The organism is Alkalimonas cellulosilytica (assembly GCF_036325985.1).
GTDB lineage: Bacteria > Pseudomonadota > Gammaproteobacteria > Enterobacterales > Alteromonadaceae > Alkalimonas > Alkalimonas cellulosilytica.
In genome coordinates, this window is record NZ_JAUHLI010000002.1 from 115,344 (window position 1) to 173,014 (window position 57,671).

Sequence of the window (57,671 nt, forward strand, 5' to 3'; positions counted from 1 at the left end):
GTGCCTGTTGCGCCCGCTCTGTTGCTTGCGCAGGCAATACAGGTGTAACTGCCCGGTTGGCAGGCACTTGGCTTCGTTGCTCCTGGCGACCCTGAAACACTGCACTGACTTCCGTCGCCCGGAGTTGTTGCGTTGCTGTCATAAGTTCCATAACAGGCTCCGGCTGGGGGATGATACCGGGTTATCGGCTGGAAGAATGCAGTATTGAGTGTTTTTTGAACAATTTCTTTGTGTTCTGTCGTATTTGAAAGGGGGAAGAACCGATAGCGGTCTGTTTTGTAAAAAACCACTGGTATAGTTTATCAGTAACCCTATGGTTGGATAGTCGGTCATTGATGCATGATTTGAAGGGGAAAGATGTGAAGTTACACAGAGCAACCGGTTGGGCGCAAGGGAGATTGCTGTTGTTATTGCTGCTATTGACTGGCTGTGAATCTGCTGAGCAGGCCGGCAGCTCGGCCAGCACCACATCTGAAAACAGGGTCATTGCGGTGGCTGCTGCTGAGGTACAACATCGGGATTTGTCCCGTCGCTTGCTGCTTTCTGCTACCGTTCGGCCGCGAGAAACTGTGCGGCTTTCGGCACAAACCCGCGGTATTGTGCAGCAGTTGCTGGTTGAGGAGGGTGATCGAGTTCGTGCCGGCCAATTGCTGCTTAGCCTGAACCAGGCCGAGCAGCGGGCTGAGCTGGCGCGGGCAGAGGCCTTGCTGGAGCAAGCACGACTTGCGTATCGGCGGCAGGCCGAACTGTATCAGCGTGAGCTGACAAGCTCTTCGGAGTATCAGGCTCAGGCTGCGGCCTTGCGGGTCGCTGAAAGCGAGTACCAATTGTGGCAAACCCGGGTGGCTTTTGGCACTGTGCTGGCGCCGCGTGATGCGGTGGTGAGCCGGCGCTGGGTTGAACTTGGTGAGAGCATTCGTGAACAGGATCCTTTGCTGGAGCTGACCGATGTATCCCAATTGGTGCTGCATCTTGGAGTATCAGAACTCGATGTGGCTTATCTGACCCTGGGGCAGCAGGTGGAGGTGCAGTTGGATGCGATGCCAGGGCGTACTCTGACCGCTCAAATCCGTCGGATTTTCCCAACGGCTGAACTTAGCAGCCGCTTTATCACCGTGGAGGTGGCTTTACCTAAAGAAGCCTGGCAGCAAGGGGTTCGGCCAGGCTTCTTAGGTCGGGTGAATCTTACTATAGATTCCAGACAGGATGCGCTGGCTGTGCCAGCCACCGCTGTAGTGCAGCAGGAAGAAGGTGCTTTTATGATGGTCATTGTCAATGAGCGCCTGGAGAAACGCGCAGTGCAAACCGGGGTACAGCGCGGTCAGTGGCTGGAAATTACCGAGGGGGTTGAAGCTGGCGAAGTGGTGTTGGCAGCACTGGCCAGTGAAATGAACGAAGGCCAGCGTGTTCGTATCGTTGGTTGGCGGGGGTAAGTCCTATGCGCAAAACAACAGCCAGCAGCACGTCCGCAATTACCAGTTGGGCCATTGACCGCCCGGTCGGCACGCTAGCACTGGCATCGGTTATTCTGGTGCTGGGGCTGTTTTTCATTCAGCGCCTGCCAGTAGATTTATTGCCGCACATTGAGTACCCACAAATTCGGGTTACGGTGAATTACTCCGGGGTAGCGCCGGAGGTGATGGAGGAGCAGGTGACCCGGGTGCTGGAGCGCAATCTGGCTTCGGTTGAAAATCTGGTGCATATCGACAGCCGGGCGTCGGAAGGCCGTACCAATGTTAATTTGCATTTTAGTTATGGCACCAATCTGGATGTCGCCTTACAAAATGCATCCCGGGCACTTGAGCTGGCGCGCACGCAGTTGCCTCGCGATATCGAGCCTCCCCGGCTGTATAAGTTTGATCCTTCCCAGGCGCCTATCTGGCAGGCTGGATTTAGCTCACCCATTCGAACCGAAGTTGAAGTACGCGATTGGATAGAAAATCGCCTGACACCGCATTTGATTGCCATCGAAGGGGTGTCCTCGGTAGAGGCTGCTGGTGGTTTGGAGCGGGAAGTGCAGGTGGTGCTGGATCAGCATCGATTGGCTGCTTATCAGCTGACGATGCAGGATGTGGTGCAGCAGCTGGCCGCAGAAAATGTCGATATTGCTGGCGGCTGGGTCACCTCGGATCGCTTTGATGTGATGTCCAAAACCGAAGGTCGCTTTCGCAGTGTCGAAGATATCGAGCAGTTGATGCTGCCACTGCCTGGCTCTGAACAGCGCATTCGTTTGCGTGAAGTGGCAACGGTAACCGACAGTTTTCGTGAGCAGCGGGTCTTTAGCCGGTTAAATGGTGTACCAGCGGTGCAGTTGTCGGTTTTTAAATTGCCGGAAGCCAATACGGTTGAAGTGGTTGAGCAAGTACAAAGTGCTATCGCGCAGCTGGAGCGCTCGGGGTTTATTCCTGCGGATATGGCCGTTCAGGCCATCAATGATCCGGCCTTTTTTATCCGCGGAGCCATCGCCAGTGTCTCCAGCGCCGCCCTTTTAGGCGGCAGTCTGGCGATGCTGGTGGTCTGGCTATTTTTGGGCAGTTTGCGCAAAAGTTTTGTCATCGGCTTATCCATTCCGATTGCATTGATGGCGACTTTTGCCCTGATGGGACAAGGCGGGTTGACCATCAACATCATCAGTCTGGGCGGTCTGGCGCTGGGTATCGGCTTATTGCTGGACAATGCCATTGTGATGCTGGAGAACATTTTTCGTCATAACGAGCAGTTGCACAAAGCACCAAACCAGGCGGCTAAAGATGGCTCGGCGGAAGTCGCCTCGGCAGTGATTGCCGGAACCATGACCAATCTGGCGGCTGTGGTGCCTTTTCTGTTGATCACCGGTATGGCGGCATTGGTGTTCCGGGAAATGATTTTGACCATCTCCTTTGCGATCCTGGCTACTTTAGTTGCTGCCCTGACGCTGGTCCCAATGCTGGCAGCTTTGCTGGGCAAGGTGCGTTGGCAAAGTGGGTTGAGCAAGAGTTTGCCCGTGCGTAGCTTTCATCGATTACTGGACACACTCAGGTTGAGCTACGGTCGTCTGCTTGGCTGGGTGCTGAAAGCACGGTGGTGGGTGCTGGCGGCTACTGCTGTGGCTTTTGTGGGCAGTTACCAGCTGTTTCAGCAACTGGGTGGCGAATTCCTACCACCGGTTGACGATGGCAGTGTGTCGGTACGTATTGCATTGCCGCCCGGGACCCCGCCACAGGAAACAGAGGCCATAAGTCGTGAAGTTGAAACACTGCTGGCCTCCATGCCGCATGTAGAAACCTTGTTTGCTTTAGTCGGCGGGCACTTAAGCGGTGGCATTGTCAATGAGCGCCCTGGGGTGGCGAACTTCCGTATGCAGCTCACCCCGGCCAGTCAGCGACCTGAGATGACGGCAGGGCAGTGGGTCAGTCATACCCAGCAGGCATTGCAGCAGCTGTCTTTGCCCGGTGCCCGCATCAGTGTGCGTCCACCCAGCATCCGTGGTTTGCGTTTTGGTCGCGCCGGAGCAGACTTTTCTGTGGCTATCGTTGGCGAGGATTTAGCCGGCTTGCACCGTGTCTCCAATCAAATCGCTGCTTTATTGCAGGATGTGCCTGGCTTGCAGGGGCTGGAAACCGCCCGTGAAGAGCAAAGTCCCTTGTTGCAAATCCGGGTGGATCGTGAGCGGGCGGCAGATTTTGGTTTGGGCGTGGCAGAGGTTGGTCAGGCCATCCGGCAAGCGGTGCATGGCGCTGTGCCATCACGTTTTGTCGATCAAACCCGTGAATATGATATTCGGGTGCAATTGCCCCGCTCTCAGGTGCAGGATGTCGAGCAACTGGGTAATTTGTTGTTGTTCCGTAAACAGGGGCAAACGGTGTTTTTACGCGATTTGGCCCAGTTTGAGCTAACCGATGGCCCGGCTCATATTGAGCGTGAGAATCAAAGCCGTTTGCTGCGGATGAATGCCGATATCAATACCGCTGAGTCGGATGTCGCCAGTCTGATGGCTGAAGTGGAGCGGCGGCTGGAAAGCCTGGAGTTGCCGGATCAGTTTAGCCTGATTTTAGGGGGCCAATGGGAAACCATGCAGGAAACCCAGCGAGAGCTTGGCCTGGTGATCGTGCTTTCAATTTTTCTGGTCTTTGTGGTGTTGGCGGTGCAGTACGAAAAGCTGAGTAATCCACTGGTGATTATTACTGCGGCACCCATGTCACTCATGGGCGTGGTGCTGGCTTTATGGCTGACCGGTAGCTTGCTGTCGGCCCCGGTGCTGATTGGGGTAGTACTCTTGATTGGTATTGTCGTGAACAATGCCATCTTGCTGGTGGAGTACATTGAGTTTGGCCGTGCTGAAGGTAAGGGCATGCAGCAAGCCATTGTTGAAGCAGGTCAAATCAGGTTGCGGCCTATTTTGATGACCACGCTCACCACTGTGCTGGGGATGACCCCTCTGGCGATCGGGCTCGGGGAGGGTGCCGAGATCATGCAGCCACTTGCAATCAGTGTGATTGGCGGTTTGCTGGGGGCGATGTTGCTGACTTTGTTACTGGTTCCTGTGCTGTATTCATTGATTATTGGTGCCAGTGAGCACTTGGTGCATGCCTTCACCGGTAAGCGGCCAGTATGGCATTAAGATCGGCTGGCCCAGCCAAGGCCTTTAGCAGTTGCCGGACGCTGAGAGTTGCTGAGGTTTTTTTGCAAAATGCTCTGAATTTTTCCGGCAGAGAAGGGTTTGGCGATAAAACCTGCCGCGCCTGCCTGCACACTAAACTTCAGGTTTTCTACGGTATTGTGGGCAGTGACCACGACGACAGGGCTGGCAGGGGCAAGCGCTTTTAGTTGGTGAATCAGCTTGGTACCATGAATATCAGGCAGCTCCAGATCAAGAAAGATAACATCGAAGCTCTGATGTTCTAATTGCTGTAGCCCCTGTTGGCCGGTATCGGCATCCACTACCAGTGAAAAGCCAAGCAGTTTCAGCGTTTGGCGCAGCAATTCGCGAATGGTGGCATTATCATCGATGATCAGAGCTGTGGTGGTGTTCATCGCAAGTTCCTTTTGCTGCACATCGATTGATGTCGGTTCCATGCAATGACCGACACATCTCAAAGTATAGTCGCTGCACTGATGGCTGTCATAAAAAAGGCAGACAACACAGCATCAGCTGATCCTGTGCTGACTTGCCTTGCTCGCATCAGACTTTGATGTCGATGTTCATGCCCAGATTACCAACCGGCGATGGGCTTTGTGCGGCAGCAGAAGTCTGCATCGCACTTTCCACTAACAGATTGGTCATCTGTGCTTCCTGGTTTAACTGTTTTTTTGCCATCACAGCCCCCAGGACCTCAAACGCCTGGGCCGAAGCCGTGGCGCCAACGGATTGACTCATAAAACCTCCTTGGGTTAGAGCAAGTCGTCATCAGTTTATCGGCTGGAATCTTTTAGACTTTAGCTTCCATTTAGCTTAAGCCGTACTGGCCGTTTTCTTTCTGAGCTTTTGCAGCACTTCGGCAATTTTCTGGCCAAAGAAAGGTTTGGTAATAAAGCCTGCCGCTCCGGCCTGGATGGCTTGCTGCAGATTTTCACGCGTACTGTGTGATGTAATCACCACGACCGGGGCTGCACAAGCCTCTTTGAGCTGGCTCAGCAGGCTGATTCCATGGATATCGGGCAACTCCAAATCCAAAAACACCACATCTACCTTATCGTAAATAGCATGTTGTAAACCAAGTCGACCATTGGGAGCATCTGTGATCTGGCTGAAGTCCATCGTCATCAGGATTTGTCGCAATACTTCACGGATGACGGCATTATCGTCAATGATCAACGCATTTTTCATTCGGTCATTCCCTGGCAAAAAAAGCTTAGAGTGTGTGGTTGGCTCTGAGTGTAGATGAGGAGCTGCTGTTTTGGGAATATGGGAACACAACTATCCGAAATTTATCAGACTTCCATCGGCAGCAAACCAAAAAGAAAGCTGCGGGCTTTTTTGCCGCTTTCGCTGTATGAGCAGGAAAAATGATGCCGCCTGTTGCAGCAGGCGGCATCCGACTTATCGCAGGAGTGACTCATTTCTCCAATGCGTTAAGAAGCCTGGACCAGAGCTGTCGATTGCGCCTTAATTTGCGATTGCGACAACGCTGGAGTAAATCTGGGGCTGGCCGGTTTTAATGGCAGGGTAGCTATTGTATCCGATTGCGTCGTTGCCGGCATCAAAGGGCGGATAGGACGAACCGGACGGGTTGGGCCTTTTTTAAAGCGGCCTTTAATAATGGGTTCGGTTTTCTTAATGTTGGCTCCGAGCCGGTTGATTAGGCACTGCTGAATATCACCGACTGAATAACCTTGCTTAATTTTCATTCGCAGATACGGCAGGCCAACGGCTTCCAGCGCACCGCTAACATACCAGTCGTGGCTTGCTTTGTGCCCCTGTTTGCTGTTTGGGTTCACCAAATCAATCACCGCGACGATCGTCATATCGTTTGGATCGCAGAGCACAAAGTCCAGGTACTTGTGGTTCATTTTTAACAAAGCGTTGCGACGGGTTTTGCTGCTGGTATTCTTTTTAAAGTCCAGCACATCGGCCAGCTTTACCCGGCTGAGTACCTTGTACTCTTTGTCGACTGCTTGTTCCAGTAATCGTAAAAAGCCACGCTCTACCTGGGTAAAAACAGGACCACGTTTTTGAAATGGAAACGGGTTGCCCTGCTCGACAAAACGACTGGCCACAAGTGCAGCAACCACCACCAGTGTAACCAGCAATAGCAAGATAAACTCCATAATCCCTCCGACAAGAAATTGACATAGCCACAAGAATTTTCCTGTACTGGCTAGAGTAAAGCATAAGCTGTGCCAACATTAAGACTGGTCATGCACGACTATATTTCTGGTGTGAATCGTAAGTATATCGCTCATTGATTTCAGTTATGGCAACTGGCGGCTTATAGTGAGGCACAGCAACTAAGTTTCTACCTGAAGCTGGGTTTCAGGTGGACCATGAATCATCAGGCCAGCTTTATTGGCCGTGAAGGAGATGCCCATGACGACCACAGCGATTGAACGCCAGAGCCTGTCCATTCAAACTGATCCGGCCGATGCCGGCTTTCAGCAACAGCTGGAGCAGGTGTTTACTGAACAAGCTTGTACGTTATTGGTAGAGCTGACACGTGAGTTTCGGCCGCGTCTGCAGCAATTGCTGGCTGAGCGCGGGCAAAAGCAGGCGCGTTTTGATGCCGGCGTTTTGCCGGATTTTTTACCAGAGACTCAAGCGATTCGGGAAGGTGACTGGCAAGTGGCTGCGATCCCCACCGATCTGCAGGATCGTCGGCTGGAGATTACCGGCCCGGTTGATCGCAAGATGGTGATCAATGCACTGAATGCCGATGTCAAAGTCTTTATGGCCGACTTCGAAGATGCACAGTCGCCGACCTGGCAAGGGGTGGTGGAAGGTCAAATCAACTTGCGCGATGCCAATCTGGGCACGATTAGCTATACCGACCCGCAAAGCGGCAAGCATTATGCGCTGCAAGAAAACCCAGCTTTGCTGATTGCCAGGGTGCGTGGCTTGCATCTGTGGGAGAAGCACCTGGAGGTTGATGGCGAACAGGTGCCGGGTGCGCTGATGGATTTTGCCTTGTACTTTATTCACAATCTGGCCCAGCGGCAGAAGATGGGCACCGGTGTCTATTTTTACCTGCCGAAACTGCAGAGCCATCAGGAAGCCAAATGGTGGGATGACGTGTTTCGCTTCACCGAACAAAAGTTTGGCGTACCAGTAGGCACTATTCGCGCCACGGTGCTGATTGAAACCCTGCCGGCGGTGTTCGAGATGGACGAAATCCTGTACAGCCTGCGCGATCATATTGTGGCGCTGAACTGTGGCCGTTGGGATTATATTTTCAGTTACATTAAAACCCTGAAAAACCATCCGGATCGGGTGTTGCCCGATCGGCAGGTGGTCACCATGGACAAGCCGTTTTTAAGCGCTTATTCCCGTTTACTGATCAAAACCTGCCACAAGCGTGGTGCTTTGGCGATGGGCGGCATGGCTGCATTAATTCCGTCGAAAGATCCGGAGCAAAATAAAGCCATTCTGGCCAAAGTCACCGCCGACAAAGAGCTGGAAGCCAGCAATGGTCACGATGGCACCTGGATCGCGCACCCAGGCCTGGCCGCGACGGCTGGTACTGTGCTAAACAAGCATCTGGGGGATAAACCGAATCAATTGAAGATGCTGCGCGAGCAAGATGCACCGGTCACGGCCGCCGACTTGCTGGCACCCTGCGAAGGCGAGCGCACCGAAGCCGGCATGCGCACCAATATCCGGGTGGCGCTGCAGTACCTGGCGGCCTGGATCAGCGGTAAGGGCTGCGTGCCGATTTACGGCCTGATGGAAGATGCCGCTACCGCCGAGATTTCCCGCGCCTCGATTTGGCAGTGGATCCAGCATGGCAAAAAACTGAGCAATGGCCAGCTGGTCACCAAGCAGTTGTTTGCCAGCATGCTGGATGAAGAAGCGGAGGTAGTGAAAGGGGAAGTGGGTGCCGATATCTGGGCCAGCCAGAACTTTGAGCGGGCCAAAAGCCTGCTGCTGGATATCACCACCGCCGATGAACTGGTCGACTTTTTAACCTTACCAGCCTACGACTTACTGCCGTAACATCCCAGGTGTTGAACGACTTTGGCTCTCCCTAACCTGGGATGCTGGGAGCCACTGCAGCCGCTGCTGATCTTGCTGATGTTGGCAGCGGCTGATCTTTTAAAAGCACGCTTTTATATCGTTAAGCATTAATTTCTTCGGCGGTCTCGGTGATCAAGCGGCGCAGCCAGATATGGCTGGCGTCCTGATGCAGCAGTGGGCTCCAGATCATTTTCAGCTCAATCGATGGAATGGCAAAGGGTGGGTCTAAAATGGCCATGCTGTCGTCGTTTTCGTACAGCCGCGCTGCCCGAAGCGGCAGGGTGGCGATTAAGTCCATTTCCACCGCCAGATGCATGGCGACATGGTAGTTACGGGTAAAGACACTGATGGTGCGCTGTTTGCCGAGCTTGGCCAGGGCTTCATCGACCCAGCCGAGCTTTTGAATGTCTTTTGGGTCCATACCAACGCCCACACCAAAGCCGGTTTTACTGACCCAGATATGGCGGCTTTTTAAATAGCTTTCCAGATTAAACTGCTTGAGCACCGGGTTTTGCCGGTTGACCAGACAGGCAAAACTGTCGCGCCAGACGGTTTTTTGATGAAAAGACTGCGGCAGCTGGTCAAAGCGGTTGATCGCCATATCGACTTTGCCGTTTTCCACATCGTGAAAAGTGACATCGGATGGCGTCATAATATCCAGCGTGGTGGCTGGTGCCTGCTCGCGCATTTTTTTCAGCAGCGCCGGGATCAGGGTGGAGGCGGCGTAGTCGCTGGCCATAATGCGAAACACCCGGCTGCTTTGGCTGGGATCGAAATCCTTGTGCGGCTGCAGGCTTTCTTCCAGCGTCAGCAGCACACCGCGCACAATGGGTGCCAGCTCTTTGGCGCGCTCGGTGGGCACCATGCCTTCAGAAGTACGGACCAAAATGGGATCGTTCAGCAAGTCACGCAAGCGCTTTAAGCCATTGCTCATCGCTGGCTGAGTGATGTTGAGCTGGTTGGCAGCGCGGGTGACATTTTTTTCCCGCAGTAGTACATCCAGATAGACCAGCAGGTTTAAATCGACTTTGTTGATATTCATCCGTTCAATGCTTATTTGGTTGGACATTGATTGGCTGAATCATAACACCGGTGAATGGGCGCTGCATTAAAATTTACAGCAGCGCCCATTTTTCTTGGCTGGAGGGTTGCTCAATAGTACTTCAAATCATCGGCCTTACCGCGAAAGGCGTAGTAGGCGACTGCGGTATAAGCCAGAATAAAGGGCAGTACAAAGATGGCGCCAAAGAAAATAATCTGCAGCGAATCTTTCGAGCTGGCGGCCTCGTACAACGTCATTTCGTTTGGCACCACAAAGGGGTAGAAACTCAGCGCCAGGCCGGCAAAACAGCAAACAAAAATAATCAGTGTCAGCCAAAAGGGCAGCCAGGCGCCTTTGTCATCCGGCAGTGGTAAACGCTTTAATACCAGATAACCCAGCGCAAACATGCCAAAGCACAGCAAGGGGATGGCGGCATAAAAATACGCCAGCGGTGGCTCGGTCCAGACGGCATAGACATTGGCATTGACCAGCGGGTTGATCATACTGACCGCCAGAATACCGCCAAAGGTCAGCACGCCGGCTTTTTTGCAGGTAGCGATGGCATGGCGCTGTAGCTCGCCGCTGGTTTTGCCTATCAGCCAGGCATTGCCAATCATGGCGTAGGCGGCGGTGACGCACAGGCCGCTGAAGCTGGCAAAGAGCACACTGGTCAGTTGGTAGTTCAAGCCCATCACGTAAATGCCCAGCATAAAGCCCTGGCTGAAGGTCGCCAGCAAGGAGCCGGCTTTAAAGGTCCAGTCCCAGTTGCGTTTTTGCGCTGGCTTAACCTTGGCACGAAAGTCAAAGGCTACGCCGCGCAGGATCAGGCCAATCAGCAGCAGGGCGGCTGGCAGGTACATGGCGTGCAAAATGGCGCTATGGGCGGCAGGAAAAGCCACCAACAGCAGACCTACGGCCATCACCAGCCAGGTTTCATTGGCGTCCCAAAAGGGGCCGATGGAAGCAATGGCAGTATCACGCCAGGCTTCGTTGTGCATCGGCAGGGTAATGCCCACCCCCAGATCGTAGCCATCCAAGATCCCGTACAGCAGCAGCGAAAGGGCGGTCAGAGCAGCAAACACCAGTGCCAGATTTTCAGCGGTTAACCAACTCATGCGGTAGCTCCTTCGGCGGATGCACTGGCTTTGCGCTCGGGCAGGCCTGGCTGGGTGAGATCGTACTCTTCGACATCGACGGCCCGCTTGGCCAAGACAAAGAGGGTTTTGATGTAGGCAAACAGCAGCACGGCGTACAGCAGCAAATACAAGGTCAAAGTAATGGCAACCTGCTCACTGGCGATGGTGGTCACCGCATCGCGGGTTTTAAGCACACCATACACCAGATAAGGCTGACGGCCGATTTCCGTGACGTACCAGCCGGCCAAAGTCGCCACCCAGCCAGAGAAGGTCATACCAACCAACAACTTGAGTTGCAGCGGTGTCAGGCTGCCATGGCGGTACAAGCGGGCGCTGCACCACCAGGCGATGGCCAGCATCAGCAAGCCGATGCCGACCATCAGCCGGAAGCTGTAAAACACAGGAGCTACCGGCGGGTGCTCGCCTTTAAAGTCATTCAGGCCTTGCAACTCGCCATCCAGCTGATGGGTTAAAATCAGACTGGCCAACTTGGGAATTTCCAGTGCAAAGCGGTTTTGCCGGTTTTCTTCATCCGGCAGCGCAAACAGCACCAGTGGCGCGCCTTGTTGGGTTTCCCACAAACCTTCCATCGCGGCCACTTTTTGCGGTTGGTGCTCCAGGGTGTTCAAACCATGCAGATCGCCAACAAAAATCTGCAGAGGTACCAGCAAGGCAGCACTGAACAGAGCGGTTTTTAACGTCAGCTGCGGTGCTTTTTTGTTATCACCGCGCAGCAGACGATAAGCCGACAAGCCAGCCACTAAAAAGCAGACCGTCAGGGCTGAAGCCAAAAGCATATGAGTGAGGCGGTAGGGAAAAGATGGACTGAAAATAATCGCCAGCCAGTCGGTGGCATGCGCCACGCCATCGCGCATTTCAAAGCCGACCGGTGTTTGCATCCATGAATTCAGCGCCAGGATCCAAAAGGCCGACAAGGTCGTCGCCAGGGCCACCAAAAAAGTGGCGCCGGTATGAGCCCAACCCGGTACCCGGTGAAAGCCAAACAGCATAATGCCAAGCAGGGTGGCCTCCAAAAAGAAAGCGGTCAGGATTTCATAAGCCAGCAAAGGTCCGGCAATATTGCCGACGGTTTCCATAAAGCCGGGCCAGTTGGTGCCAAACTGAAACGACATGGTAATGCCACTGACCACGCCAAGGGCAAAGCTCAGGGCAAAGACTTTCACCCAAAAGCGGTAGGCCCGCATCCAGACAGGGTGTTTGGAGATATCAAAGCGGATTTTGAAGTAAAACAGCAGCCAGCCAAGGGCTATGGTGATGGTGGGAAACAGGATATGGAAGCTGATATTGGCGGCAAACTGGATCCGCGACAGAATAAGAGTGTCCAACATAATGACCTCGCTAATCGGCTTTTTTTGCCATCAGTTTGTCTTTAAATTCCAGCACCTTGCCCACACCGGAGCCCAGCTTCATTAAGGTGTTGAGCTTTTCCGGTGACAAGGATTGCAGGCTTTGCGCCCAATCGGTGATATTTTCCAGCAAGTCGTGAATTTCGGCGATACGCTCCTGAGCATAGGCTTCTTCGGCATTGCCGGCTTCATCCAGCAGAATATCGCGCAGCAACGACAGGGTCGGGTCGATTTCGCGCTTTCGCCGCTCTTCAAACACCCGGTTGGCCATATCCCAGATGCTGCCGCGGCTTTGGTAGTAATCTTTGCGATCGCCGGGGCGATGGGTGGTATGCACCAGCTGCCAGCTGTGCAGCTCTTTTAAACCCATGCTGACATTGCCACGGGAAATCCCCAGCAGCTCACCAATGTCGTTGGCACTCAGCGGTTGCTGGTTAATCACCAGCAGCGCATAGATCTGGCCAACGGTGCGGTTAAAGCCCCAGCGACTGCCCATTTCCCCAAAGTGACAGACAAAGGACTCGATCATCGGTGTCATCCGCATAGCTACCTCTTTTTGAATATTCAGAAATTTCTGAAAGTATTATAGGTGAGATTTGATGCAGATCAATCTTTTTCAGCTAAAACAAAGCCGGCTTGTTGCCAAGCCGGCCAGGTAATTTTACCGAGAATGAGTCGTGCGGGTAAATCAGGAGCTGGAAACTCGCAACTGATTATCTACCCGAGTGACATCATTTGATTTTTTGGCAAGAGCTTCAGCCAAATCACGCTCGGAAGCTGAATCGACCTCGCCTTGCAGGGTAACCACACCATCATTTACATCAACTTTTATGGCAGTGCCACTGACTTCAGACTCAAGCAGCAAACGGGTTTTGACGACCGCAGCAATTTTGGCATCTGTCAGTCTGCCACGATTTTGCTTGTCTTCACTCTTTGAGCGATCAGCTGGCATCACAGTTAACTGATTGTCGACGGACTTTACGCCCTCCAGGTTTTCAACCAGTTCACCAGCCAAGGCTTTATCCACTTCAGTGGCAACCTGACCGGTCAAGATAACGTTCCCGTCTTCAACGTTGGTATTGATTTTAAAAGAATTTAAATTGCCGTTTAGCAGCAAGGTTGTTTCGGCTTTACCAACAATCCAGGCATCTTTTGCTGTGTCTTGCCACTCATGGGCAGAGACAGCAGCAGAAGTACCAGCCAGGGTCAGGGTCATCATTGCGGCTACAAGTGTGCGTTTCATACATAGACTCCTTTTGTTGTGGGACACTTTCAGAATTGCCAGTTTGATGCCAACATTTTGGCGTATGGTAAGTGCTTGTTTTATCGTGGAATGAGTTATTTCGTTCATTTTGTGTTAATTTTCTGATTGTAATTTTAACCTGCTTATCGGTAAAAATTTCACAGATCTTCGTTCAGCAACAATGGAATGAGCTCATCCGCCAGCATTTGTAAGCTGGCCGTCAGGTTTGCCAGTTCCCGGGTATTATCTGGGTGTACTAAGGTACGGCTTAAGTGTTTAAAGAGGGTTAACTGTAAAAACAGTTGCTGGGGTAGCTCTGTGCGCCAATGAGCTTGGCTTGTTGTTATGGCTTTACTGTGGTGGTGATACCACTGCCAGAGCGTAGCGGAGTTGCTGGTTGTTGTTGCTTTTGGCCATTCAGCTGTGTCGAGTTGATAAGGCCGTTGATGAAGTTGTGCCAGCGCCGCAAAATAACGCCGTACATTGTTATTGGTTATTTCGGGGATCGCTTGCTGATAAAATTGCCTGGCTTGTTCACAGATAGCGGTTACTTCCTGGATGATGGCTTGATCACAGACTACCGGGATGGTTGATTTTCGCTGGTCATCCAACACAAGATGCTCTCCTGAAGTCACTGTCTCCATGAATTCATATTCAATTCATGTACCACTTCTATACTGATGAATTATAAAGGGAAAACTTCGTTACCTTTGTCCTTCCTCGCCATTTAAGTAAGTTTTACCGGAAGTCATTGTTAATTTTACATGGCTGGACTAGAGTAGGTCATCACACCACAGAGAGTTGATATGAGCAGACCCAGGCTATTTATTCATGTGCGCGATCCCAAGCTGGCGGATGAATTAGAGCGCTCTGCCATAATCAGGCAGTTTATCATTGTGAAAAGCGGTGATGATTCAACCTGGTCAGAGCAACTGCAACAGCAAGACTGCGAGCTGGCACTGATTGAGACCGATCAACATGATGATGCTGATCATCAGGCCCTGCTTGCCAGTAAGATTCTGACAGAAATTGATTTCATTTTTATCAGCAGTGGTACGCCCAATGAAAGGCTGGATCAACTGATGCGCAAGGGGGCAGGTTACCATTTCAGAGCTCCGCTTGATGTGGCCTCATTGCTCGACACGCTGCATGATTTTTATCAGCAATTAAGTACTAAGCGCACCGACGTGAGCGCAACCTGCAGTGAGCTCGATCAGTTTGGTTTACTGGTGGGTTCTTCCAAACCAATGCTAAAACTGTACCGGACTATCCGTAAGGTTGCGGTGACAGATGCCAACGTACTGATTGTGGGAGAAAGTGGTGCGGGTAAAGAGCTAGTCGCCAATACGTTGCATCTAGCTAGCATGCGTGCGGACAAACCCTTTGTAGCCATTAATTGTGGTGCTTTAAGTCCAGAGTTAATTGACAGCGAGTTGTTTGGTCATAACAAAGGCGCTTTTACCGGCGCCCACCGTGATCATCAGGGCGTTTTTGCTCAGGCAAAAGGCGGTACCTTATTTCTGGATGAAATCACCGAAATGCCCATTGAGCATCAGGTCAAGCTGTTGCGGGTATTGGAAAATGGTGAGTATCGGCCTGTGGGCAGTGACAAGGTGTTTTCAGCGCAGGTGCGTATTGCCGCGGCAACCAATCGTGATCCGATGCAGGCCATTGCTGATGGTATGCTCAGAGAAGACTTGTATTTCCGTCTGGCACAGTTCCCCATTCATGTACCGCCACTGCGCGAGCGGGAACAGGATGTGCTGGGGTTGGCACAACATTTTCTGGCTTATCGCAATGTGCAGGAGCAGCAAACCAAGCAATTTTCAGCCGAAACGCAATGCTTGATAGCCAGCCATAGCTGGGCTGGCAATGTACGGGAGTTAAAGCATGCCGTTGAGCGGGCCTATATTCTGGCAGACAGCATCATAGAGCCCAACCATCTTTTATTGGATGAATGCATGCCGGGTCAGAATGATTGCGAACTGGCAGCAGCTTCGGTGCCCGTAGGTGTTCGATTGGATGAAGTGGAAAAAGCAGTGATTTTACGTACCCTGGCACTAAATGGAGGGAATAAAACCGATACTGCCCAGCAGTTGGGGGTAAGCGTCAAAACCTTGTACAACAAGCTGGAAAAGTATCAGTTCGATTGATCGCTGTGCTAGAAGAAAGCCTCCCAGGCAGGAGCTACATCCTGGGTGGCCTGCCCCGCAATGCGCCTGCTACTAATGAAATTAGCAACAACACCACAAAGATGTAAAAGATAATCTGCGCAATACCCGCCGCAGTTCCGGCAATACCACTAAAGCCAAGTGCAGCTGCAATAATGGCAACAATTAAAAAAGTTAATGCCCAGCCTAACATGGTTGCTCCTTACTGTATTTCGCATACAGCTCTGTTCCAAAAGTTGTTGGTGTAATCCCTCATGGAATACTAAGCAATGGCTGTGCCAGGTTAATTAGTATGATAATGTTATTTAAAATCAATATCTTGTATTTTTTACGCTGGGTTATCAAAGCAGACTGAAAGGCGGGAGTCTGTAGAAATTACCAGCCCGCAGTAATTTTTATATGGCGTGATGATTTCAAGCAGGCTGATGCTGTGGGTTAACTGGTTTTTTGTTTGTCGGGATCCAAATGCGGTTTGGTTTTCAGGTAAGCGGCGCGAAAGGTGCGAAAATACTGCTGCAAGGCGGTACTTGCCTCAGGCAAAGCTGCCAGGTGCAGCACTTTGATGGCCACTTCAGCGGTACACAGCTGGTGCAGGTGGGCGGCCTCACGCAGCCGGTAATCCGAGGCCTGCTCTGGCGCGATGCCAAGCACCGGCAAGGATTGCAAGTAAGGGCTTTTCAACATTTTCTTGGCTTCACGCCAGGTGCCGTCCAGCAGCACAAACAACGGGGTCTTGCCATCCGTGTGGTTGGCGAGCTGGGTCGAAGTATAAATGCAGCGGGCTGGCTCAACGTATTCGTGCGGGAAAATAAGCACCGGGGCATAAGCCGGGTTGGCCAGCAGCGCCAGCAAATCAGGGGCTACTTCGGTGCGCTGCCATAAAAATGCATGGTTATCGGCCATCACATCGGCAATCAGCCGGCCGGTATTGCTGGGTTTGTAGGCTTCGCCCTTGTACATCAGCAGGCAAAACGCAGCCCCTTGTTGTGGCTCGGGTTTGGCAGCGCAGATGCAGTGGGCCTCGGCCAGCAAACAGGCCGGGCAGCGCTTTAGTTTGGCGCCTCGGGCCAAAAACACCCGTTTGGATGCCAGCAATTCGCGTTCGCGCAGCGCCATAACGGCATTATGTGGTGTGGCAGCAGAGGTCAAAGGGAAGGCTCCAGGGCAAAGAGGCGGCAGTATATACCCTCAAGATGTGAGTTTCAAAGTCGCTGGGCGCTTTGCCCGGCAAGCTCAGGCTGAGCTCTCGTGAAAACGGGCACTAAAGCGCATGCCATCCGGGTAGGGAAACACATCGTCAAACTGACCGGCGCGGATGCGTTGCTGCATCTGTTGCCAGTAAGCCGGGTCCATCAGCTCGGGGTGGGACTTGAGCAGTAAATCCCGTAGCTCGGGCTGAGCCGTAACATAGGTGCTGATTTGCTCCGGAAAGACATCACCCGGTGCGACAGAGACATCGCTGTAAAGAGCGTCATCAATGCTTTCGGCTTTCGGCAGGGCGCGAAAGTTCACATCCAGCAGGTACTGCACTTCATCGTAATCGTAAAAAATCACCCGCTTGTGGCGGGTCACGCCGAAGTTTTTCAGCAGCATGTCGCCGGGAAAAATATTGGCAGCAATGATGTCTTTTAACGCCTGGCCGTAATCTTTCATGATGCGGGCTTTTTCATCCTTGCCTACCTGCTCCAAATACAAATTCAGTGGGATCATCCGTCGTTCGATGTACAGGTGTTTGATCACCACCAGCTCGTCTTCAATCCGCAGCGAGCCGCCGATGCTTTGCTGTAGCTCTTCCAGCAGCTCGGGGGCAAAACGGTCGATGGGCAGCGCCACATCCGAGTATTCCATGGTATCGGCCATCCGGCCGACCCGGTCGTGCTTTTTCACCTGCAGGTAGCGGGCTTTGACGGTGGCGCGACTGATGGGTTTGCTTTCGGGGAATTCATCGCGGATCACTTTAAACACATAAGGAAACGACGGCAGGGTGAATACCATCATCACCAGGCCGCGGATCCCGGGCGCGGCGACAAACTGATCGCTGGAGCGGGTTAAATGCTGCAGCAGCTCGCGGTAAAACTCGGTTTTGGCCTGCTTGTGCAAACCGATGCTGGCATAAAGCTCGGCCAGGGTTTTGTGCGGCATCAGTTCACGCAGAAACTGGATCAAGGCCGAAGGCACCGGGCTTTGCACCATAAAATAAGCGCGGGAAAAACCAAACACCACCGACAGCTGCTCGGGCTCAGTGATCAGGGTATCCAGGTAAAGCCCCTCGCTGGGGGCGGTGGAGCAGGCCTGCTGATGCAACACCGGGATCACAAAGGGCTGCTGGCCCTCTGGCGTCACCACCCGGCCAATGATGTAAGCAGCTTTGTTGCGGTAAAAAGCGCTTTTTAAAATATCAAAGCGGATCAGGTGCAGCGGGTACTTGCCATGGCTGGACTGGTCCAGAAAGCTGCGCACCAGATAGCGGATATCGCGCTCCAAATCGATGAAAGCGGGACCGAAGCGAAAATCGGCAATGATGTGGCGCAGGGTTTGTTTCAGGCTGTTTTGGATCGGAAAGTAGCTGTCGTACACCGAAGCGACCGGAGCCGGCAGTTGCTGGCGATTGAGGGTGCTTTGCACAAAAATATTCTGGTTATGAAAGTACTTGCGCTCAAAAAGCCTACAAAACAGCGAGTTGTAAAAGGTTTCGGCCAGCTCCGCCTGCGGGTGCATCTGCAAAAAGTCACTGTACTGCTGTTTTACATCCTGCCAGAAACCAGCCGATCCACCCGGATCCGGCAACTGCTGTTTGAGTTGCTGCAGGGTTTCATTAACCCGTTGATCATAAAACGAAATGCGCTCTGAGCTGAGCTGCAAAAAGCCCGGCCAATCGGCCTGGTTAAAATAGCGGCTGGCGGCCGCTGTGCAGTCTTCAAACAGCGAAAAATGGCGTTTAAAGCCTTTTAAAATCAATTCAGCGATGGTTTTGGCGGTGAGCTGCATAGCACGTCGAATGGCAGAACATCAGCTCTCCATCATCGCATGAAACAACTCAAATGCAAGTTGAACCTTGGTTTGTTCTTTTGGGTTGTGTTTGCGCACCAGTGATTGGCGAAAGGCATACTGATAATGCTCTGGCTGGATAAATCGCAATCTTGGGCCTTGGGCTGTCTGCAGATAAGGCTTTGCCAGCTCTTCTGGCAGATAGCCCAGGTAGCGGCCTGACAGCAGCAAAGCCAGCCGGGTATCAAACTGATAGGCTTTGGCCTTGGGGGTGAGCTTTTGCAGCTGCGCCCGGCCGGCCGGATCAATATCGACCCCGGGGTAAATCGCCGGGTAGCTGGCCAGCAGGGTGTCGTCAACCTCGGCATCTGGAAGCTCGAACAGTGGGTGCCCTTCGGCGCAGCACAAATAAATAGGGGTGCTGAATAAGGGTTGATAGCTCAAGCCATCGATTTGCCGGTAGCCGGGCATCAGGCCAAGGTGGGCCTCATCACGCAGCAAGGCCAGCTCAATATGTTGCAAAGGGGCAGTATCCAGGCACAGCTCCAGTTCAGGTGCCACCTCAGCCAGTCGATCGATCACTCTGGCCAGCCAGCTTAGCCTGGATGGCGGCAGTTGATCCGAGCTGAGCACCACCAGCTCACCGCTTAGCTGATTGTCGAGAGAAGCCACCAGCCGGGAAAAGTGCTGCTGAGCTTCGCTTAGTTGCAGGATGCCATTGTAAATCTGCTGGCCTTCCCGGGTTAGCGCAAAGCCCTGACGGCCGCGATGACAGAGCCGCAGTTTGAGTCGCTGCTCCAGATTGGCAATGTGAATGCTGATGGTGGAGCGGGTGATGTTCAGGCTGGTTTCGGCCGCGGTGAAGCCGCCACACTCCACCACGGTGCGAAATACCTGCAGCAGTTTTACATCGTACTGGGTCAGATTATGCATGGGCCTGGCTCTATAGTTTTATAGATATCAAACTAAACGTTTAAAGTTTGGTATTTAACCTTAGTTTTTTCTGAGGTTCAATAGAGCACAAGGCATAAACTGCAACCAAGCCACCGACAGCATCCACGGAGAGTCGTATGAGCACTTTCACCGAGAACACTTTGAATATGAGCACTTTGACGCAAAGCAACTTAGTAAAAAATGACAACTACTGGCAGGGACGTTGGCAAAGCGCCGCCCAGCGTTTTGCTGTCACCAACCCCGCTACCGGCGAGCTGCTGGCCGAGGTGGCTGATGCCACGCCGGCACAGGCACAGCAGGCAGTCAGTGCCGCAGCTGAGGCATTTGGCAGCTGGTCGGCACTACCAGCTGCCGAGCGCTCGGCTTTATTGTTGCGTTGGCAGCAACTGCTGCTGGCACATCAGGACGAGTTGGCCTTGTTGCTGACGCTGGAGCAAGGCAAGCCATTGGCGGAAGCCAAAGGTGAGATTGCTTATGGGGCCTCCTACCTGCAATGGTTTGCTGAAGAAGCCAAGCGGGTGTATGGCGATACCATACCGGCCCCGGCGGCGGATAAGCGCATTCTGGTAATCAAGCAGCCGGTGGGGGTGGTGACCGCCATTACGCCGTGGAATTTCCCCAATGCAATGATTGCCCGCAAAGCGGCAGCTGCACTGGCGGCCGGTTGTACCTTTGTGGTGAAACCGGCGCAGCAAACACCGTTATCGGCGCTGGCGCTGGCTGAGCTGGCAGCGCAGGCAGGGATCCCTGCCGGTGTTTTTAATGTGCTGGCCAGCACGGATGCCAAAGGCATTGGCGCCGTGCTGACCAAAGATCCTCTGGTAGCAAAATGCAGCTTTACCGGCTCGACACAAGTGGGCAAAACCTTACTGGCGCAATGTGCTGAAGGTGTGAAACGGGTGTCGATGGAGCTGGGTGGCAATGCGCCTTTTATCGTGTTTGAGGATGCCGATCTGGATGCAGCGGTACAGGGCTTGATGGCGTCGAAGTTTCGTAATGCCGGCCAGACCTGCGTTTGTACCAACCGGGTCTATGTGCAGGCATCGGTGCTGCCTCAGTTTAGCCAGAAACTGCAGCAGGCAGTGGCGGCTTTACGCATTGGCAATGGTACCGCGCCTGGCATCGATCTTGGCCCGCTGATTGATGAAGCCGCCTGCCAGAAAGTACATAGCCTGGTGCAGGACGCCATGACCGCCGGAGCAGAGCTTATCTGTGGTGGTCAGCGCCAGCACAGCTCAGGACTGTTCTATCTGCCGACCATTTTAACCGGCGTGAACGCAGCGATGGCGGTGGTACAGCAAGAGATTTTTGGCCCGGTAGTGGCCTTGCAGTCGTTCGACAGCGAGGCTGAGGTGCTGGCTAAGGCCAATGCCACCGAGCATGGCCTGGCGGCCTACTTTTACAGTCGCGATATCGGCCGTATTTTCCGGGTGTCGGAGGGCCTGAGTTACGGCATGGTCGGAGTCAACGAAGGCATTATTTCAAATGCTGCGGCGCCTTTTGGTGGCGTCAAACAATCCGGTTATGGCCGCGAAGGCTCGAAGTATGGGCTGGAAGATTACCTCACCATTAAATACATCTGCTTAGGTGGCCTGGCCTGAGCCAGCCTATTCACTACGAAGGAAAAAACCATGAACAACCAACAGCTGCAACAACGAAAACAAGCGGTGATAGCGCGCGGCCAGGGCAATTTGTACCCGGTTTATGTCGAGCGGGCCCGCAATGCCGAAGTCTGGGATGTCGAAGGCAAACGCTACATTGACTTTGGCACTGGCATTGCGGTCTGCAATACCGGCCATTCGCATCCGAAAGTGGTGGAGGCTGTGGTTGGGCAGGTTGGCCGTTTTAGCCACAGCTGTGTGATGATCAACCCATACCCGCAAGCGGTGGAACTGGCGGAACGGCTCACCCGGCTGGCACCAGGCCCCTCAGCGAAAAAAGCCATTTTTGTCACCACAGGCGCAGAAGCGGTGGAAAACTGCGTGAAAATCGCCCGGGCGCATACCCGGCGTCGCGGTGTGATTGCATTTACCGGTGGTTTTCATGGCCGCACCAATATGACGATGGCGCTGACTGGCAAAGTGACCCCCTACAAAAACCTGTTTGGTCCTTTTCCGGCTGATATTTTTCATGCGCCTTTTCCAATCCCTTACCACGGCATCTCAGTTGAACAGGCGTTAAAAGCCTTGCAGACGCTGTTTAAAACTGATATTGCGCCAGAGGATGTTGCGGCCATTATTATTGAACCGGTGCAGGGCGAAGGCGGCTTTTACCCGGCCCCGAAAGCATTTATGCAGGCCTTGCGGCAGTTGTGCGATCAGCATGGCATGGTGCTGATTGCCGATGAAATTCAAACCGGCTTTGGTCGCACCGGAAAATTTTTTGCCACCGAGTACAGTGGCATCGAGCCGGATCTGATGACCATGGCCAAAGGCATTGCCGGTGGTTTTCCGATAGCGGCGGTGGTGGGGAAAAGTGCGATCATGGATGCGCCACTGCCTGGAGGCCTGGGCGGTACTTATGGCGGCTCGCCGGTAGGTTGCGCGGCTGCCCTGGCGGTGTTGGATGTGCTGGAGCAGGAAAATCTGGTGGAGCGCAGTCGCGCCATCGGTGCGGCGTTTGCCGAAAGTCTGCAAAGCCTGCAACGACAGTTCCCGGCTTTGATTGGTGATATTCGCCAGCAAGGTGCGATGATCGCGATGGAGCTGGTAAAAGACGGCGATGCCAATCAGCCCAACCCGGAGCTGACGCAACGCATTATCCAGGCGGCAGAACAACACGGCTTGATCCTGCTGGCCTGCGGTTTTTACGGCAATGTGATCCGGTTTTTACCCCCGCTGACCATCGAGTTTGAGGTGCTGCACGAAGGCTTGGAAAAGCTGGAGGTATTGCTGCACTCCTTGCTCAGCCAGCGCTAATGCCGTCTGGCAAGGCTGTGGTCAGTCTGTTGTTGAGTCTGGCTGCAGCCAGGGCCTCAAGGCGGCCAGTTCGTTGCTAAAATGCTGCCAACGCTTGAGCGACGACTGATACAGCGGCTGCCGTATCTGGCTGGCGCTGCCGGTGGCACTGGCTTGCTGATTGAGTTGATGAAAATTCAGATACTCATCCTGCCAGGGCAGATCGCAAAAGGCGAACAGTGTCGGTACCACTTTTTCTGGCTGGCGAACCAGCTGTTCGTACTGCACCTGATGAATGCGACCTGGTAGCAGCTGCTGCCAGTGCTGCATTAACTGCTGATACCCCTGCATGTAGCGGCCCAGCTCGGTCAGATCGTAGGAGAAGGGGTAGGCATTGGCAAACAGATGCTTGTAAATGGCGTAGGCATGATCCATCGGATCACGCTGGATATGAATGATTTTGGCCTTGGGCAAAGCCAGTGCAATCAAGCCCAGGTACAAAAAATTCAGCGGCAGTTTATCGACAAAATAAGGTGTTTGCCCGGTCAGCGGCCGGGTGCTGTCGAGATAGGCCTGTCCCAGTTGTTGCCAGTTCAGCCTAGCGCTTTGTTGTACCAGGGTTACTTTATCCATCGCAGCCTGGCCTGGGCTCCGCTTACGAATGGCCTGCTGCAAACACTGGGCGAAGTTATTCAGCTCGCCGGCCAGTTGCACCTGAGGCGAGCAGCCTAAAAAACGCTCCAGTAAGGTAGAACCTGCTCTAGGCAGGCCCAGAATAAAAACGGGCTCGGCAGAGTTGCAGCCGCCGTCAGCCTGGCTGATGAGCGATTCATCAAAGGTGTCGGCAATGGCGCGCATCACTGCCAAATCCTGTTTAACATCGTACTGCAGGTGCTGACGCCGGATGCTGGCCCCTTGTTGCAGCGCCTGAAACGACTCCGGGTACTGCTGCAGGTCTTCCAGGGTTTTGGCCAGTGCATAATACAGCTGCACCTGGTCTTTGGGGCTCAGATCCGGCCTAGCCAGTTGCTCAGCAAGAGCGATGGCATGGTTGCTGTCCGGAGTTTGTTTGCGCAGCCCGCTCAGAAAATGCCAGGCTTCGGCATCCCCAGGGGCCAGCTGCAAGGCTGTCAGGACATGTTGCTCGGCCTGCGCCAGCTCTCCACAAATTCGCAGCATGGTCGCGTAATTAAAGTGCAGGGTGGCGTTGTCTGGTTGCAATTGCAAAGCGCGCTGATACAGCCTGGCAGCGGTGTCGTACTGCTGCAGCTGACTAAGCTGCAGCGCCAGCCGGCTGAGGGTCAGGGCGTCATCGGGCGCTGAGCTCACCAGCTTGGTTGCCAGCGCCTGAGCCGCTGCACTTTGCTGGCAGAGCAAAAAACATTCCAGCAAGCGCAACCGGACGGAGAAATTCTCCGGTGCCAGCGTCTCGGCGCGTTGGGCAAACTCCAGTGCTTTGAGGGCTTGCTGGCTTTGTTCGGCAAAATGACTGGCCGCCAGCCAGCTCAGACTATGCTGTGGAAAGGCCTGTACCACGTTTTGCACCAAGGCCTTGGCTTGGGGTAAATCCTGCCGTTGCAGCGCCTGCCAGAAGGGCGCAAGCGCTTGGTGGATATCGGGTGTGGTCGCGGATAATGACATCGGGTATTCAAATCCAGGCTCTGATCCAGGCTCTGACGCTATCTAAACAGGGTTGCATCCGGGATGCAACCCTGCAGCAGGCTAGAAGCGATAAGTGACCGATAGGCCTACCGTGCGGGGTTGGGTGATGTAGTCTTTCGAGCCATTGCCGAGGAAGTTTTGCCCCGGCTCAGTGCCCATATAGCCCTCCGACAGCACGCCGGTCACGCCATCTTCGTTGAAGATGTTGCGCAGATAAAGTGCAAATTGCCACTGCTCGCCATACAGACTAGTGCTGAGGTTTGCCAGCCAGAACGACGGCAAGTCAATGTCGAAGTTCGGATTGCTGCCAAGGGCATTGCGTGAACTGGATTGATAATACAACCCGGCAGTGGTGACCAGGTAGTAACGGGCTGAAATATCGTAACTGTGGCTTAAACTACCGCTGAAGGTATTTTTGGCGGTGCTGGGCAGCTGCTCGCCTTTGCGTGAATGGGTAAAGCTACCCGGGTTGGCTGCGGTACCGGATGGAGCCACCAGATCGGCGGTGAGCTTGGCATCGACGTACGAATAACCCAGATTGTAGCTCAGGCTGGAGCTCAAATAACCACGCAGCTCCAGTTCTAGGCCCTGGGTGCGGGCAGAATCGCCGTTGACTGCGGCAAAGAAACCCCAGTTGGGTGTGCTGATGTTGAGCTGCGGATCATCCCAATCGGTATAGAATAAAGAGGCGGCGTAAAAATGCTGGCCGACCATGCCTTTGATGCCCACTTCGTAGTTAAGGACTGAGTCGGCATCGTAGCTGAGATAAGCCGGGTTCTCGGCAAAGGTGCCACTTACCGGCACGGCCGTGGTGCCGCCCCGGCGATAGCCTTCGGAAACGGTGGCGTACAGCATGCTGTGCTCAGTCCAGTCGTACGATAGATTCAGTTTAAACAAAGTACCGTTGTCACTAAAGTTGGAATCCATCACGGCTGGGCCCGGGTAAATCGGCAGTTCAATCAGGGTATCGTTGCGGATTTTGTTGTGAAAGTAGCGTAGGCCAAAGGTTGCCCGAAAGGCATCACTCAGGTGCCAGGTCAGCTCACCAAAGACCGAGGTATCCCGCACATTGCGACTGTCGCGGTACAAAAAGTCCTGATCGGTGAGCACGCCGCCCCAGCTGGCTAATGTCTGGTCAAAGCCACTGGCCTGGGCCCACTCGCTAAAGCCCGGCATAAAACTATCCTGCCCGGAGCGGGTATCCTGATCCAGGTAGAAGGCCCCCAGTATCCAGTCCAGCTGGCGCTGGCCATTAGAAACCAGCCGGACTTCCTGCGCAAAGCCTTTGTCCTGATAAAAGCGCTCGGCTGATGCCATCGGCCGTGGCGAGCCGCCATAGTACCAGGCAAACCAGTTGTTCTGGGCGTAGAAGCCTGTGTTGTCGCTGGTGGAGCTGCCTTTGTGATCGTAACTGGAGGTGCTGGAGGTCATGGTGGCAAAGCCGAGATCCCATTCCAGCTCCAGCGCCAGCGCATCAACATCCCGTTCACTGGGCTCCAGCTGGATGGCGCCATTTTCATAGTCCCGGTAGTCTTGTTCGCTGCCGGTGACCCAGTTGGTGCCACGGGTCACCTGGCGGCGAGCGCCGATCTTGTCTTGCTGGAACTGATAGGACAATAGAGCGTTGAAGTTATCGCTTGGTTGCCACAGCAGTGCCACCCGACCGTAATCGATTTCGACGGTATCGGCATCTTTGACTGAACGGAATACCGGGCCGCCATCGGCAATATCACCACCAGCCGCGACCGGAGCACCCTGAGCATTCAGCTGATAGACATTGGGGTAATCAACCAGACCGTCATTATCAATCCGCCCCAGGTAGCCGCGCACTGCGAATTGATTGCTAAGCGGCAGGTTGAGCAGTAGATCCAGGTTTTTATTAAAACCACCCGAGCCCTTGCTTTGACTGAGGCTGGCCGAGACTTTGCCTTCGGTATCCAGCAGATCAGGCCGGTTCATCCGGTAACGCACGGTCCCTGCCAGCGAGCCGGAGCCATACAGGGTGCCTTGCGGTCCACGCAGCACTTCGACCGCATCGATGTCTTTGAGAATAAAGTTGGCAAACAGCGGGGTTTCATTGACATAGGTAGACACTGTTGGCACAGCATTTAGCGCGAAATCGCCATTACCGGCGGAGTCGACGTTCATGCCACGGATCACGATGTTGTTGATGACACCTGAGTTGCGGTAGCCGCGGTCAACCACGGTAATGCCCGCCATCTCCCGCATCATATCCACCGAGTCGATAATATGGCGTTCTTCCAGTTGCTGGCCACTGATCACCGAAATGTTGTATGGGATTTCTTCCGCCATTTGTGGCCGCCGACTGGCTGTGACAGTGATGCGTTCCACCTGCCACTCGGCCGTGTTTTGCTGCTCTTGTTCGGCGCTTGCTGCCATCGGCAACAGCAAGGCGGAGCTGACGGCCAGCGCCAGTGGTGCTTTACGAAAGGTGGTAGCCATACCGGTTTGTCCTGTTGTGCGAGCGTTCATGTTGGTTCCCCGTTGCTTTTTTTTTAGTCAGTTCACCCTAATCCAGGCTTGGTGTTGATGTAAGCGCCAGTTCAGAAGGTTCCATGGGTCCAGTTTCTGCCTGCTGGCTTTTCCAGTGCACCAAGCTGGTCCAGGGCTTCAGATCGTGCTCCCGGCTGGTACTGTGGAAAGGGCAGTGGGTGATCGCGAAAGCTTTTCAGCGGCTGGCCCAGGCTGTGCCAACCCTGTTGGCGCGTCCGTCGCAAGTAGGCCAGATCCAGCTCCACCACAATGGCCTCGTGATGCACGCTGGCCTGATGGATCACTTCGCCACCCGGACCGGCAATGATGGATTGACCAACGCCCATGGTGCCAGCAGCATTGATATCAATCAGGTAGCACTGATTGGTACAGGCATTGGTGCGGGCGATGGCCAGCTCGACATTGCGGTCGATGGTGTTGGTCAGAGTCGGGTGCAGGATCACTTCGGCACCTTGCCACACCAGCGCCCGGATACTTTCCGGAAACCACATGTCGTAGCAGATGGATAGCCCGAAACGGCCAACGTCCGGAATGTCGAACACGGTAAATTCTGTACCGGCACTCACGCCAACTTCATAGGGTAAAAACGGATAAAGTTTGCGGTAGCGGCAGTGCACGCTGCCATCCGGAGCCAGCACGGAGCTGGTGTTGTAGATCTGATCGCCATCCCGCTCGAACAAAGAGCCATTGCACAACCAGATGCCAGCTTCAATCGCCAGCTGACCATAGCGCTGCTCAGCTGGCCCTGGCAGTGGTTCGGCAAAGCGCGGCGCCGGGCCAAAGGTGCACAGCTCGGGCAGCAGGATCATATCCAGGTTGGGGTAACGTCGTTTGGTAGCCAGCACCTGCTCGCGTATCAGCGGGAAGTTGTCTGTGCCAGGTGTCAGGGCCAGTTGCAATCCAGCCAGGGTAAAAGTGGTCATCTACAGACTCCGGTCAAAGCCCGGAGGATCCCGGGACAGTTGGGTTCTGTTGTCAGCATAGGAAAGCAGCCGGCGAAGGGGTAGGGCCAGATGCTGGTGATTGATGGAGCCAGATGGTCTGCTATTCCCGATCGTCTGATGAATGCAGCATAAAAAACGCTGAGTCAACCCGTTTTTGCTGACGTACCCAGTTGATGCGGTTGCCATCGGTGTACAGCTCGAAGCCGAGCACTTCGCCATAGGACCAGTGCTGCCACTGCCGGTACCAGTGGTCGCCTTCCAGCCACCACTTGCCCTGATCCTGTTTTTCATCATGGTAGCCTTCAAAGCCCTGTATGCTGCCATCGGCATGCAAGCGAATGCGGTAGGGATCACCAAACACAGTACGGCCAATAAATTCACAGCGGCTGACAAAATCCCGCAATGCCTGACCGGTCAGACGCTCGCCAAAACAGAGCTCGGTGCTTTCTTCGGTCTGCTCATCTTGCTGCCAGCGCCATATCAGTTTGGCCAGTTGTTCAATGCCATCGCGGATCTTCTGGCTGGGAATACTGCTGACCCCCAGTCGGATATAGTGCATCGGTTTGCTTTTGCCGCCATAAAAGCGGCTGACCGGCTCAATTAGAATACCCGCTTTGGCGGCTTCAGCGGCAAAGCGCTCGCTGTTCAGTTGCTCTGGCCCCCGGATCCAGCAGGTGCTGCCGCCGACAGTGCGGGAAGTGACAATGGCGGTGGATAAATAATGATTCAGTGCTTCCCGCATCTGCTGCCAGCGCTCGGCCAGTTCCTGATTAAGCCGGCGCATGGTCTGGTCGTAGTAACCGAGCGATAGAAACAGACCCATAATGCGTTGATTATTCGCTGGCGGATGGCGCAGCATCAAGGATCGTAACTGGCGGGCTTTACGGATCACCTCGGCCGGCGCCACCAGAAAACCGAGCCGAAGGCCCGGTGCTAGTACTTTGGAAAAACTGGAGACATAGAGCACCCGTCCCTGGCTGTCCAGACTTTTGATGGCCGGATGAGGCTGGCTGATAAAATTGGTTTCGCACTCGTAATCATCTTCCAGGATCAGAAAGTCGTCCTGCTCGGCACGTTGCAACAACGCCTGACGTTTCTCCATCGACATGGTCACGGCGGTTGGCATCTGGTGGCTGGGGGTGACATACACCAGATCGGCATGGGGCGGTATCGCTTCCACATCGATGCCATCTTCTTGCACCTCGACAAAGTGCAGCGGACTGAAATTGAGTTGGGCCAGCTGGCGCATCCCTTGATAGCCGGGCTCTTCCATTGCCAGCAAGGTTTGGTGATTGAGTAGTAATCTTGCCAGCAGATAAAGCGCTTGCTGGGAGCCGAGTGTGACCAGGATTTCATCGCTGTTGGCCTGAATGCCACGACGGGGGAGTACCTTGGTGCGAATTTCTTCGGTCAGCAATTGATCGTCCTGATGACCGCTGTCGGAGGCCCAGCCTTTGATTTCACCGACATTTAAGCTGAGCTTGGAGCACTCTCGCCACTGATTGACCGGGAAAAGCGAGGGATCAAACTGGCCATTAATAAAAGGATAGGGGTAGTGTTGCCAGTTATCCGGATAAGGCGGCGGGCTGTTTTCAAGCTTTAATTTTGGCAGCCGCTGCGACCAATTCAGGCTGGAGCCCTTGGTTGTTGGCTTATTGGCCGAATCAGGACTGGCATGCAACTCGAACAGCTGCTCGTTGACATAGATGCCACTGCGCTCTTTGCTGATCAGGTAGCCTTCATCAATCAGCTGTTGATAGGCATGCACCACTGTATTGCGGGCAATCCCCAGTTGTTCGGCCAGTTTGCGCGAGGAAGGCATCTTGCTGCCACAGCCAAAGTAGCCATTTAAAATGGTTTGGATCAGCTTTTGGATCAGTTGTTGTTGCAGGTTGGAACTGCCATCCGGCTCTAAAACAAACAGGTGCTGCATAGTTTATTAGGTCATTTTTATACTGCAGTGTTAACCAGCATACGGTGCTGTGCTGGCAACTGCAAGAGCGGATTAGTCCGCCCGATCCAGCAAGCGAGCTGGATACAAAGTAACCAAAGCCGCGGCAATCAGCATCACCACCGCCACATTAATCAGCAGGGGGTACTGGGTATTACCAAGCAACAGGGCGGCAATCAGCGGGCCTGACGCCAACCCCATTTTGGAGGCAAAACCACCCAGCGCCGCCATTTGGCCAGCTTTGTCGAACTCGGCACAGATCCCGAGCAGGTAGGCAATGCTGAAAGCCCAGGTGATACCAACCGCGATATTGGCCAGCCAAAACACCCAGGCGAGGGCACTAAAGTGCAGTGCAAAGGTGGCAATGGCGGTGATCAAAATGCCGCAAAACAGCGGCAGCAGGCGGCCGAAGCGGGTGGAGAACAGAATCACCAGGCCAGAGCCGAGGATGCCCAGCCAAGCTGACACCCCAAGCGCCGGGGCTATGGTGGTCATGCTAAGACCGGCTTGTTCACCAAGGTCAATGATGTAGGCATAGAGCCCCATATTGGCAGCCTGAAACAGAAACACCGCGAAAATCGACGCCAGCAAGGGTTTGCGGCGAATATCGCTGCTTTTCGCCTGCTTGCTGCTTTGACTGACCGGGTAATCCTGTAAAAACGGCAGCATCAGCAAAGCCGTGGTACTGAACAGGATGAGCGCAAGGAAAAGGATCCAGGCGCCGACAACAGGAACCATGGGGGGCAACACCATGACACCCAGGCCACCCAGACCAAACTGGACCAACAGCAACATGCCAAAGGTTTTATGCACCTGCTCGGTACGGGCGATGACTGCAAAAGCAATACCGACCAACAGGCCACCAATGCAACCATGCACACCACGCAGCGCCAGCATCGCCCAGGGATGCTGGATCCACATTGACAAGAAGTCGAGGCTGATAAGTGCCAGCAATAAGGCCGTACAGACAGGCTTCCAGCGCCAGGATTTAACAATAAACACGGCGACCAGAGCACCTACGGCGGCGCCATAGATGTTGCTGGATGCAATTAAACCCGCCTGACGATGGCTAAAACCCAGGCCGTCAATCAGACCAGAGACCAAAGCAGGCATGATATTGACGTAAAACAGCCCCGCCGTGGCCAAAAAGGCCAGCAGCACCCGGGCTGCCATGCCATGGCTTTGTACCTTGGGCCAGCGTTGCCAGACGTTAAGCCGATCGGAAGTGGGTAAAGCATGGCTGCTATCGGTCATAAGGCACCTGTAAGATGATTCGTGAGCTTTCAGCCTATCAGCTTTTGCGTCAGAGCATAGAGCCAGTTTTTGCCAAATGATGGTGCCAGTTTGTTCAACTGGCACCTGTTGTTGCATCCTTACTGACAGACCGGGGCTATCTTGGCCAGTTCGTTGACCGTCTGGGTAAAACCATACTCCTGATTGTCACTGACGTAGTAATAAATCATGCCGTTGGGCAGCAGCACCACACCAATACCGCCAAAACCAGACATATAAGGTACCCAGCTTGGGTTCTGGCACTGCACTATTTGTGAGGCACTCAGATCATAAGCCCAGAAACCCAGCCGGTAACGGCTGCTGGTACTGCCGGTGTTCAGGCCGCCATTGCTGCCTTGCTGCAAGGCATCCTGCAACATGCCCGGGTGCAGCAGTTGCTGCCCTTGCACCTGGCCCTGTTGCAGCAAGGCAAAACGGCCCAGTTTTAACAAGTCGTCGCTAAGTAAACTCAGGCCAAAACCGGCCCAGGGCAGAGCGACACTGTCGTAACTGCGCCGGCTCTCATAGCTGAGAGGGCTCAGTGCCAATGGTTCCCACAACTCCTCTACCAACAGATCCCGATAGTAATCAGCATTTACACCAGCCATTTGCCGGTAATACTGCTGCATAGCGGCACTTAAAATGTAGGTATCCGAGCTGTGGTACACAAAGAGGCTGCCCGGCGTGGCCTTGCGCGGGTATGCGCAGGCATGCTGGATTTTATCGGCATGGGTGGCGGTTAAAAAGAACTCCTGAATGGTTTTAGTGGCCCCTTCATCGACAGAATCACCGGCCGAGTCGTAGTTGCCGGTTGCCATATCCAGTGCCTGCTCCAGGCTGACATCACTCCAGCGACTGCCCGGACATTGTGGCACCAAGGAGCTAACCGCCAGAGCTTTGGCCGAGCCGCCGTACTTTTGCTCTAAACGCATCAGGCCAAAACCTGCCACCACCGACTTGGCGGTAGAGTAAGAGGGTAGAGCCATCACGCTGCAATAGGGGTAATTGCCCTGGCGGGTGGCGCAGGCGCCCTGATAATGCACGCCCTGGTAATAGATACCATAAGCAGTACGGTGCTGGCTGCTTTGTTCGCTGCCGATGGTCGCCAGGTTCAGATTGGCCGCCGGGTAATCGCTGGCCAGCTCCGCCAGGGGTTTAACCGGAAGGCGCTGGGCTTGTTCCTGCAAATAGTTTTGTACAATGCTGGCCTCATCCGCAATGGCATGGGGCTGATAGCTGGCACTGAGCTTGCCGTGCAGGTTGAATTTAAAGTACTGGCAGGTTTCCTGGGCAATTTGATAGGCCAGGTTGGACACAGAACCATCGTCTTTGAATAAAAAGGTCATCACACCATTGTGAATGCAGTTGGCATTGACTTCCTGCAGTGCAAAAGGCAAAGCAACCCGGCTGTAGCCCTGATCGCCTGCTTCCTGCCAAACCCGGCCTGGCAATAAAATGTAATCCCAGGATGGATGACCACTTTGGATCAGCTGACGTTGAACCGGCAGCAAATGGGTGCCTTTTTGTACAAACTCGAATTCAAAAGCAGGCAGGGTATTTGGCGACGTATAGGCGCTGGCCAGGTTGGTGCCTTGCTCGCTGAACACACCCGGTGTAATGGTCAGGCTAAGGGTGCCACGGAACTGATGCTCCGGATTGGCTGCCTGGGCCGGCACAGCGTAATGGCTGTAGTTGACCAGTTGTCCCTGGGCTGTGCTCATCAACTGGCTATAGCCCAGTGCACTGCGATTAACTTGGCCGCTGCCATCCAGACAATCGTAGTCGCAACCCGGCGTTCCGTTATCGACCACGCCGACACCAGATAATTGGCTGACAAAGGGGGTGTCGGGTGCATTGGATGGCACAGTCAGCGTGGCTTGAAACAGATCTGCTGTGGTGGGGGTAAAAGTTACCGTTAGCTGACAACTGCTGCTTGGGATCAGGCTTTGCAAAGAACAGCTATCCTGGCTCAGATTAAACGTTTCATTGGTCAGGCTGACTTGCTGCAGCTCCAGGGTAGCGGAACCGGTATTGCTGATGGTGTAGCTTTGCACTGTGCTTTGGCCGGTTTCGGTATCAGCAAACTGCGTTTGGCCACTAAAATGAAGCTGTGGCAGAGGAGTAGTATCCATTGCTGTACCGGTTAGCTCGACATTGTCGCCATAGCAGTAATTGCCGTACAAGGTATAGGCACGGAAGCGCAGCCGGAGATCTGGCTGGTTATCCAGGCCAGTGCTGATACTACCGGTGGTAAAGTTGCCGTTGGCTTGCCCAGCTCCTCGCGTCATTAAGGTTTGCCAGCTTTGGCCGCCATTCACGGAATACTCCGCATAGCACAAATCGCCGGGCACCAGATAAAGGGCTGCCAGATCCATGCTCAAATGCACCTGTTGATAGCCTTCGGTCGAAACCGCCAGCACGCCCTGGCGTAAGCCATCCAACCGTATGGAGTAGTTGCCTGCGTACAGATTAATCTGATCAGAGCCCAAACCACTCATGCTCCAGGCCGGATAACTGCCGGATTGGAAATCCTCTTGCAGCAAAAGAGAGCCGGGCGCGGTGGTTCCGGTTAGCAGCACATTGTCACCATAGCAGTAGTGACCGTACAAGGTGTAAGCACGAAAGCGTAGCCGCAGATCCTGTTGATTATCCAGGCCAGAGCTGATAGTACCGGTACTAAAGTTGCCGCTGGCCTGGCCAGCTCCTAGTGTGACTACGGTTTGCCAGCTTTGGCCGCCATTCAGCGAATACTCGGCATGGCAAAAGTCACCAGGCACCAGATAAAGGCCAGCCAGATCCATGCTCAACTGCACGTTTTGATAGCCACTGGTAGACAGATGCATTTCAGCGGTGCGCAGACCATCAAGGCGCAGCGACACATTACCAAAGTAATAATTGGCGCTATCCGAGCCTAAGCCACTCAGTTGCCAGTCACTGTACTGGCCGGTTTGGAAATCCTCCTCAAACACAATGGAGGCAGAAACAACAGCAGGCACCGCAGTAGCGAGTAGCAAACTCAGGGTGAGTATGAGGGTTTTCATAAAAGTTGTCCTGTATAAATAGTAGGCAACTTACCTTTGCATTGATGGCCGGTTGGCGGTAGAGCCAGTTGCTGTGAAAAGAAAGAGCCAGTTTGGAGGTGTTGCTTAGAAAATACCGTTTTCCCCAACTTGACCTAAAACGTCTGCCTAACTGGCCACTTTCTGGCTTTTAAGCCATCTTTCCACTACACTACGCGCCTTTTTCCGACACCGGTTTGTGAGGGCGCGGGCCAATGTAAGTGTTTTTCCTACGTACGATCCAATGAAATTGCTGGAAAAATGCATGCTGTTATCGGCAGGGTGTCATTTCTAGCGCTTGTTACTTTCAACCGAACGACGCGGGACGAACAAGATGCTTGCTTCTATCAAACAAAACTGGTTTTCCAATCTGCGCGGTGATGTGCTGGCTGCCATTGTGGTGGCGCTGGCGCTGATTCCTGAAGCCATTGCCTTTTCCATTATTGCTGGGGTCGACCCCAAGGTCGGTCTGTACGCTTCCTTTTGCATTGCCGTGATCACGGCGTTTGCCGGTGGCCGGCCGGGGATGATTTCGGCGGCAACCGGTGCCATGGCGCTGTTGATGGTGACCCTGGTGCGTGAGCATGGCCTGGAGTATCTGCTGGCTGCGACCTTGCTGTGTGGTCTGCTGCAAATTGTGTTTGGGCTACTCAAGCTCGGTGAGCTGATGCGCTTTGTGTCGCGCTCGGTGGTCACCGGCTTTGTCAACGCGCTGGCGATTCTGATCTTTATGGCGCAGTTGCCAGAGCTGACCGGCCAGCATGGCTCTGTGCTGGTGTACAGCATGACGGCACTGGGTTTAGCCATTATTTACCTGTTCCCTTATGTCACCAAAGCCATCCCATCGCCTTTGGTCTGCATTGTGGTGCTCACAGCGTTGGCGTTGTATTTTGGCCTGGACCTTCGTACTGTTGCCGATATGGGCGAGCTGCCGGATAGCCTACCGATTTTCCTGTGGCCGGATGTGCCGCTGAACTTTGATACCCTGGCCATCATTTTCCCGTACTCGCTGGCGCTGGCTGTGGTGGGTATTCTGGAATCTTTAATGACAGCGACTATTGTCGATGATTTAACCGATACCAGCAGCGATAAAAACCGTGAGTGCGTGGGGCAGGGTGTGGCCAATATCGGCTCGGGTTTGATTGGTGGTATGGCCGGTTGTGCCATGATTGGTCAGTCGGTGATCAACGTCAAATCCGGTGGCCGTACCCGGCTATCGACTTTGTTGGCTGGCATACTGTTGTTGATCCTGGTGGTATTCCTGGATCAGTGGGTGGGTCTCATCCCGATGGCGGCTCTGGTAGCGGTGATGATTATGGTGTCGATTGGTACCTTTGACTGGAGCTCGGTACGAAACTTAAACACCAACCCGAAAAGTTCCAGTGTGGTGATGATTGCGACCGTAGTGGTGGTGGTCTTTACCCATAACCTGGCTTATGGTGTACTGGTGGGTGTGCTGCTAAGTGCGCTGTTTTTTGCCAACAAAGTGGGGCGGATTTTGTATATTGGTTCCAGCTTGTCGAACGATGGTCAGGAGCGCAGTTATCAGGTGGTGGGTCAGGTATTTTTCACCTCGGCCGAGCAGTTTATTGCGGGCTTTGATTTTAAGGAAGCGGTGGAAAAAGTTCGCATCGATCTAAGCCGGGCTCACTTTTGGGATATCACCGCCATCAGCTCGCTGGATAAGGTGGTGCTCAAGTTTCGCCGTGAAGGCACTGCAGTGGAGCTGATTGGCTTGAATGAAGCCAGTGCTACGCTGGTGGATAAGTTTGCCGTGCACAACCGCCCGGATGCGGTCGAAAAACTGATGGGACATTAGGAGAAATAGCATGATAAAAAAAGTAATGGCCTGCATCGATGCCTCTCCCTATGCTGAGGCGGTCTGTGATTACAGTGTGTGGGCGGCCAATCGCCTGAATGCCCCCTTGTCGGTGCTGCATATTCTGGATAAAGCCCAACACACCAACACGCCGGATTTAAGCGGTACCATTGGCCTTGGCTCACAGGAGATTTTGTTGGAGCAACTGGCCGAACTGGATGAAAAGCACGCCAAGTTGGCGCTGGAGCGCGGCCGGTTAATACTGGATGCCGCTAAGGCGCGTGCTGAAGCGGCTGGTGTCTCCGAAGTGGATGAGCGCTTGCGTCATGGCCACTTTGTCACCAGCTTGCTGGAGCTGGAAGATGAAATCCGTTTGCTGGTGCTGGGCAAGCGCGGCTTTAGCAGTGCCGATGCGCATGGCCAACTTGGGATGCATGTCGAAGGCTTGATCCGCAGCATGCAAAAACCGGTGCTGCTGACCCAGCAACACTTTGTGGAGCCGCACAGCTTGCTGATGGCCTATGATGGCAGCGAAACCGCCACCAAAAGTCTGAATATGCTGGCTGAAAGTCCTTTATGCAAAGGCTTGCCGTGCCATCTGGTGATGGCGGGTGCCGATGTTGAGGCGGCCAGGGCGCAGCTGGAGCAGGCAGCTGAGAAGCTACGCAGTGAAGGCTTTGAAGTGACCGTGGCTATTGTGGCCGGTGAGCCGGATGTGGTACTGAACCAGTACCAGCAGGATCACAACATCGGCTTGTTGGTGATGGGCGCTTATGGCCACAGCCGTATTCGCCAGTTCTTTTTGGGCAGTACCACCACGGCGATGATTAGCAAAGCCAAGTGCTCCTTGCTGGTGCTGCGTTAATTTTGCCAAAGATAAACTGCACCTGAGGGCAGAGTGGTTGGAGTGCTTAGGTAACAGTGGTATAGCTGAATTACTGACATCAGGGGACAAGCCGGCTGGCTGGTACTACTTCCTCCACCGGCTTCAAGGAGCACATCCCTGTGCCCTTTCAGCCTCCGCAGCATCCCTGCTGCTGTTGCGTAAGTAGTACCAACCAACCGTCTTTGCCGGGTTTGGTTAAAGCTCTGGATATTTAGAGGTGTAAAAGTCTTTGGCGACAGTGTCGCTCAGTGCTCTGGCCAACTGAAACACATCGGCTTCCTGGTAGGGGCGGCCGACAATCTGCACCGAGCTCGGTACCCCGTTGTCGCAAAAGCCGTTCGGCATCGCCAGTACCGGGCATTGCCCCAGCGTGTTAAACGGATAGGTCATAAACCAGCCTTTGTTGGCATCCACCTCGACGCCATTGATGTACATGCCATCCTTGCTGTAATCAAAATCGGCTGGCACCTCGCTGGTGGCCAAGGTCGGGCACAGCAGCAGATCGTACTCTTTGAAAATCACCGCCAGCGCATCCCACATGGCGCAGCTGTGCAGATTGGCCTGAAAAATCGCATCGACGGTCAGTTGATCAACCATCTCAAGGTAATGCTGTACATAGGAGGTCAGCTGCTTACGCGCCGCCGGGGCCCCGAATTTTTGCTTTAATGTCATGCCCATCAGAGCTCGCTGATGGATTTTGGCGGTTTCTATCACCCGCTCATCCCAGGCCGGCTCCACTAAGTCTACCTGCACACCCTGCGCCCGCAGCGCTTCAGCGGTGAGGTCGAGTTCACGGCGAATATCGGCCGCTACCTGGTAAAAACCCAGAGTGGGTGCCAGCGCTACTTTTAGTTGCTTTAAGGCTTTGCGTGGTTTTAACTCCGGGTTGTCATCCGGTACAAAGGAATGCGAGTCGATCCAGTCCGGGCCTTTAATAAACGGGTAGAGCAGCAGCAAGTCATCCAGCGTGCGGGTCAGCAGGCTGTGGTGACAGTAAGGGTCAATGTTGTACGGACTGATTTCCGGCACCCGGCCATGCGGTGGTTTGTAGCCATATAGGCCACAAAAGGCGGCTGGGATCCGCACCGAGCCGCCAATATCGGTGCCATTGGCAAAGCTGCACATGCCGGTGGCAACGGCGATTGCGGAGCCGCCGGAAGAGCCACCACAGCTAATCGCCGGGTTCCACGGGTTGCGGCTGACGCCCCACAATTCAGACCAGGTGACGCCGGCGGTAGAAAACTCTGGCGTGGTAGTGCGGCCATGCACGATGGCACCGGCTTGCAGCAGACGGGCGGGTACCGGATCGGTGCTGGTGGCCATGGCTTCGGTCAGCAGGCGGGAGCCATTGGTAGTGATTTGGCCTTCAATGTAGGTTTCATCTTTAATGGCCACGGCCAGGCCTTCCAGTGGTCGAGCCTGGCTTTGGTGCCAGCGGGTAGTGGCCAGCTCAGCTTTGCTCAGAGCATCTTGCTGAAACTGGCTGGTAAAGGCATTGAGTTTGGGATCAAGTGCAGCGATACGCTGCTGATAGGCTTGCATCAGATCGATGGGTGACAGGCTGCCTTGACGGAATTGCTGTAAGATCTCGGTTACCGCTAAATAATGAATGGCCAATGCTGCTCACCTGCTGCCAACGTCAGAAACATGCCACCATTATTGCAGGCGTCAGTCATCAACCAAGTTACTAACCATCGGTTCAGCCGATGGCTGTTTCTGCTTTGGTGTCAGCGCACTACAAAATCAAAGTAGGTGTCCGGGTAGGCCGGTGGCAAATGGGTAAAGTGCCACCACTCCATTGAATAGACGGCAAAGCCTTCGGCTGCCATCAAGTCAATCAGCCGTTGCCGGTTGGCGCGTTGCTCCGGGCTAATGCCGGGGTTATCGACATTGGATACAGGGTCAAATAAATCGAACGGGCTGCCCATATCCAAAGCCTGATAACTGCCCTGACTTAGCCGTTTGGTCAGGGTTAAATCCACCGTGCTGCCCCGGCTATGGCCCGAGCGGGCAGCGATGTATTGGCCGACCAGCTCGTCTTTACCAAGATTGGGATAAAAGGTGTCTTTGGTGCGGGTATCGGCTAAATCTTCGGACCAGCGTACAAAATGATCGACCGCCCGTTGTGGCCGGTAGCAATCAAAAATGCGCAGGTTGTAGCCCTGTTGCCAGGCGGCTTGCCATACCCGCTGTAGTGCATAGGCGGCATTGGCTTGCAGGAAACATTTATTGGCTTCGTAGCCATCGACCTTGTTGCCAACAAAGTTATTCGGACCAAAATAGGCAATGTGGAACTCGGCTTGGGGAATAAGCTCGGCCATATCGTAAAAGTCGGCCGGTTGCTTGCCCGGGTTTAGCGCCGGTGGTTCGGTTTGGCTGGCACAGGCACCAAGCAACAGGGTGCCTGCAGCGCAGCTTGCAATGGTTAATTTCTTCATCCAATCATTACCCATCCGGAAATCATGAAGGCGAAAAACGCCAGAATGCCGCAGAACAGTGCATAGGGCAGCTGGGTTTTCACATGCTCCAGCAGATCACAGCCAGCCGCTACCGAGCTGACCGCAGTGGTGTCCGAGATAGGCGAGCAGTGATCGCCAAAGACGCCGCCACTTAAAATCGCCGCCAGAACCAACTCGGGTGGCAGGCCCAGTACCATCACCATCGGCATGCCAATCGGAATCAAAATGGCAAAGGTGCCCCAGGAGGTACCGGTGGTAAATGAAATCATGGCGCCGGCTAAAAACAGCAAGGCTGGGATCAGAAACAGCGGCAGGGCATCGCTGACAATGGAGGCGATAAAGTCACCAGTACCCAATTGGCGCATGCTGGCACCAAGGGCTAAGGAGAGCAGCACGATGGTGACCAAGGGCAGCAATTCGTTCATGCCTTTAAAGCCAATACCCACCAGCTCTTTATGACTAAAGCGGCGGCTAATCAGCATCATGCTGTAGGCAATCAGGCAAGCCAGGGTGGTGGCGTACAGCACCGATTTCGAGCCGGAACCATCGACCAGGTTGCCATTACCGGTCCACATCATAAAACCCACCATACCAAATACCAGAGTCAGTAATGGCACTAGCATAAAGGATGGGTGGCTGGGCGCAATTTCCAGCTCGGTGTGTTTATCCAGCGTATTCAGCTCTTTTTCCGACTGGCGCATCGGGCCATAAATTTTGCCGCTGATAATGGTGTACAGCACCACACAGAGTGTGATGATGGCGTAAAAATTCAGCGGTATGGTGCCAATCAGAACGGCAATGGTGCTTTTTTCCAGCTCGTACATGGAAACCAGGCCAAGAATATAGGCACCCCAGCCATTGAGCAGGATCAGGATACATATGGGGGCGCTGGTGCTGTCGATAATGTAAGCCAGCCTGGCCCGGCTCATTTTAAATTTATCGAACAAACCGCGGGCGGTAATACCGGCAGTCAGTGAGCTCAAGTTGGACTCGATAAACACCATAATGCCGATAAAAAACGTCAGCAAACCGGTCTGGCGCTGATTACGGGCAATGCCTTTTTTCACAAACAGCTCGACCATGGCCGAGACTCCACCGGAGTAGCGCATATAGGCCAGCACAGCCCCGACCATCAGGGAGAACATCAGCAGGCGGGCGTTGTCGGTGGAAGAGGTCACACCGACAATGCGCTCCAGGGTTTGCACCGGCCCATCCAGCAGGGCCGAACCAACCCCAAATTGGCCCGCTTGCAGTAGCAACAACAGTTCGGCGCTGCACAACGAGACCAGTAAGGCCAGAATCACTTCTTTACGCCACAGCACAACCGCAATGGCCACCAGGGCCGGTAGGATGGTTAACCAATCAGACAAAATACGCTCCCCAGAATGCTTAATCTTATTACTAAATTATTCTTATTAAGCCTGCAAAGTTGGAATAAATCAATATTTACGCGTGCAGCGAAACGCATTCACCGGCAAGGATACTGTAGAGCAGGAAGGGGAGCTTGTCATTCCCTGCTTGAGGGTAAACGCAGCAACCACAGCAGCAGTCAGACTGCTGCTGTGGTTGGGAAGGACAGAATGAAGCGGCTTAGCGGAAAGTGTAGCGCAGACCAAGCATCACAATGGTCGGGTCGATGCTGACATCCACCGGTTGTACATTTGCACCGTTGATTTTCACCATAGCATCGGTATCGATATCGGCCCAGGCGATCATCGCATGCAGGCCCCAGTTGTCGCTGAGCTTGTAGTTAAAACCGGCTTGCAACGCGACACCTACCGAGTTTTTCAGCGATAAAGACACATCATCCCCGGCCTCGGCAGCACCGATAGCAACCAGGGTGTCTTTGAGCTCAGGAGCCACTTTTTCTGAGAAAAACACCGTGTAGTTGAGGCCCGCGCCCACAAAAGGCCGAAAATCGGCATTGACGCTGCCAAAGTTGTACTGTGCCAGCAAGGTTGGCGGCAGATGCTTGGTTTTTCCTACCGGCAGGCCATCCACGGCTGAGCCTTTTACTTTGATGTTATGCGAGAACGGGGTGGCAGCAATCAATTGTACACTCCAGTGCTCGTCCAGTGCATAGTCAAAGGTCAGGCCCAGCTGGGTGTTGCTGTTCACTCCGACCTTGGCCGAGTTGGCTGGCAAGCCGGCAACGCTTTCTACCACGTTCAGATAAGAACTGTCGTCATTCGGGCTGACGTTGATGGCTCCGACATTGACACTGAAATTGGCCAGTGCCAGCGGGGAAAACAGGGCCGCCGCGATGGCCGATACTTGAAGCGCTGAAGTCAATTTGTTGTTGTGCATGGCATACTCCATTTGGGATAGGTTCTGGCCGCTATTGTGCTGAAGTGGGTGATTAAAAACCTGTGCCAGATCAAGCTTTCCCTGCAATTCCTATGGCTTTAGTGCAAAACTTTGATGCAGATTAAGTTTTGCCGTCATTGCATAAAAACTAAAATATTCCTGAGTTTTGTTGAGATTGGAATAAATAATCAATACACTGAAGCAGGAACAAATACGATAAAGCGCAGGTGAAGGCGGCAGGCGGTGCAGGCACCCCTTTCGTGGTGTTGTACTATGCTTAGCAGGCGTGCACACTGCGTGCTGAGCCTGACTAATAAGGAGTTGCTATGAAGTGGTTGGTTGCACTGGGGGTTTGTCTGGGACTGCTAAGCGGAGTCAGCGCCATGACAGTGGAAGAATTTGATGCGTTCAAGCAAGAGGGGCTGGATAAGCCGGTGATCCGCTTTGGCGATATTGCACCTTTACTGGAACAACACCGGCAAAATCCGATGTTTGAATTTACCGAGTTAGGTCATTCACTGCTGGGTACCCCCATTTATCAGATCAAAATGGGCCGGGGTGATACCAAAGTACTGGCCTGGACGCAGATGCACGGTGATGAGCCCACCGCCACAGCGGCGATTTTTGATTTGCTGAAATTTATTGCTGATGATGCCCAGAGCATGTGGCGTGAAAGTTGGATGGAGCATATTACGCTCTATATTATCCCGATGGTGAATCCGGATGGTGCCGAGGTCAATACCCGGGTGAATGCTCAGGGCATTGATATCAACCGGGATGCGCTGGTGCTGCAAAGCCCGGAAGGCCGTATTCTGATGGAAGCTGCCAAGCGCATTGAGCCGCACTATGGTTTTAACCTGCATGATCAGAACCGCTTTCATGCCGCGGGCGATGCGAAAAACCCGGCCACCATTTCCTTGCTGGCGCCTGCCTTTAACGAAGCACGGGACATCAATGAAAGCCGCAAACGGGCGATGCAGTTGATAGCCTATGTCAAGCCACTGATTGACCAGGAAATTCCGAACCATTTGGGCCGCTACGATGATACCTTCTCGGTGCGCTCTTTTGGCGATACCTTTTCCTCGTTTGGCATCAGCACGGTGCTGGTGGAGGCCGGTGGCCATCGCAACGATGACAACCGCCAGGTTGCCCGCCGGCTGAATTTTCTGATGTATGTGAAGTGGCTGAATGGCATTGCCAGTGGCAGCTACCGCACGGCCGATGTGGCCGATCACGATGCGATCCCCTTTAATCAGCGTGGCATGAAAGATGTGCTGATTCACAATGTGACTTTTACGCTGAATGAGCAGCCGGCGCTGCTGGATCTGGCGTTTGATCTGGATTGGGAAGCCAGCCGCCGTGCCCGGATTGACGACATTGGCGACTTATCTATCTTTGGTGCCTACCACAGCTTTGATGCCGAAGGGCTGCACTTTAAAGCCGGGCGTGCTTACCGGCTAACCGAGCCACTGACGCTGGAGCAAGCACAATACATTGAGTTACTGCGCGCTGGCTACACCCATTTTATTGGTGATCAGGAGCTGCTGCGCAACAACAGTCGCTTGCCGGTGTTGATCAATCCAACGCAGCGTTTACCCCGTGAGGCATTGGCCCGTCAGCAAAGTGCCACCTTCTTGCTGCGCAATGAGGATGGTGTGCAGTATGCGGTAGTGAATGGTCAGGTAATTGAACTGGACCGCGGCCGGGTGATGTATCGCTACGGTAGCTAATAGCGCTTAAGGCGAATGAAAAAAAGCGAAGGTTAGCCCCTTCGCTTTTTTGTTGATTCGGGAGCTCTGGCTAGAGCTTATTTCACCCCATGCAATTGCTGATGCCAGTCTTTCAGTGCCTGCAGGCTGTGCAGCAGTTTTTCCTGCAGTTTTTCATCCTGCAAGCTGCCGTCGGTATCGAAGTTGTCGTTAAAGGCGCTGGCAAAAAATTCGGGTTTGGTCATTACCTGCAGATCCAGATAAACGCAAATTTGCCGCAGATGGTACTGCGCCCGGGCGGTGCCCATGCCACCACCGGCACCAATCAAAGCCGCTGCTTTGCCGCGCAGCAGGTGGTTATCCGGCTCGCGTGAGGCCCAGTCCAGTGCATTTTTCAGCGCAGGCGCTACCGAATAGTTGTACTCGGTGCAGGCCAAAAGCAGCGCATCGGCTTCGGTAAACTCCTGCAATAAGTGCTCGACTGCTGGAGGCTTTTCTGCCAAATCGGCGTTGTACAGCGGTACCTCCAGCAAGTCGGCAATATGGATTTTCATGCCGGCAGGGGCATGGGCCTGCGCATAGCGCAGCAGTCCCCGATTGGTGGATTTTGCCCGCAAGCTGCCGCTCAGGCCAAGTACCCTTAATGTCATGCTGTGTTCCTTCGCTGTTGTTGGTGCTGTTACCAAGCCTAGATGGCGCTTAAGGGTAAAGCAAATACGGCTGACGTTGTTGCAGAAAAGCCTCAAGCCCTGGTTGCCAGCTGGCACGAATATCGGCTTCCTGCACACCTGCTTGCAACTGCAGACGCAATTGATCGGTCCCTGCCAGCCGGTCCATAAAAGTTGGCGAAGTAAACAGTGGCTGCTCTTGCTCAGCAAAGCGTTGCTGCCAGCTGAGCAAATAACTCAGATCCAGCCCGCCCGCCGGCACCTGACGTAAGTCCTGGCCATAGACGGTTTTATCTTGCAGCGGGGGCGTCAGAGCTGCGCCCGGGGTGGAGACCGGCGTAAAGAAGAATGCTGCGCTGAGATCCTCGGTCAGGCCGAACTGATCAAACCCAAGTACCTGAAAAGGGAAGGGGGTACCGCGACCGACACTCATCGGGGTGGCTTCAAAAAAGCCCAGCGAGGCATAGAGCGCAATGGACTGATCATTGGGCAAGTTGGGGCTGGGACGGACCGGCAAGGAATAATGCTGTTTGCGTTGGTACTGCTGCATCGGGATCACGGTCAGTTGCAGGGCTTCAGCATTGGGGATCCAGCCTTCGCCCTGGATCATCAGCGCCAGCTCGCCCACCGTCATGCCATGCAGCAGTGGAATGGGGTGCATGCCAACAAAAGACTGAAACGCCAGGTCCAGGACCGGACCATCGACATAACGACCATTCGGGTTAGGCCGGTCTAAAATAAGCACTTCGGTGCCTTCGGCGGCGGCAACCTCCATCAGATAATGCATCGAGCTGATGTAGGTGTAATACCGCACGCCAACATCCTGAATATCGAAAATAACCAGATCCAGGGCGCGCATCAGCTCAGCCGAGGGTTTACGGTTACTGCCATACATCGAGGCTATCGGCAGGCCGGTGCGCTGGTCGACACTGTGATCGACCTTGGCACCTGCATCATGATCGCCACGAAAACCATGCTCAGGCGCGAAAATTGTCACAATGTTTACCCCTTCAGCCAGCAGCACATCGACCAGGTGTTGCTCGCCAACCAGAGAGGTTTGATTGACCAATAAGCCGACTTTTTTTCCCTGCAATAACGGCAAATAGAGTCCGCTTTGCTCTGCACCGAGTTGCAAGGGTGCTGCTTCAGCCTGGGCTGGCGGTGTTGGCTGGCAGGCCGTGAGTAACAACAGCAAAGATGGCAGCAGCAGGCACTGACGTAGCAAAAGCATGGTATTATTCTCAAAAACAGGAACTTAGTTACTTTATAGCATGCCAAAGCCCCAGTGCGAACCCCCCCGGCGGGGAATAAGCGCTCTGGGATTTAGCTTGTATGCTGGTGATCAATCCGGGGTAAGATGGCGATAACAATTTCAGGGAGTCGGCGATGCGATGTGGGATCTGGTTAGGCAGTGTCATGGCGATGACGCTATCGATGGGCAGTCTGGCAGAGCCAGTGCCGCTGCGAACTGTGTTGGCACAAAAAATCATGCTGGACTTGCGTTATTATTGCACTGAGCCGGTACCGGCCGGGCATTGCCGTACTCCGATGACCGAACTACCGGCAGCGTTGGCAGACCTTATCAGCGGCAGTGAGCTTGGTGGCGTGATTCATTTTGCCGAAAATCTGCAGGACAGCGGCCAAATTAAGCGTTTGAACCAGCAGTTGCAGCAGGCGGCCAGCCTCAGCCGGCATGCATGGCCGCTATTTATTGCGGTGGATCAGGAAGGTGGCCGGGTAGCACGTTTGCCAAAACATCAGGCCACCACCTTCAGTGGCAATATGGCCATTGGTGCTACCTACCATGCACATGGTGTGCGTTATGCGAACCAGGTTGCCCAAGTGCAGGCCAAAGAGTTGCTGGCGCTTGGCTTTAATCTAAATTTTGCTCCTACCGTTGATGTGAACAACAACCCGGTCAACCCGGTGATCAATGTGCGTGCTTTTGGCGATGATCCCGCCATGGTGGCTGAGCTTGGCGGCGCTATGGTAGCAGGCATGCAACAGCAGGGGCTGCTGAGTGCGCTGAAGCATTTTCCCGGCCATGGCGATACCGAAGTCGATAGTCATCTGGGTTTGCCGCAAGTTCGACACGATCTGGAGCGGATCCGCGCGGTCGAACTGGCCCCTTTTGCAATGATTATCCGTCAGCAGCCGCCGGCGATGATTATGACTGCGCATATCCAGTTTCCGGCACTGGATAACAGTACCTTGCCGGCGAAGGATGGCCGGGCTTTGCTAAAACCTGCCACGCTGTCACGTCGCATTCTGACTGACCTGCTGCGCAACGAGCTGGGGTATCAGGGGGTGGTGGTGACCGATGCACTGGATATGAAAGGCATCAGTGACTACTTCAGCCCAGAGCAAGCCGTGCAATACGCTTTTGCCGCCGGTGCCGATATCGCCTTGATGCCCGTGAAAATTCAAAGCCCGGCCGAGCTTCACCAATTGGATACGCTGCTGGATGCACTGGAGCAGCAAGTGGCTGATGGCACTCTGGATGAAACAGAGCTGCGGGCGTCTTTTGCCAGGATCCAAGCACTAAAGCAACAGCTACCAACACAACAACCGGATAGCGGAGTACTTGCACATCCCGAGCACCGGGCGCTGGAGCAAGCACTGGCCCGGGACAGCATTACGTTGCTGCGTAATCGTGATCAATTGTTGCCTTTGGCGGTGCGGCCGGAACCGGCTGAATTAGATCAGCCCTGGTTGCTGCTGATGCCCGATAGCAGCCGTTGTCAGGCCATGCTGGCAGCTTTGCAGCAGCGACGCCCTGCCATGCCGATGCAATGTGCCAGTCTGCTGAGCGAAGATTGGCCTGCAGTGCTCAGCCAGTTGCAGCAAAGCAGCGTGCTGATTAGTGCCTTCGTCACACCTATGCCAAGCCTTGCCGAACTCGGTGGCCTGGATGATGTGGCGGCGCTTGGCGGTTTGCAGCGTGCCTTTGTGCAACAGCAGCAGCGGTTGCAACAGGCCATGGCAGATGCCAAAGCCCTGTCGATCCCTCAGGTATATATCAGCCTGCGTAGCCCCTACGATGTCGAGCAGTTCGGCCGGGATGCCGATGCGGTACTGGCCAGTTACGATTATCATACGGTGCGTTCTGTGGACACAGGCGAGCATCGTGGGCCGGCCTTTGAGGCCCTGGCCGATGTACTGCTTGGGCTCTATCCTGCGCCAGGCAGAGTACCAGTACAATTACCCGGCGCTGTGCCTGCATCTGAAGGGAAGCGACCATGACACTCTGGTGGCAGCGCCATGCCGATGGCATTTTGCAGCAGTTGCCCGCTGATCGGCTGCTGGCACTGGATGTGTTTCGTGGCCTGACCATTACCGCCATGATCCTGGTGAATAACCCCGGCAGCTGGGCCTACATCTATGCACCGTTGCGTCATGCCGACTGGCACGGCTGGACACCCACCGATCTGATCTTTCCGTTTTTTATTTTTATTGTCGGTGTGTCGATGCAGCTTAGCCTGTGCAAGCACCAGCGCAGCCCTGGTGTGCAATTACAGGCTGGGGCACTGCGTAGCCTGAAACTGATTGGGCTCGGGTTGTTGCTGGCATTGTCGTACTACAATCTGCGCGATGCCAATTTTGACTGGGTAGCGCAGCGTTTACTGGCACTGCGTTATCCAGGTGTCCTGCAGCGGATTGGCCTGGTGTATTTTTGCTGTCTGTTGTTGGTGCTGTGGTTGCCCTGGCGCGGCCGTTTGCTGGCAGCTCTGGCATTATGCGGCCTTTATCTGCTGGGAATCTACGGTATTTCCTACCAGGACGATGCCGGCAACAGCTATCGCGGCTTGCTGGAGCATGGTAACAGTTTTGCTGCCTGGCTGGATCATAACTTGCTGGGCCCAAACCATGTGTATTACCGCAGCGCGAGCCCTTTTGCTTTTGATCCCGAAGGGCTCTGGTCCACTTTACCAGCCATCAGCAGCTGTCTGGCCGGTGTGCTTACTGCGCAGTGGCTGCAACAACCGGGTGCGCTCAGTGGCAAAATCAAAGCCATGCTGCTGGCCGGGCTGGCTGCAGTGCTGTTGGCCGAGCTTTGGCATGGCTGGCTACCTATCAACAAACCCTTGTGGACACCCAGCTACGTGCTGCTGAGCACCGGTTATGCCTGGCTGGTGCTGGCGGCCTGTTTATGGCTTTGTGATGTAAAAGGGTACCGACGCTGGACAGCGCCCTTTGTGGTGTTTGGTGCCAATGCCATCTTATTCTTTGTGTCGGCAGGGCTGGCTGCCCGCTTGCTGTCGATGATCCCGGTTGGAGACACTGTGCTGCAGTCCTGGCTCTATCGTCACTGGTTTCAACCGCTATTGGGTCACTACAACGGTTCGCTCGCATTTGCATTGTGCTTTTTAGCCCTGGCTTACCTGGCCATGTATGGCTGTTACCGTAAAGGCTGGATTTGGAAAGTCTGAATCAGCCAGCGCTGATTGAGCCTGCTGCTTGAACACTGGTTTGCATTTTCAGGGACATGACTTAAGCTTGAGGTTAAGTCATTAACAGAATTGAAACCATGCGCCTTCTTGCAGGCTTTGCTTTTGCCGGATGCTTGTTGTTTGTCTTTCCTGCCATCAGTTCGTCGCAGTCGGCGGTTGAACCTGTCAAAACCCTGGTGGTTGGCATCTACCACAATCCTCCAAAACTGCGGGCTGCCGACGATGGCAGCCCGTCCGGTATTCTGGGGGAGCTGCTGGTAGAAATAGCTCAGCGTGAGGGCTGGCAGTTGCAGGCGGTGTCGTGCGATTGGATCTACTGTCTGCGCTTTTTACTGGAGGGTGAAATCGACCTGTTGCCGGATATGGCTTATACCGAGCAACGAGCTGAGAGCTTTAGCTTTCATCAGGTACCTGCCTTGTACAGCTGGTCTCAGTTGTATGGACAGGGTGGGGTACTGGTGACCGATATAGAGGATCTGGCCAATCAGCGGATAGCGGTGCTAAGCGGCTCGGTGCAGCAAAGCTATTTAGAGCAGCAGTTGCAGCAACAGGGCTTGGTCGCCGAGCTGGTGCCGACAGAATCGCTGGCTGAAGGTTTCGCCTTGCTGCAGGCGGGGCGTGTCGGGCTGGTTGCCGCCAATCATTACTTCGGCCAGCAATGGGCAAGTCGCCATCAACTGCAGGCCAGCCCCTGGTTGTTTCAACCCAGTCAGTTGTTCTATGCCAGCCGCCATGGTCAGCAGCTGGATGTGTTGCAACAAATCGATAGCTACCTTGAGCGCTGGCAGCAACAACCCGGCTCGCCCTATTATCAAATCTTAAGCCGCTGGGGAGCGGCAGAACTGGAAAGCAGCAGGCAGCAACATTCCCGCAATCTGCTGTTGTTAGTGATAAGCCTGTTATTGCTGGTGCTGGGGGGCGCTCTGGTTCTGCGCTGGCAGGTCAAAGAAAAAACCCGCCACTTGCAAGCCAGTGAGACCCGTTTGAATACCATTTTGGACACGGTAGATGCCTATATTTTCATTAAAGATACCCAGCTGTGTTATCAGTACGTCAATAAGAAAGTTGCGGAGTTTTTTCGGTGCAGCCCGGAGGATGTGATAGGGCATAACGACTTCGCATTCTTTGATCACACCACGGCGCAGCAGTTGCAGGCGAATGATCGTGAGATACTGGAGCGTGGTGAGCGCAAGGTTCGCGAAGAAGAAAATACCACCAATGATGGCCGGCTGACCCGGCATTTTTTAAGTGTGAAGATCCCGCTGCGCAAGCCGGATGGGCAGATCTATGCCTTGTGCGGTATTTCGACCGATGTGACAGAGCTCAGGCAACAACAAAAAGCGATTCATCAGCTGGCCTTTTACGACGCCTTAACGGGGTTGCCGAATCGACGTCTGCTGCTGGACCGCTTGCAGCAGGCTTTTGCCTTGCATCAGCGTCAGCAGCAACAGGGTGCCTTGATGTTTATCGATTTGGATCATTTTAAAGATTTAAACGATACCTTAGGCCATGCGGTTGGCGACGAGCTTTTGGTGGACATCGCCAATCGCTTGCAGCAGGGGATCCGTTCCTGCGATACCCTGGCCCGGCTTGGTGGCGACGAATTCGTGCTGTTGCTGCAGGAATTGCCGGATGACGAGCAGCGTGCCTGGCAGCGGGTGCAGGTAATTGCAGAAAAAGTACTGCAGCTGATCAATCAACCGGTGCAACTGCAACTGCAGCCCTATCAGCTTTCGGCCAGTATTGGCGTGGCGATGTTATCCGATGGCGACTCGGTGGATGAACTGGTGCAGCGGGCCGATATGGCGATGTACGATGCAAAAGGAAGGGGCCGCAACCGGGTGCGGTTTTTTAACCAGCAAATGCAGGTAGATATTACTGAGCGCACCATACTCACCAATCGTTTGCGTCAGGCGATGGAAAAAGGCGAGTTGTATCTGGCTTACCAGCCCCAGTTTGATCAGCAGCAAGGCATCAGCGGTGCTGAAGTGCTGTTGCGCTGGCAGCATCCGGAGCATGGTCCTTATGCACCGGCCGATTTCATTCCGATAGCAGAGGCGACCGGGCTGATTCTGCCGATTGGCCAATGGGTGTTGCAGCAAAGTTGTCGCTTACTGGCCGATTGGGCAAAAGAACCGGGGTGTCAGCACTGGCAACTGGCGGTCAATATCAGCCCGCGCCAGCTGCATGATACCCATTTTGTCGAGCAACTGACCGCTATTTTGCAACAGACGGAAGCACCAGCCGAAAACTTGCTGCTGGAGATCACTGAAAGTCAGCTGTTGGAAGATACCGAGTTAGCGCTGCGCCATATCCATCAACTGGCGGCCATGGGGATCCGTTTTGCCCTGGATGATTTTGGTACCGGCTATTCGTCCTTGCAGTACTTAAAAACCTTGCCACTGAAGCAACTGAAAATTGATGCCTCTTTTGTACGCGATCTGCTCAAGGACAGCAGCGACGAAGCCATCGTACGCACGATCCTGGCGTTGGGGCAAAGTCTGGAGCTGGAAGTGATCGCTGAAGGCGTAGAAACCGCAGACCAGTTCAAGGCGCTGTATCAGATGGGGTGTCGTCAGTTCCAGGGCTATTACCTGGCAAGGCCGGGTTCACTGGAACAGCTGTACCAATCATGCCCGCCAAACCATAGGCCAGACCGATAGAAGCCAACATGCCGGCCCGGCATCCCCCTGCTAGCATCAAACCAGGATCCCCCTGAACAGGTAGGTAATTGATGCATGCTGTAGTGCTGTTTTTAACCTTTTTCTCAGTGTTAAGCTTGGCCGGATGCTCGCCGGCACCAGAGCCAAAGCAAACTGAAACGGTGTTGATGATCGTTGCTGATGGCCGTGACTATGCTTTTGAGCGTGGTGAAGGTCAGTACCGGGTGCGCTTTAATTACACCGGTGACAACTGGACCCATGCCGATGTTGCGGCCATTCAGGTACAAACCACTCAGCCCATCGCCATCTTGCCGCAGCAGTACACCTCGCCGGGCAAGATGATGCCCGGTGCCTTTGTAAACGGCGCCAACATTGGCCGGCTCTGGAATGAAATCACTCAGCAGGAAATGGCGCAGCGGCTGCAAGCGCTGGGCTTTTTTGTGCTGACGCCGAGCATTCAAATGTACAGCGAAGATCTGGATGGCTATCAGGGCTTTGAGCACTTCATTGCTGCCATTCATAAAGGCAATGACCATGTGCAAACGGTGCTGTTGACCGCCGATGCCCACGATCCCAATGCGCAAAATCCCTTACCCGGTGCCCAGATGCTGGTGACTGGCACCAATCCGCGCAACAAGGCCTGGGAGCAGTTGATCCAAGACTACATTGCGCCTTTTTACCAGCAGGTTGGGCTCGGCAATCAGGGGGCCAGGGTGCGAGGCGGTTTATCGGATGTGGAAGGCTCGTCGGCTGCCTGGCACCCGCTGATTGAACGGGCTGCCGAATATGGGGCGACCGTCAGCATTATGGAAGTGAGCCGTGCCATTGATATCGTGGAGCAGGTCGGCTCGATGGAAGCTGGTCGTGATTGGGCGGCCCCTTTGTTTGATGCCGTGGCGCTGGCGATGGCCGATTATGCCTGTAAGCAAGGCTTTGACCTGCCAATTTGTAAGGAGCTCTCAGATGTTGCAACGTATTAATGCCCATTTTATCAATGGCAGCTGGCGTACTGTCGCGGCGCCAGAGTGGTTTACCCTGGTCAATCCGGCCACGGAAGAAGCCATCAGTTGCGTAGCCCGGGCCGATGCCGCCATGGTCAACGAAGCCATCGCAGCGGCTTATCATGCACAGGACGCCTGGGGACGACTGGATTTTACCGAGCGAGCGCTGTATCTGCAGCAGATGGCCGACTACTTAACCGCGCACCGTGATGAGTTGGCGCAGGCCATCACTGACGAGCTGGGCTGCCCGCTCTGGTTTAGCCGCGAGGTGCAGGTGGACGATCCCATCGATGCCTTGCGCAATCATGTCGGCTTTGCTGCCACCTTGCAGCGCGAGCAATCATGGGATGCCCGGCTCAAAGTGCGTAAAGAGCCTATTGGGGTTTGTGGCTTGATCACCCCCTGGAATTACCCTTTGCATCAGCTGATTGCCAAGGTGGCACCGGCATTGCTGGCCGGCTGCCCGGTGATTGTGAAACCGGCTGAGCAAACGCCACGCAGTGCCATTATTCTGGCGATGGCGGCCGAAGCGGCCGGGCTGCCTGCCGGGGTATTTAACCTGGTGCTGGGCTGTGGCGAGCAAATTGGCACCATTTTGTGTCAGCACCCGGATGTGGATTGCATTTCCTTTACCGGCTCAACCCGGGTTGGCCGGCTGATCCAGCGCAACTGCGCCGACACGGTGAAAAAAGTCTGTCTGGAGCTGGGTGGTAAATCGGCCTTTATTATCGGCCAGACCGCTCATCTGGCTGAAGCCGTTCAGCTTGGGGTCGAAGATGTGATGCTGAACTCGGGCCAGACCTGTGTGGCGCTCACCCGGATGCTGGTACCGGCGGAGCGCTATGAAGAAGCTTGTACGCTGGCAGCCGCAGTTGCCAGTCAACTAACGATTGGCGATCCGAAAGCCGAAGACAGTTTTCTGGGGCCAGTGGTCAGCCAGCAGCAATACCAGGCGGTGCTGCAGTACATTGAGCTTGGGCTGGACGAAGGGGCGCGCCTGCTTTGTGGTGGCACTGAGCGGCCGGCAGGGCTTGCGCAAGGTTATTACATAGCTCCGACCATTTTTGCCGATGTGCACAACGAGATGCGCATCGCCCGTGAAGAAATTTTTGGGCCGGTGCTCTGCATTATTCCTTACAGTGATGAAGACGAAGCCCTGCGGCTGGCCAACGACTCACCCTATGGCTTAAGTGGCCGGGTTTGGGCCGATGATGACGCCGAGCGAGAGCGACTGGCGCTCGGCATCCGGGCGGGGCTGATTTTTACCAATGGTGCTGAATGGCACAATGCCGCCCCTTTTGGTGGTTTTAAGCAATCCGGCTATGGCCGTGAGCTGGGCCTGGCTGGGGTGGAGGAGTTTCTGACGCTGAAATCCATCGTGACAGAGGAGCAACAGCATGACTGAGCGGGTATTGAATCAACCCTTAAGTGGCAATGAGATGCCACGCTTTGGCGGCCCGGCCAGCTTTATGCGGCTGCCGCAAGCTCAGGAGCTGGCAGAGCTGGATGTTGGCTTTATTGGTGTGCCCTTTGATATCGGCACCTCGAACCGACCCGGTGCCCGGCTGGCGCCCCGGCAGATCCGGGATGAGTCCCGCATGCTGCGTCCTTACAACATGGCGACCCGGGCGGCGCCCTTCGATAGCTTGCAAATTGCCGATATCGGCGATGTCGCCATCAACACCTTTAACTTAAGCAAAAGCATCGACATCATCGAGCAGCATTACCAGCAGGTGCTGGCTGCCGATGTGACGCCGCTGACCATGGGCGGCGATCACACCATCGCTTTACCAATTTTGCGGGCGATGAAGCAAAAATACGGCCCGGTAGCCCTGGTGCATGTCGATGCCCATGCCGACATCAATGAGCATATGTTTGGCGAGCGCATCGCCCATGGCACGCCCTTTCGCCGGGCGGTGGAAGAAGGCTTATTGCAGTGCGATAAGGTGGTGCAAATTGGCCTGCGCGGCACCGGCTATGCGGCCGATGACTTTGACTGGCCGCGTCAGCAGGGTTTTCTGGTGGTGACCGCAGAAGAATGTTGGGGTAAATCCTTGCAATCTTTGATGGCGCAGGTGCGGCAGCGGATAGGCAATCAGCCGCTGTACTTATCCTTTGATATTGATGGCATTGATCCGGCCTATGCGCCTGGCACCGGTACGGTGGAGATTGCCGGTTTGACGGTGCCACAGGCACTGGAAATTATCCGCGGCTGCGCTGGCCTTAACTTGGTGGGTGCCGATCTGGTGGAAGTATCGCCACCCTACGATCCGTCTGGCAATACCGCTTTGCTGGCGGCCAACCTGCTGTTTGAAATGCTGTGCGTCTTGCCCGGCGTTAAGCGCCGCTAAGGAGATCCTATGTCAACTTATGCATCCCCAACCGATATGCTGGCCTGGAGCCAGGCCTTACTTAGTTGCCAACAGGCTTGTGGTAAACCCCGCTTTTATCAACAGCTTGAATGTCTGTTGCAGTTGCTACTGCCAGCCGATGAGTACCTGGTGCTGATGTTTGATCCCAAAAGGCCTCCTGAGTTGTTGCATCAACGTCATGCGCTCACAAGCGATGACTTTGAGCGCTACTTAAAGTCGGCTTATGTGCTGGATCCGTTTTACCGCAAAGGCTTGCAACAAAATTCCCAGGGGGTTTTCAGGCTACGCGACATTCTGCCGGCCGATTATCAGGATTATGATCAGTACTACAACAGCTATTTCCGCCATCTGAAAATAGCCGATGAAGTGGGCTATCTGATCCCCTTGCCGGCTGAACGGCGCTTTGTGCATATTGAACTGGCCCGCTTTGCCGGTGCTGAATTGTTCGATTGTGCCCAACTGGAGCAAGCGCGGCAGTTGTTTGAATTGGTTGCCAGTCTGGTGATCCAGCATCAACAGCAGTTGCCTTTTCAGCAAGCCGGCAGTTGCCCGGAGCACGATTACATCGAAACCTTTTACCGGCGCTTTGGCAGTGAGGTGTGTACGCCGCGGGAGCACGAAGTGCTCTGTTACATGCTGCAGGGCTACTGCGTGAAAACCATTGCCAGCCAGATGCAGCTGGGGCTGGAAACGATAAAGATGCATCGAAAGAACTTGTATGCCAAACTCAATATCGGCTCGCACCCGGAGTTGTTGGCCCTCTTTATTGACTTACTGACTGTCACAGAACCGCCGGTACGCTGTGATCCATTGCGGCACAATCCCAGGCTGCAGTACAGCCCGGCCTTATCGGAAGCCTGTTGATATGCGTTTTTGCTGTTTGCTTTTGCTGTTGTCCTTGCCGCTGCAGGCGGATTGGTTTGCTCCGCTGGATTTGCCTACACCCACCTTAGTGCGCACCGCGACCGGAGAGCCCGGCCCTGAGTACTGGCAGCAACAAGTGGATTATCGCATTGAGGCCAGGCTTGAGCCTGCCACTGGCCTGCTTCAGGCCGAAGCTGAGGTGCGCTATCACAATGCTGCGCCTCAGGCGTTGCCGATACTTTGGTTTGAGTTCCCGCTGCAGCGGCTGGCAGAGCCAGAGGCTGCGCCGTCGCTGCGGCAGCTGCCCAAAGGGGTAAGGCCGCCTGTCCAGCCAGAGTACCAATCGTCCGGTCTTGAAAGCCTGCAGGTTTTTACTGGCAACAAAGCTTTGGAGCTGCGGCAGCAGGGCACTTTTTATGGCGTGGTGTTGCCAGAGTCTTTGCCAGCTGGCGCTGTGGCCGAGCTGCGCTTTGTCTGGCAGCTAAAGCTGCCAAACCGGCTGGATCCGCGGCGGCCGCGCGCTGGGGTCGAGACGTTGCCCGATGGCCGAACTTTGGTAGCTTTAACCCAGTGGTATCCCAGAGCAGTGGCATTTAGCGATCAGCGCGGCTGGGATCTCACGCCATTTTTAGGCGATGCCGAATTTAATCTGGAGCTGGGCAACTTTGATGTGCGTCTTCAGGCACCGGCCGATTACCTGCTGTTTGGCACTGGCGAGCTGCAAAACCCGGATGTTTTCACTGTCGATGAACGCCAGCACTGGCAAGCCGCCAGTGGTCAGAGCCGGGTTACCCAGGCCGGTGATGCCAGCACATGGCGGCAGTGGCATTTTAAAGCAGAGCTGCAGCGCGACTTTGCCCTGGTCGCCGGCAATGCCTGGCGCTGGCAAACCAAACTGCTGGATTTGCCCGACCAGCAGGTGCGGTTGCAGGTGGCATTTCCGGATAACGGCCGCTGGCTCTGGCAGCGCTATGCGCTGGCTGCGACCGAGCACAGTGTGCGGCAGTTGCAGGCTTATCTGGGGCCCTTTTCGGTCAACACCCTGACCATTGCCAATATCGCTGGCATAGGTATGGAGTTTCCCGGCCTGAAACTGGTGGGCTTTCGCGGGCCGGATGCCGCTATCGACGGGCCCGCTCCGGCTTACAGCCGAACCCAGAAACACGATGTCCTGGGCGGCATCATGCATGAAGTGGCCCATGCGTATTACCCGATGCTGGTCAATACCGACGAGCGGCGCGAAGGCTTCTTCGACGAGGGCATTGCCAGCTTTTTGGCCTATTTGCTGGAACAAAGCTGGAGCCGCAGCTTTCAAAGTTTTTACGGTGATCCGGCCGGAGTAGCGCCCGCCATGCTGCGTGCCGATTACCAGGCACCGGTAACCCGGGCCGATCACTTCGTCCACAAGCTCGACTCGCACTACCATGTGCCGGCAGTGGCGCTGGTGATTTTGCGCCAGCAGCTGCTGGGCGCCGAGCGTTTTGATCAGATCCTGCGTGATTTCACTGGCCTATGGGCCGGTAAACGCCCTTATTTCGCCGACTTTATCCGCTTTGTCAGTGCGCAAAGCGGCCTGGAGCTGGACTGGTTCTGGCGCGGCTGGTTTTTCTCCGACCGGCATGTCGATATTGCTTTAACCAAGGCCGAGATCCTGCTGAAAAAGCCAGAAAGCTCAGAGCAGCTATCAAGCTTTTTGCGTCAGCTAGCCCGGCGCGATGGTACGCCCGTGCTACCATTGCCTGATAGCCTGACAGCTGAGGTGGAGCAGCAGTTGGCCTTGCAGGATCATTACTCCGCGCAGGATGATTTTGGCGTGCTTGGCCAAGCCGATTGGCAGCCTGTGGCTGAAGGGCAGTGGCTGCGTCTTGAACTGCACAATCGTGGCGGTATCCCAATGCCCATTGAGGTGCAAATCAGCACGGCTGATGGTATGCAGCACCAACTGCAGTTGCCGGTGGATAGCTGGCGCGCTACCCAGCAACAACTTGAACTGCATTTGTGGCTAAACAGCAGCGAGCCGGTAACGGCGGTAGAGCTGGACCCCAATCGGGTGAGTGGCGATGTCAACCCAGCCAATCAGCGTATTTCCGGGCCTTTGCCGGTGGTGTTGCTGCCGGCTTCGTAAGTCAACGATTGCTTTGGCCAGCGCCACAATGGGATGGGCTGTGCGTCAATAAATGGAGGTAACTCGTCCAGGGAGAAAGGTTGTTGATGCTCCAGATCCCAATGCTTAAAACGGATCTCCTGGCCGATATGCAGCATGGTCATCACATGGCGGGGGGCGGAGGCCGACAGCAGTCTGCGCGCAGGTACCCCGCCAGCCATCAATAAACCAAGATGACCAAGCTTTGCTTTGTAAAATGCATGCTGATGACCACTGATGTACCAGTCGACTTTGGTTGTTTGCATTACATCAAGCAGAAACTCTGTCTGTTCCAAGCGCTCGCCTGGCTGCATCCTGCCTTCTGCAACCGCTACCAGCGGCAAGTGTCCAACAACCAGGCGAAAACGGGCATCTTGTACTACCGACGCGTTTAAGGTAGCTGTTAGCCAATTTTGTTCAGCTGTACTGAGTGTTGCGCCGGATGCATCGATTACCACAATGGCAATGTCATGCCAAAGCAG

The 57,671-nt window shown here is 54.4% G+C and carries 45 protein-coding genes (2 of these 45 cut by a window edge); 17 read left to right on the plus strand and 28 right to left on the minus strand.

Annotation, left to right across the window (positions count from 1 at the left end; translation table 11 throughout):
- Nucleotides 1–151: the 5' end (the start) of a hypothetical protein gene (locus QWY20_RS02335; protein WP_330127425.1), read on the minus strand. 863 nt of this gene lie to the left of the window's left edge; 151 of the gene's 1,014 nt are visible here — the first part of the coding sequence; its start codon is at nucleotides 149–151; its stop codon lies beyond the left edge, outside the window.
- Nucleotides 152–335: 184 nt separating this feature from the next.
- On the opposite strand from QWY20_RS02335, the gene QWY20_RS02340 reads away from it, so the two are divergent.
- Nucleotides 336–1,433 (plus strand): efflux RND transporter periplasmic adaptor subunit, encoded by a 1,098-nt coding sequence (locus QWY20_RS02340; RefSeq protein WP_407935389.1) that lies wholly within the window; start codon nucleotides 336–338, stop codon nucleotides 1,431–1,433.
- A 5-nt stretch (nucleotides 1,434–1,438) separates the two neighbouring features.
- Complete coding sequence (locus tag QWY20_RS02345) at nucleotides 1,439–4,600, plus strand: efflux RND transporter permease subunit (RefSeq protein WP_330127427.1); 3,162 nt, start codon at nucleotides 1,439–1,441, stop codon at nucleotides 4,598–4,600.
- Here QWY20_RS02345 and QWY20_RS02350 read toward each other — a convergent pair.
- The 4 genes from QWY20_RS02350 to QWY20_RS02365 all read right to left on the minus strand — a co-directional run bounded on the left by QWY20_RS02350 (nucleotide 4,597) and on the right by QWY20_RS02365 (nucleotide 6,747).
- On the minus strand, nucleotides 4,597–5,013 hold the full coding sequence (locus QWY20_RS02350; protein WP_330127428.1) for a response regulator: 417 nt from the start codon (nucleotides 5,011–5,013) through the stop codon (nucleotides 4,597–4,599). The two genes, QWY20_RS02345 and QWY20_RS02350, sit on opposite strands and share 4 nt — an antisense overlap.
- A 148-nt stretch (nucleotides 5,014–5,161) precedes the next feature.
- The gene (locus QWY20_RS02355) at nucleotides 5,162–5,356 is read right to left on the minus strand and encodes a hypothetical protein (RefSeq protein ID WP_330127429.1); all 195 of its coding nucleotides are present in this window, start codon (nucleotides 5,354–5,356) and stop codon (nucleotides 5,162–5,164) included.
- 75 nt (nucleotides 5,357–5,431) lie between these two features.
- Entirely contained in the window at nucleotides 5,432–5,806 is a 375-nt protein-coding gene (locus tag QWY20_RS02360; protein WP_330127430.1) for a response regulator, read from the minus strand.
- Between the two features lie 245 nt (nucleotides 5,807–6,051).
- The gene (locus QWY20_RS02365; protein ID WP_330127431.1) at nucleotides 6,052–6,747 is read right to left on the minus strand and encodes a DUF2726 domain-containing protein; all 696 of its coding nucleotides are present in this window, start codon (nucleotides 6,745–6,747) and stop codon (nucleotides 6,052–6,054) included.
- A 259-nt stretch (nucleotides 6,748–7,006) separates the two neighbouring features.
- Here QWY20_RS02365 and aceB point away from each other — a divergent pair, with 259 nt between their 5' ends.
- Nucleotides 7,007–8,626: a malate synthase A gene (gene aceB / locus QWY20_RS02370; protein WP_330127432.1), complete on the plus strand. Its 1,620-nt coding sequence runs from the start codon at nucleotides 7,007–7,009 to the stop codon at nucleotides 8,624–8,626.
- A gap of 121 nt (nucleotides 8,627–8,747) precedes the next feature.
- Here aceB and QWY20_RS02375 read toward each other — a convergent pair whose 3' ends face one another.
- The 6 genes from QWY20_RS02375 to QWY20_RS02400 form a co-directional block, all read right to left on the minus strand.
- Nucleotides 8,748–9,689, minus strand: coding sequence for a LysR family transcriptional regulator (locus QWY20_RS02375; RefSeq protein WP_330127634.1), 942 nt, complete (start codon nucleotides 9,687–9,689; stop codon nucleotides 8,748–8,750).
- A 110-nt stretch (nucleotides 9,690–9,799) separates the two neighbouring features.
- Nucleotides 9,800–10,804 (minus strand): cytochrome d ubiquinol oxidase subunit II, encoded by a 1,005-nt coding sequence (gene cydB / locus QWY20_RS02380; RefSeq protein ID WP_330127433.1) that lies wholly within the window; start codon nucleotides 10,802–10,804, stop codon nucleotides 9,800–9,802.
- Entirely contained in the window at nucleotides 10,801–12,174 is a 1,374-nt protein-coding gene (locus QWY20_RS02385) for a cytochrome ubiquinol oxidase subunit I (protein WP_330127434.1), read from the minus strand. Before QWY20_RS02385 ends, cydB begins: the two co-directional genes overlap by 4 nt.
- Nucleotides 12,175–12,184: 10 nt before the next feature.
- Nucleotides 12,185–12,736 carry a GbsR/MarR family transcriptional regulator gene (locus QWY20_RS02390; protein ID WP_330127435.1) on the minus strand — a complete coding sequence of 184 codons (552 nt, stop codon included), beginning with the start codon at nucleotides 12,734–12,736 and terminating at the stop codon, nucleotides 12,185–12,187.
- A gap of 144 nt (nucleotides 12,737–12,880) precedes the next feature.
- Nucleotides 12,881–13,435, minus strand: coding sequence for a BON domain-containing protein (locus QWY20_RS02395; RefSeq protein WP_330127635.1), 555 nt, complete (start codon nucleotides 13,433–13,435; stop codon nucleotides 12,881–12,883).
- Between the two features lie 158 nt (nucleotides 13,436–13,593).
- A complete protein-coding gene (locus tag QWY20_RS02400; protein ID WP_330127436.1) occupies nucleotides 13,594–14,049 on the minus strand; it encodes a hypothetical protein in 456 nt (151 codons plus the stop codon).
- Nucleotides 14,050–14,241: 192 nt separating this feature from the next.
- On the opposite strand from QWY20_RS02400, the gene QWY20_RS02405 reads away from it, so the two are divergent.
- Nucleotides 14,242–15,588: a sigma-54 interaction domain-containing protein gene (locus QWY20_RS02405; protein WP_330127437.1), complete on the plus strand. Its 1,347-nt coding sequence runs from the start codon at nucleotides 14,242–14,244 to the stop codon at nucleotides 15,586–15,588.
- A gap of 34 nt (nucleotides 15,589–15,622) precedes the next feature.
- Here the strand turns inward: QWY20_RS02405 and QWY20_RS02410 are convergent, their stop codons facing one another.
- The 4 genes from QWY20_RS02410 to QWY20_RS02425 all read right to left on the minus strand — a co-directional run bounded on the left by QWY20_RS02410 (nucleotide 15,623) and on the right by QWY20_RS02425 (nucleotide 19,527).
- Nucleotides 15,623–15,799 (minus strand): DUF1328 domain-containing protein, encoded by a 177-nt coding sequence (locus QWY20_RS02410; RefSeq protein WP_330086171.1) that lies wholly within the window; start codon nucleotides 15,797–15,799, stop codon nucleotides 15,623–15,625.
- A gap of 242 nt (nucleotides 15,800–16,041) precedes the next feature.
- A complete protein-coding gene (locus QWY20_RS02415) occupies nucleotides 16,042–16,722 on the minus strand; it encodes a tRNA-uridine aminocarboxypropyltransferase (RefSeq protein ID WP_330127636.1) in 681 nt (226 codons plus the stop codon).
- A 117-nt stretch (nucleotides 16,723–16,839) separates the two neighbouring features.
- The gene (gene aceK / locus QWY20_RS02420) at nucleotides 16,840–18,594 is read right to left on the minus strand and encodes a bifunctional isocitrate dehydrogenase kinase/phosphatase (protein WP_330127438.1); all 1,755 of its coding nucleotides are present in this window, start codon (nucleotides 18,592–18,594) and stop codon (nucleotides 16,840–16,842) included.
- 21 nt (nucleotides 18,595–18,615) lie between these two features.
- A complete protein-coding gene (locus tag QWY20_RS02425; RefSeq protein ID WP_330127439.1) occupies nucleotides 18,616–19,527 on the minus strand; it encodes a LysR family transcriptional regulator in 912 nt (303 codons plus the stop codon).
- 167 nt (nucleotides 19,528–19,694) lie between these two features.
- Here QWY20_RS02425 and QWY20_RS02430 point away from each other — a divergent pair, with 167 nt between their 5' ends.
- Both QWY20_RS02430 and gabT read left to right on the plus strand, forming a co-directional pair.
- Nucleotides 19,695–21,149, plus strand: a complete 1,455-nt coding sequence (locus QWY20_RS02430; RefSeq protein WP_330127637.1) for an NAD-dependent succinate-semialdehyde dehydrogenase — start codon at nucleotides 19,695–19,697, stop codon at nucleotides 21,147–21,149.
- Between the two features lie 30 nt (nucleotides 21,150–21,179).
- Complete coding sequence (gabT, locus tag QWY20_RS02435) at nucleotides 21,180–22,466, plus strand: 4-aminobutyrate--2-oxoglutarate transaminase (RefSeq protein ID WP_330127440.1); 1,287 nt, start codon at nucleotides 21,180–21,182, stop codon at nucleotides 22,464–22,466.
- A gap of 21 nt (nucleotides 22,467–22,487) precedes the next feature.
- Here gabT and QWY20_RS02440 read toward each other — a convergent pair whose 3' ends face one another.
- The 6 genes from QWY20_RS02440 to QWY20_RS02465 all read right to left on the minus strand — a co-directional run bounded on the left by QWY20_RS02440 (nucleotide 22,488) and on the right by QWY20_RS02465 (nucleotide 33,829).
- Nucleotides 22,488–24,086, minus strand: a complete 1,599-nt coding sequence (locus QWY20_RS02440) for a tetratricopeptide repeat-containing sulfotransferase family protein (protein WP_330127441.1) — start codon at nucleotides 24,084–24,086, stop codon at nucleotides 22,488–22,490.
- An 81-nt stretch (nucleotides 24,087–24,167) separates the two neighbouring features.
- On the minus strand, nucleotides 24,168–26,600 hold the full coding sequence (locus QWY20_RS02445) for a TonB-dependent receptor (RefSeq protein ID WP_330127442.1): 2,433 nt from the start codon (nucleotides 26,598–26,600) through the stop codon (nucleotides 24,168–24,170).
- 71 nt (nucleotides 26,601–26,671) lie between these two features.
- Complete coding sequence (locus QWY20_RS02450) at nucleotides 26,672–27,544, minus strand: carbon-nitrogen hydrolase family protein (protein ID WP_330127443.1); 873 nt, start codon at nucleotides 27,542–27,544, stop codon at nucleotides 26,672–26,674.
- 121 nt (nucleotides 27,545–27,665) lie between these two features.
- On the minus strand, nucleotides 27,666–29,498 hold the full coding sequence (gene pdxR, locus QWY20_RS02455; protein WP_330127444.1) for a MocR-like pyridoxine biosynthesis transcription factor PdxR: 1,833 nt from the start codon (nucleotides 29,496–29,498) through the stop codon (nucleotides 27,666–27,668).
- A 72-nt stretch (nucleotides 29,499–29,570) separates the two neighbouring features.
- Nucleotides 29,571–30,770 carry an MFS transporter gene (locus tag QWY20_RS02460; protein WP_330127445.1) on the minus strand — a complete coding sequence of 400 codons (1,200 nt, stop codon included), beginning with the start codon at nucleotides 30,768–30,770 and terminating at the stop codon, nucleotides 29,571–29,573.
- Nucleotides 30,771–30,889: 119 nt separating this feature from the next.
- Entirely contained in the window at nucleotides 30,890–33,829 is a 2,940-nt protein-coding gene (locus tag QWY20_RS02465; protein WP_330127446.1) for a choice-of-anchor D domain-containing protein, read from the minus strand.
- Nucleotides 33,830–34,181: 352 nt separating this feature from the next.
- Between QWY20_RS02465 and QWY20_RS02470 the strand changes: the two genes are divergently transcribed.
- Both QWY20_RS02470 and QWY20_RS02475 read left to right on the plus strand, forming a co-directional pair.
- A complete protein-coding gene (locus QWY20_RS02470) occupies nucleotides 34,182–35,666 on the plus strand; it encodes a SulP family inorganic anion transporter (protein WP_330127447.1) in 1,485 nt (494 codons plus the stop codon).
- Between the two features lie 10 nt (nucleotides 35,667–35,676).
- A complete protein-coding gene (locus tag QWY20_RS02475; protein ID WP_330127448.1) occupies nucleotides 35,677–36,531 on the plus strand; it encodes a universal stress protein in 855 nt (284 codons plus the stop codon).
- A gap of 216 nt (nucleotides 36,532–36,747) precedes the next feature.
- Here the strand turns inward: QWY20_RS02475 and QWY20_RS02480 are convergent, their stop codons facing one another.
- The 4 genes from QWY20_RS02480 to QWY20_RS02495 all read right to left on the minus strand — a co-directional run bounded on the left by QWY20_RS02480 (nucleotide 36,748) and on the right by QWY20_RS02495 (nucleotide 41,318).
- The gene (locus QWY20_RS02480) at nucleotides 36,748–38,169 is read right to left on the minus strand and encodes an amidase (RefSeq protein WP_330127449.1); all 1,422 of its coding nucleotides are present in this window, start codon (nucleotides 38,167–38,169) and stop codon (nucleotides 36,748–36,750) included.
- 110 nt (nucleotides 38,170–38,279) lie between these two features.
- Nucleotides 38,280–38,990 (minus strand): M15 family metallopeptidase, encoded by a 711-nt coding sequence (locus QWY20_RS02485; protein WP_330127450.1) that lies wholly within the window; start codon nucleotides 38,988–38,990, stop codon nucleotides 38,280–38,282.
- Nucleotides 38,987–40,381, minus strand: a complete 1,395-nt coding sequence (locus QWY20_RS02490) for a Na+/H+ antiporter NhaC family protein (RefSeq protein WP_330127451.1) — start codon at nucleotides 40,379–40,381, stop codon at nucleotides 38,987–38,989. Before QWY20_RS02490 ends, QWY20_RS02485 begins: the two co-directional genes overlap by 4 nt.
- A gap of 220 nt (nucleotides 40,382–40,601) precedes the next feature.
- On the minus strand, nucleotides 40,602–41,318 hold the full coding sequence (locus QWY20_RS02495) for an OmpW/AlkL family protein (protein WP_330127452.1): 717 nt from the start codon (nucleotides 41,316–41,318) through the stop codon (nucleotides 40,602–40,604).
- 326 nt (nucleotides 41,319–41,644) lie between these two features.
- On the opposite strand from QWY20_RS02495, the gene QWY20_RS02500 reads away from it, so the two are divergent.
- Nucleotides 41,645–43,048 (plus strand): M14 family zinc carboxypeptidase, encoded by a 1,404-nt coding sequence (locus QWY20_RS02500; RefSeq protein WP_330127453.1) that lies wholly within the window; start codon nucleotides 41,645–41,647, stop codon nucleotides 43,046–43,048.
- A gap of 77 nt (nucleotides 43,049–43,125) precedes the next feature.
- Here the strand turns inward: QWY20_RS02500 and QWY20_RS02505 are convergent, their stop codons facing one another.
- The gene (locus tag QWY20_RS02505; protein WP_330127454.1) at nucleotides 43,126–43,677 is read right to left on the minus strand and encodes an NADPH-dependent FMN reductase; all 552 of its coding nucleotides are present in this window, start codon (nucleotides 43,675–43,677) and stop codon (nucleotides 43,126–43,128) included.
- A gap of 49 nt (nucleotides 43,678–43,726) precedes the next feature.
- Complete coding sequence (locus tag QWY20_RS02510) at nucleotides 43,727–44,926, minus strand: exo-beta-N-acetylmuramidase NamZ family protein (RefSeq protein WP_330127455.1); 1,200 nt, start codon at nucleotides 44,924–44,926, stop codon at nucleotides 43,727–43,729.
- 155 nt (nucleotides 44,927–45,081) lie between these two features.
- On the opposite strand from QWY20_RS02510, the gene QWY20_RS02515 reads away from it, so the two are divergent.
- The 8 genes from QWY20_RS02515 to QWY20_RS02550 all read left to right on the plus strand — a co-directional run bounded on the left by QWY20_RS02515 (nucleotide 45,082) and on the right by QWY20_RS02550 (nucleotide 57,171).
- A complete protein-coding gene (locus tag QWY20_RS02515; protein ID WP_330127456.1) occupies nucleotides 45,082–46,938 on the plus strand; it encodes a glycoside hydrolase family 3 protein in 1,857 nt (618 codons plus the stop codon).
- Nucleotides 46,935–48,125, plus strand: a complete 1,191-nt coding sequence (locus QWY20_RS02520) for an acyltransferase family protein (RefSeq protein WP_330127457.1) — start codon at nucleotides 46,935–46,937, stop codon at nucleotides 48,123–48,125. The genes QWY20_RS02515 and QWY20_RS02520 overlap by 4 nt, the downstream gene beginning before the upstream one ends.
- Before the next feature lie 98 nt (nucleotides 48,126–48,223).
- Complete coding sequence (locus QWY20_RS02525; RefSeq protein ID WP_330127458.1) at nucleotides 48,224–50,809, plus strand: EAL domain-containing protein; 2,586 nt, start codon at nucleotides 48,224–48,226, stop codon at nucleotides 50,807–50,809.
- Nucleotides 50,810–50,880: 71 nt separating this feature from the next.
- A complete protein-coding gene (locus QWY20_RS02530; RefSeq protein ID WP_330127459.1) occupies nucleotides 50,881–51,789 on the plus strand; it encodes a hypothetical protein in 909 nt (302 codons plus the stop codon).
- Nucleotides 51,773–53,215 (plus strand): aldehyde dehydrogenase family protein, encoded by a 1,443-nt coding sequence (locus QWY20_RS02535; protein ID WP_330127460.1) that lies wholly within the window; start codon nucleotides 51,773–51,775, stop codon nucleotides 53,213–53,215. Before QWY20_RS02530 ends, QWY20_RS02535 begins: the two co-directional genes overlap by 17 nt.
- Nucleotides 53,208–54,161 (plus strand): agmatinase, encoded by a 954-nt coding sequence (speB, locus tag QWY20_RS02540; protein WP_330127461.1) that lies wholly within the window; start codon nucleotides 53,208–53,210, stop codon nucleotides 54,159–54,161. Before QWY20_RS02535 ends, speB begins: the two co-directional genes overlap by 8 nt.
- Nucleotides 54,162–54,170: 9 nt before the next feature.
- Nucleotides 54,171–55,046: a helix-turn-helix transcriptional regulator gene (locus tag QWY20_RS02545; RefSeq protein WP_330127462.1), complete on the plus strand. Its 876-nt coding sequence runs from the start codon at nucleotides 54,171–54,173 to the stop codon at nucleotides 55,044–55,046.
- A 1-nt stretch (nucleotide 55,047) separates the two neighbouring features.
- Complete coding sequence (locus tag QWY20_RS02550; RefSeq protein WP_330127463.1) at nucleotides 55,048–57,171, plus strand: gluzincin family metallopeptidase; 2,124 nt, start codon at nucleotides 55,048–55,050, stop codon at nucleotides 57,169–57,171.
- On the opposite strand, the gene QWY20_RS02555 is transcribed toward QWY20_RS02550, so the two are convergent.
- Nucleotides 57,123–57,671, minus strand: partial view of a metallophosphoesterase family protein gene (locus tag QWY20_RS02555; protein ID WP_330127464.1) — the 3' portion only. The gene runs 489 nt beyond the window's last position; only the last 549 of its 1,038 coding nucleotides appear in the window; its start codon lies beyond the right edge, outside the window — the gene reads right to left on this strand; it ends in the stop codon at nucleotides 57,123–57,125. The genes QWY20_RS02550 and QWY20_RS02555 overlap by 49 nt on opposite strands.

What these genes read in the sequence shown, in the direction of transcription:
- QWY20_RS02340 (WP_407935389.1), top strand. Translation starts at nt 336, where the DNA reads ATGCATGATTTGAAGGGGAAAGATGTGAAGTTACACAGAGCAACCGGT.
- QWY20_RS02345 (WP_330127427.1), top strand. Translation starts at nt 1,439, where the DNA reads ATGCGCAAAACAACAGCCAGCAGCACGTCCGCAATTACCAGTTGGGCC.
- QWY20_RS02350 (WP_330127428.1), bottom strand. Translation starts at nt 5,013, where the DNA reads ATGAACACCACCACAGCTCTGATCATCGATGATAATGCCACCATTCGC.
- QWY20_RS02355 (WP_330127429.1), bottom strand. Translation starts at nt 5,356, where the DNA reads ATGAGTCAATCCGTTGGCGCCACGGCTTCGGCCCAGGCGTTTGAGGTC.
- QWY20_RS02360 (WP_330127430.1), bottom strand. Translation starts at nt 5,806, where the DNA reads ATGAAAAATGCGTTGATCATTGACGATAATGCCGTCATCCGTGAAGTA.
- QWY20_RS02365 (WP_330127431.1), bottom strand. Translation starts at nt 6,747, where the DNA reads ATGGAGTTTATCTTGCTATTGCTGGTTACACTGGTGGTGGTTGCTGCA.
- aceB (WP_330127432.1), top strand. Translation starts at nt 7,007, where the DNA reads ATGACGACCACAGCGATTGAACGCCAGAGCCTGTCCATTCAAACTGAT.
- QWY20_RS02375 (WP_330127634.1), bottom strand. Translation starts at nt 9,689, where the DNA reads ATGAATATCAACAAAGTCGATTTAAACCTGCTGGTCTATCTGGATGTA.
- cydB (WP_330127433.1), bottom strand. Translation starts at nt 10,804, where the DNA reads ATGAGTTGGTTAACCGCTGAAAATCTGGCACTGGTGTTTGCTGCTCTG.
- QWY20_RS02385 (WP_330127434.1), bottom strand. Translation starts at nt 12,174, where the DNA reads ATGTTGGACACTCTTATTCTGTCGCGGATCCAGTTTGCCGCCAATATC.
- QWY20_RS02390 (WP_330127435.1), bottom strand. Translation starts at nt 12,736, where the DNA reads ATGCGGATGACACCGATGATCGAGTCCTTTGTCTGTCACTTTGGGGAA.
- QWY20_RS02395 (WP_330127635.1), bottom strand. Translation starts at nt 13,435, where the DNA reads ATGAAACGCACACTTGTAGCCGCAATGATGACCCTGACCCTGGCTGGT.
- QWY20_RS02405 (WP_330127437.1), top strand. Translation starts at nt 14,242, where the DNA reads ATGAGCAGACCCAGGCTATTTATTCATGTGCGCGATCCCAAGCTGGCG.
- QWY20_RS02410 (WP_330086171.1), bottom strand. Translation starts at nt 15,799, where the DNA reads ATGTTAGGCTGGGCATTAACTTTTTTAATTGTTGCCATTATTGCAGCT.
- QWY20_RS02415 (WP_330127636.1), bottom strand. Translation starts at nt 16,722, where the DNA reads ATGGCGCTGCGCGAACGCGAATTGCTGGCATCCAAACGGGTGTTTTTG.
- aceK (WP_330127438.1), bottom strand. Translation starts at nt 18,594, where the DNA reads ATGCAGCTCACCGCCAAAACCATCGCTGAATTGATTTTAAAAGGCTTT.
- QWY20_RS02425 (WP_330127439.1), bottom strand. Translation starts at nt 19,527, where the DNA reads ATGCATAATCTGACCCAGTACGATGTAAAACTGCTGCAGGTATTTCGC.
- QWY20_RS02430 (WP_330127637.1), top strand. Translation starts at nt 19,695, where the DNA reads ATGAGCACTTTGACGCAAAGCAACTTAGTAAAAAATGACAACTACTGG.
- gabT (WP_330127440.1), top strand. Translation starts at nt 21,180, where the DNA reads ATGAACAACCAACAGCTGCAACAACGAAAACAAGCGGTGATAGCGCGC.
- QWY20_RS02440 (WP_330127441.1), bottom strand. Translation starts at nt 24,086, where the DNA reads ATGTCATTATCCGCGACCACACCCGATATCCACCAAGCGCTTGCGCCC.
- QWY20_RS02445 (WP_330127442.1), bottom strand. Translation starts at nt 26,600, where the DNA reads ATGAACGCTCGCACAACAGGACAAACCGGTATGGCTACCACCTTTCGT.
- QWY20_RS02450 (WP_330127443.1), bottom strand. Translation starts at nt 27,544, where the DNA reads ATGACCACTTTTACCCTGGCTGGATTGCAACTGGCCCTGACACCTGGC.
- pdxR (WP_330127444.1), bottom strand. Translation starts at nt 29,498, where the DNA reads ATGCAGCACCTGTTTGTTTTAGAGCCGGATGGCAGTTCCAACCTGCAA.
- QWY20_RS02460 (WP_330127445.1), bottom strand. Translation starts at nt 30,770, where the DNA reads ATGACCGATAGCAGCCATGCTTTACCCACTTCCGATCGGCTTAACGTC.
- QWY20_RS02465 (WP_330127446.1), bottom strand. Translation starts at nt 33,829, where the DNA reads ATGAAAACCCTCATACTCACCCTGAGTTTGCTACTCGCTACTGCGGTG.
- QWY20_RS02470 (WP_330127447.1), top strand. Translation starts at nt 34,182, where the DNA reads ATGCTTGCTTCTATCAAACAAAACTGGTTTTCCAATCTGCGCGGTGAT.
- QWY20_RS02475 (WP_330127448.1), top strand. Translation starts at nt 35,677, where the DNA reads ATGATAAAAAAAGTAATGGCCTGCATCGATGCCTCTCCCTATGCTGAG.
- QWY20_RS02485 (WP_330127450.1), bottom strand. Translation starts at nt 38,990, where the DNA reads ATGAAGAAATTAACCATTGCAAGCTGCGCTGCAGGCACCCTGTTGCTT.
- QWY20_RS02495 (WP_330127452.1), bottom strand. Translation starts at nt 41,318, where the DNA reads ATGCACAACAACAAATTGACTTCAGCGCTTCAAGTATCGGCCATCGCG.
- QWY20_RS02500 (WP_330127453.1), top strand. Translation starts at nt 41,645, where the DNA reads ATGAAGTGGTTGGTTGCACTGGGGGTTTGTCTGGGACTGCTAAGCGGA.
- QWY20_RS02505 (WP_330127454.1), bottom strand. Translation starts at nt 43,677, where the DNA reads ATGACATTAAGGGTACTTGGCCTGAGCGGCAGCTTGCGGGCAAAATCC.
- QWY20_RS02510 (WP_330127455.1), bottom strand. Translation starts at nt 44,926, where the DNA reads ATGCTTTTGCTACGTCAGTGCCTGCTGCTGCCATCTTTGCTGTTGTTA.
- QWY20_RS02515 (WP_330127456.1), top strand. Translation starts at nt 45,082, where the DNA reads ATGCGATGTGGGATCTGGTTAGGCAGTGTCATGGCGATGACGCTATCG.
- QWY20_RS02520 (WP_330127457.1), top strand. Translation starts at nt 46,935, where the DNA reads ATGACACTCTGGTGGCAGCGCCATGCCGATGGCATTTTGCAGCAGTTG.
- QWY20_RS02525 (WP_330127458.1), top strand. Translation starts at nt 48,224, where the DNA reads ATGCGCCTTCTTGCAGGCTTTGCTTTTGCCGGATGCTTGTTGTTTGTC.
- QWY20_RS02530 (WP_330127459.1), top strand. Translation starts at nt 50,881, where the DNA reads ATGCATGCTGTAGTGCTGTTTTTAACCTTTTTCTCAGTGTTAAGCTTG.
- QWY20_RS02535 (WP_330127460.1), top strand. Translation starts at nt 51,773, where the DNA reads ATGTTGCAACGTATTAATGCCCATTTTATCAATGGCAGCTGGCGTACT.
- speB (WP_330127461.1), top strand. Translation starts at nt 53,208, where the DNA reads ATGACTGAGCGGGTATTGAATCAACCCTTAAGTGGCAATGAGATGCCA.
- QWY20_RS02545 (WP_330127462.1), top strand. Translation starts at nt 54,171, where the DNA reads ATGTCAACTTATGCATCCCCAACCGATATGCTGGCCTGGAGCCAGGCC.
- QWY20_RS02550 (WP_330127463.1), top strand. Translation starts at nt 55,048, where the DNA reads ATGCGTTTTTGCTGTTTGCTTTTGCTGTTGTCCTTGCCGCTGCAGGCG.